Source organism: Bradyrhizobium sp. Kon56, from assembly GCF_055807635.1.
The window spans coordinates 108890-166560 of the sequence record NZ_JBVVOU010000015.1 but is presented as its reverse complement, the minus strand read 5'-3'; the positions used below and the strand labels follow the sequence as shown (position 1 = coordinate 166560).

The window sequence follows — 57671 nt, the reverse complement described above, 5'->3', positions numbered from 1 at the left end:
ACATCGACGACTGGCGCATCGGCAAGGGGGCGCGGATGTTCTATCCGGTCGCGATCCCCGGCGCCTATTTCTCGGTCGGCGATCCCCACGCCGCGCAAGGCGACAGCGAGCTTGGCGGCACCGCGATCGAAACCTCGCTGACCGGCGATTTCGAGTTCGTCCTGCACAAGAAGGCCGATCTCGCCGGCACCAGCCTCGAAGGTCTCGATCATCCGATGCTGGAGACCGATCAGGCGTGGTCGTTCTACGGCTTCACCTATCCGAACTACCTCGCCGCGCTCGGCGCCGACGCACAGACCGAGATTGCCAACCACTCGAGTCTCGACCGTGCGATGCGCGATGCGTTCCGCAAGCTCAGGAGGTTCCTGATGACCGTGCACGGTTTGAGCGAGGACGAGGCGATTTCGCTGCTATCGGTCGGCGCCGATTTCGGCGTCACCCAGGTGGTCGATGCCAATTGGGGAGTTCACGGCACGATCCGCAAAAACATCTTTCGGTGCGACTGATGGGCCGTAGCCCGGATGGAGCGCAACGCAATCCGGGTTTGTCACGCCGGACTCAAAAGGCCCCCGGATTACGCTTCGCTCCATCCAGGCTACACATCGTGCTCGACGTTGACATCGCGCTCCAACACTTTGAAGAACAGCTCATTTCCAGGATGAGGACGTGACAAAAGACCGTCATTTGCGGCCCCTCGCTGCGACGGATGACCACGTTCGTCTGGCACAGAGGTTGCTTCGATCCACTGCAATCTGGGTCGATCCGATGAGCTTCCGTCCTTTCACGAGCGAGTCCTACGCTCAAGACGACCGCCCCGAAGCCTGGCGGGACGTGCTCGCCGCGGTCGGCCTGCAGCCGGCGGCAGGCCATTGCTTCCTGGATGGGCACGCAACGGCGTCACATCGCCACGCCGCAGGCGTTGCGCTGACGCGCATGGCGGCCGGCGCCCAGACCATCGGTCCGCGTCCGCAGGCCAACGAAGACCTGCCGATTGCGCTGATGCCGGTCGAGGACGGCATGGTGCTCAAGAGCGCCGCCGGCCATCGCATCGTTCCGGTGGGCCATCTCGTGCTGCTGCCGCGGAGCGGGGACTGGAGCATCGTATTCCAGCGCGACATGCGCGCCGTCGTGCTGTCGGTGACCTCGGAGGCGCTGCACGGCCGCCTCTCGGGCAGGCCGCGGCTCGGCGAACCCAGGGTCGTTCCGCCCAGCGGCTTTGCCGATGTCTTCGCGCGCTTGATGGACGCGACCGCGCGCACGCTCGACACGCTGAGCGATGCCGAATGGAATGCGGTCACGCAGTCGCTCGTCGATCTGCTGCTGACACTCGCCCATCAATTGGCGGCTTCGACGTCCGACGCCGGATCGAGCGCGACGCAGTCGGCACTCCTGCACCGGATCTGCCAGACCATCGAACGCCGCCTCGACGATCCCGGACTGGTGCCGGCGCGCGTCGCGCAGGCCGAAGGGATTTCCGAGCGCTATCTGCAAAAGCTGTTCGAGACGGTCGGCGACAACTTTACTCATTACGTTCGCGAGCGGCGGCTGCAGCGCGCCTGGGCCGATCTGTCCAATCCGTCCGAGGCGCATCGCTCAATCTCGGAGATCGCCTACGCCTATGGGTTTGGCGATTCCGCGCATTTCAGCCGCGCCTTCCGCCATCGCTTCGGGCTGCCGCCGCGCGAGTTTCGCCAGCAGGAAGCGGAGCGGGCGACGACCCAGCAGGGGATAGCCGGTCAGCGCGGCTGGCCGCAGGATGCGCTGGCGCAGCTTCGCGTGCACCCGGCGAGCGCCGAGGCGCGCGGCAATCTCGCCCGAACCGACATCGACGAGCCGAGAACGGCCGAACGCAAGCATCATCATCTTCCGATCGAAGCCCACCGTGTTCATTGGGGATATTTCAGTCGCGCGTTACAGCCGCAGCTCGAGATCAATTCGGGTGATACGATCACGATCGAAACGCTAACGCAGCATGCCTCCGATGATCCTGAGCTGATGATCGCGGGCGATACCGCCGCCGAAAGTGTATTCGGTTGGACCAAGGCGAGGAAGAACGTGGATCGCCGCGGCGCGGGTCCGATGGATGCCAGCATATTCGGGCGCGGCGCCGGCGAAGGCTTTGGCGTGCACATCTGCACGGGGCCCGTGTCGGTGAAGGACGCCCAGCCCGGCGACGTGCTGGAAGTCCGGATCCTCGACATCGTACCGCGCACAAGTCGTCATCCGAAACATTCAGGGCGCGTGTTCGGCTCCTCGGTCGCGGCCTGGTGGGGCTATCATTACGACGAATTTCTTTCAGGACCGAAGCCGCGCGAGGTCGTGACGATCTACGAAATCCTGGACGATACCGATGCGCCGCATGCCCGCGCGCTGTATTCCTACCGCTGGGAGCCGCAGACCGACCCGTTTGGCGTGGTGCACGCCACCTACGACTATCCCGGCGTTCCGGTCTTGCCCGGCACCGTGAAGCGCCGCCACGCCGTGCTCGACGGCATCCGCATTCCCTTGCGCCCGCATTTCGGCGTGATCGCGGTGGCGCCGCGCGAGGTCGATTTCATCGACTCCGTGCCGCCGTCCTATTTCGGCGGCAATCTCGACAATTGGCGCTTGGGGAAGGGGGCGACCGTCTATCTTCCGGTCTCCGTTCCCGGCGCATTGTTATCGGTCGGCGATCCCCATGCCACGCAAGGCGACGGCGAATTGAGCGGCACCGCGATTGAATGCTCGATGACCGGAACCTTCGAGGTGATCCTGCACAAGAAGGCCGACCTCTCCGGCCAACCCTTCGCCGATCTCTCTTATCCCCTGATCGAGACCGAATCTGATTGGGTCCTGACCGGATTCAGCCATCCCAACTACCTCGCCGAGTTCGGCGCTCAGGGCCAGAGCGAGGTTTACGCAAAGTCCTCGCTCGATCTCGCCATGAAAGATGCGTTTCGCAAGATGCGACGCTTCCTGATGAACGTGAAGGGGTTGAGCGAGGACGAGGCGATCGCGCTGATGTCGGCCGCCGTCGACTTCGGCGTCACGCAGGTGGTCGACGGCAATTGGGGCGTGCACGCGATCATCAGCAAGCGCCTGTTTCTGGACGCGCCTTAAACCGAAGGATACTCCAGTGAAATTCCACATGATCAGCGGCGGACCCAAGCCGGTCGCGCCCTTCAGCCACGCGGTGGAGACCGACGGTTTTGTCTTTGTCACCGGCCAGATGCCGGACACGCCGCAAATCCCGGGCGTGCTGCCGGAGGGCATCGTGGCGCAGACGAGGGCGGTGATGGAGAATTTGAAGGTGGTGTTGGCGGGCCTCGATCTCGGTTTCGAGCACGTCGTGATGACACGCATCTATCTCACGCGTTTCAAGGAAGACTACACCGCGATGAACGAGACTTATCGCGCGTTCTTTCCGCCCGACCGCCTGCCGGCCCGCACCTGCGTCGGTGTCACCGGGCTTGCCTACGACGCGCTGATCGAGATCGACCTGGTCTGCCGCCGGCCGTGAGGAGATGATCCGTAGCCCGGATGGAGCGAAGCGCAATCCGGGATTCGTTTAACGGATACAGGGCCCCGGATTACGCTTCGCTTCATCCGGGCTACAAGCCCTTGCGTTGCCCGACGGGCAAAACACCCAAAGGACGGGTCAATCCGCTCGCGCGAAAATATTCTACTTTACCGAAATTCGACTTTGGCGTATTCAGTCGCCACCTCATCCCTGTCAGCGGGGCGTATCGCGATCGTCACGAACGCGGGGTGAGCTGCGGTGGACGCTAGTCACATCGGCGCGAAGGGCTTTGCAGGGCGGGCAACCGTGAGCGAAGGCGTCGCGCACACGACCGGTGCTATTAGCGTACGGCAAAACCGTGTCGTCCTGACGCCCGGGGTCTGTGCGTCAAGCCTTGTGGTGATGTCGCTGCCCGACCGGGCACGCAGCATCAGCCATCCGCAAGGCGACGGGGGCAATAGTGCATCGCTCCCCGAGGAGAGCTCGGCATAAGCCGTAAAACCACTGCGCAGGGAAGGCCGTGTGTTGGGCTTCACCTGCATGCCGCTGTGCAGAATCTTGTAGTTCAACCTTCGCACAGTGGACCGTGGGTGCCAGCCGGCACCCGGTCTTCCCTGCGCCCTCTGACGAGGAGGGTGTACGAAACAAAGCAAAGCTCGGGCGAGCCAAGCCGCGAGGGCGCGAAGCTGTGTCTGCGACAAGAATCATATTCGCGCGGTGCCGGGCGCCCGCGCCGGAGACAACAAACCCCGCGATCTATGAATGCCGGTTCATTGCTGCGGAGAATTCGAATCGATAAGAATTGGCTCGCTGCGCGTCTCGCGTCGTGCAGAGAGCCGGAGGCGGATCGATCGCGTCTTGCACCTTTCGATTGCGCCTCCGACGAATCCTTCGAGGCAACGCCATTGGTTGCCGCGGCGCCTGCGCCGATCGACGTCAGGCACCGAAAGCCCGTTTCGATCGGGGGAATTTCATATGAAGTATTTTCTGTCTGCACTGATCGCGGTCGGTCTATCGATTGCCGCCGCGCCTTCGTACGCGGCTGACGCCCGCAACGTCACTGTCGTCAACGAGACCGGCTATGCCATCAAATTCCTGGGCTTCAACGCCCCGGACGATGGCATGGACGAATGGGACAACGAGCTGGACAAGGTTTTGCAGAACCAGGCGAGCACCTATGTCGAGTTCGACGATGACGACGAAGGATGCGTCTGGAACGTCCGCGTCGACTGGCAGAACTATGACGAGACCGTGCTCTGGAAGAACGTCAACCTCTGCAAGTTCACGGCACTCCGGCTGCGCTACGATTCCGGCACCAAGACCACTTCGTTCGTCGCCGAGTAACTTGACCTGAGGCCAGGCGGAGGAGGGGCCGCGTGCCCTTCCTCGCCGCAATGTGCCACATAGCGAATTCGTCCTTTGCAAGCGCAAGCGGCTTTGTTATACGCAGCCGCGCGCGAACGACAGGTTCGCCCTTTCCTCGGTAGCTCAGCGGTAGAGCATCCGACTGTTAATCGGATGGTCGCTGGTTCGAATCCAGCCCGGGGAGCCAAATTCCGCTTCATTTTCAGCAACTTGGGCCCAGACTCTGATCTGGCGTGCGATCTCGTTGCGGCAGATCCTCAATTAGATGTGTACCGTCGCGAGCCGGCATCCTCCCTGGTGACGCCAAAACGACTCAATTGAAATCGAGCTTCCAGAGGCCGGTCCTTTACGGAGCTGATTCCCATGCGAGACATCCAGGTCGACCGTTTCCCGCTGGCCCCCTCCATTCTGCCGGCGGACATCCCCGAACTCAGCGACGACGAATGCCTCGCCTGTCTGGCGCGGGCGGTCGAGACCCACGATTCGGCACGGCTGGACGAAGTCGCCGCATTGATCGGCCGCCTCGCGGTCACGATCGAATAGGCGGCTCACCCTCGACGTTGCGAGTTGCGGAAGGGCCCGGTTTGCGGGCCAAAGCCATGTTGCGTTTTCGCAGGGCCTGTTCCAAAGATGCCGCCAACTTTCGTCCGCGGCATCGTCCGCCTTGCAGGGTCCGCAAATGTCCGTTTTCTCGACGGCGCGCCTAAAAATGGTCGATGGCCAGGTGCGCACCAGTGACGTCACCGACCGTCGTGTTCTCGACGCCATGCTCACGGTTCCGCGCGAGGCTTTCGTGCCCGCCAGCCGGCAGGCGTTGGCGTATCTCGACCTCGATCTCGACGTCGGCGAGGGAGGCGCCAAGCGGTTCCTGATCAAGCCGCAGCTGACCGGCAAGCTGCTCCAGGCCGCCGAGATCGGCGAGGATGACGACGTGCTGGTCGTCGGCTGCGCCACGGGCTATCTCGCTGCGCTGACCGCCAAGCTCGCGCGCAAAGTCATCGCGACGGAATGCGATTCGGGCCTGGCGGCAAAGGCCAACGACGCCTTCGCCGCCCTCGGGTTGGCCAACGTGGCCTGCAAGGCCGCGGCCTGCACCGAGGGGGATGCCGCCGCAGGTCCCTATGATGTGATCGTCCTCAACGGCGCCACCGAGGTGACCCCGGCAGGGCTGCTCGGGCAGCTCAAGGAGGGGGGGCGCCTGGTGGGGGTCTCGGCCGAATCCAGGCCGCCGCGAGCGATGATCGTGACCCATACCCACGGCGAATTCGGCCATCGGGCGCTGTTCGATGCCGCAGCCCCGGTCCTTCCGGGGCTGGAACGGGCCGCCGCCTTCGTCTTCTGATGGCTTTGGCCCGTTAAAATCCCGTTCTGAATCAGAAGTGTGGCCGGGATGCTGCACGTGAAGAGTTTCCACCGAGAACACCCCTCAGGTAGTTCCGTCGCGCTTGACCGCGTCCTATGTTGCGGCGGGGCAACGACTCCACTCGTAGACGGTAACCCAGCTCGCGGGCACGAGCCGGGCGTTAGAATGAACGGAATTTTTGGATGCATGGGGTGAAGCTCTTCACCGGAGCAGCGGTTTCGGTCCTGCTGCTGGCGCTTGCCGCGCCGACGCCTGCCTTGGCGGATACGATCGAGGCTGCGCTGGTGCGCGCTTATCAGAACAATCCGCAGCTCAACGCGCAGCGCGCCCAGGTGCGCTCGACTGACGAGAACGTGCCGCAAGCGCTGTCGGGCTATCGGCCCAAGGTCGGGATCAACCTCAGCACCGGCTATCAATATCAGGATATTCAGCAGACGCAGAAGGCTGTGCCGATCCATAGCGACCCGCCCCTTCAGCCCAATAGCGCCAGCCTGACCATCAACCAGACGCTCTATAACGGCAATCAGACCGCCAACAGGACGCGCGTGGCGGAAAGCCAGGTCTCGGGATCCCGCGAGGCGTTGCGTGTGCTCGAGCAGACGGTCCTGCTGCAGGCTGCGACCAGCTACATGGATTATCTTCGTGACTCCGCCACACTCGAAGTTCAGCGCAGCAATGTGCGCGTCCTCGAACAGACGCTCAAGCAAACGCGCGATCGGTTCAATGTCGGCGAGGTGACGCGCACGGACGTGGCGCAATCCGAAGCGCAGCTCGCGGCAGGCAGGACCCAGGCCCTGACGGCCGAATCGAATCTCACGACGACGCGTGCCAATTTCCGCCGGATCATCGGCAACGAGCCGACGAACCTTGCGCCGGGCTCGCCGGTCGATCGTTTCCTGCCCGGGACGCTCGCCTCCGCCGTCGGTCTCAGCCTGGTGGAGAACCCCAACGTCACGGCATCGATGTTCGGCATCGACGTCAATTATCTCCAGGTCAAGATCAACGAAGGCGCGCTGCTGCCGACCCTCACGGTTCAGGCTGGCATCACCCAGTCGTACCAGCAGACCCTGACGGTCTTCCGAACGACCACCGCTTCCGCCATCGCGACCGCCTCGGTGCCGATCTATCAGGGCGGCGCTGAATATGCGCTGATCCGCCAATCGAAAGAGAACTTGGCGCAGCAGCGCCTGAATCTTGAAACCACACGCGATCAGACCCGCGCCAACGTCGTGCAGGCCTGGGGCCAGTTGGAAGCCGGCAAGGCGCAGGTGCAGTCTGCGCAGGCGCAGGTTACGGCCTCCGAGATCGCGCTGAACGGTGTGCGCGAGGAAGCCAAGGCCGGCCAGCGCACCACGCTGGACGTGCTCAACGCGCAGCAGGCGCTGGTCAACGCGCGCGTGGCGCTCGTCACTGCCCAGCATGACCGCGTGGTGGCGTCCTATTCGGTGCTCAACGCGGTCGGTCGTCTCGCGCCGCAAGTCCTCGGCCTCAACACCACTGTCTACGATCCCAGCGTGCACTACCATCAGGTCCGCGACAGCTGGGCCGGCGTACGCACGCCAGACGGACGCTAGAGTCCCGTAATCATCCGGTCGGCCTCGCAAATAGCCGAAGCCGACCGGTGCTTTGCTTGCAATCAGCAAAATCCCTGACGTAGCCTTGCCAAGAAGGATGCGGGTCGATTCGCTCTGCATCCGATGCCGTGTGCGTAAAGCATGAGTGCCGAGGGCAGGGGCGCACCGCTGCACGTTGAGCTGTCATCTGGGGACAAGTCGGGCTGCCGTGACGAAAATGTCGGGCCACCCATCCGGAACCGGCCAATCCTGTCGTGCTTGGTGTAAAACAACGCATGCGAGGGCGTTGATGATGTGGAGTCGGAGATGACGCAGCCTGCAAAGGTCACAGAACCCTCGATGGAGGAGATTCTGGCCTCGATCCGGCGCATCATTGCCGACGATGAGGCCAAGCCGCCGCCGGCGGATGCCGCTAAGCCCGAGAAAGCTGCCGCCCCCGCCGCGTCACCGAAGCCGCAGGCGATCAACGATATTCCGCCATCCAAGGTCGCGCCGCCCAAACCGGCCGCCGAAAAGCCGGCACCGGCTCCGGCCGCAAAGCCGGCAGCGCCGCCGGCCGCCGCACCCGAGGTGGATGCATCCAACAATCAGGACGATATCGACGCGCTGCTGGCGGGGCTCGACGCAGCCACGCCCGCGCCGGAAATCCGTGCTCCCGAGCCGGAGCCCGAACCTGAGCCCGACGTGCTGGAATTGACCGACGATATGGCGCTGGCGATGGAGCCGACGCCGCCTCCGCCGCCGCCGAGCTTCCGCAAGGTCGAGCCGCGCGACGATCTCGAATTCGCCGAATCGCCGGCGCCGCGTCCGACGCCGGCATCCTATGCGCCCGTGGACTTCGATGCGCCGCCGCTGCCGCCCCAACAGCCGATGCTGGCGCAATCGACGGTCTCCGCGGTCGAATCCGCCTTCAATTCCCTGGCCCACACGGTGCTCAGCAGCAATGCGCGAACTCTGGAGGATCTGGTCAAGGAGATGCTGCGTCCGATGCTGAAATCCTGGCTGGACGACAATTTGCCGGGCCTGGTCGAACGCATCGTGAAGGCCGAAATCGAGCGGGTATCGCGCGGCGGCAGGTAGATCGGGCCGCAGAGCCCTCATAAAGCCCTGCTTGTGGGTCATATTCTGTTTCCCGACCGGACCGGAAAGCCCTGTTGCCGCCTGGCTTTCCGTTGACTTGTCCGTTGACTTGGACCCCGTGCGCGGCTTTCTAACAGCGCCATGATCGAGAAAAATTACCAGCCCGCCGATATCGAAGCCCGCATGTCCGTCGTGTGGGAGGACAGCCTTGCCTTCAAGGCCGGCCGCCCAGACCGCCGCGACGCTGTGCCCTTTACCATCGTGATCCCGCCGCCGAACGTGACGGGCTCGCTGCACATGGGCCACGCCCTCAACAACACGCTCCAGGACATCCTGTGCCGGTTCGAGCGCATGCGCGGTCGCGACGTGCTGTGGCAGCCCGGCACCGACCATGCCGGCATCGCCACCCAGATGGTGGTGGAGCGGCAGCTGATGGAGCGCCAGCAGCCCAGCCGTCGCGAGATGGGCCGCGAGAAGTTTCTGGAGCGGGTCTGGCAGTGGAAGGCCGAGAGCGGCGACACCATCATCAACCAACTCAAGCGGCTCGGCGCCTCCTGCGACTGGTCGCGCGAACGCTTCACCATGGACGAGGGCCTGTCCAAGGCCGTGGTCAAGGTGTTCGTCGAGCTGCACCGCGACGGCCTGATCTACAAGGACAAGCGGCTGGTGAACTGGGACACCAAGCTGCTCACCGCGATCTCCGATCTCGAAGTGCAGCAGACCGAGGTCAAGGGTAGCCTCTGGTACCTGCGCTATCCGATCGAGGGCAAGATCTTCAGCCCCGAGGATCCCTCGAGCTTCATCGTCGTTGCCACCACGCGCCCGGAGACCATGCTCGGCGATACCGGGGTGGCCGTGCATCCCGACGACGAGCGCTATCAGAAGCTGGTCGGCAAGAACGTGATCCTGCCGCTGGTCGGCCGCAAGATCCAGATCGTCGCCGACGATTATTCCGATCCGGAGAAGGGCTCGGGCGCGGTCAAGGTGACGCCGGCGCACGACTTCAACGATTTCGAGGTCGGCAATCGCCACGGCCTCGCCCGAATCAGCGTCATCGACAAGGAAGGTTGCCTCGATCTCCTCGACAACGAGGATTATCTGCGCGACCTGCCGGAAGGTGCCTCGCAGTTCGCCGAGGAGTTCAACAAGCTCGATCGCTTTGCAGCGCGCAAGCGCATCGTCGAGCGACTGGAATCGTTCGGTTTCGTCGAGCGGATCGAACCTCACACCCACATGGTGCCGCATGGCGACCGCTCCGGCACGGTGATCGAGCCCTATCTGACCGACCAATGGTATGTCGACGCCAAGACGCTGGCGAAGCCCGCGATGGCCGCCGTGCGTTCGGGCGAAACCACCTTCGTGCCAAAGAACTGGGAAAAAACCTATTTCGAGTGGATGGAGAACATCCAGCCCTGGTGCATCTCGCGCCAGCTCTGGTGGGGCCACCAGATCCCGGCCTGGTACGGTCCTGATGGCAAGGTGTTCGTCGCCGAGACCGAGGAGGAGGCCGTCAGCCACGCCCTCGGCTATTACGTCGAGCAGGAAGTCATCACGGTCGAGCAGGGCCGCGAGATGGCGCTCGACCGCAACAAGCGTGACGGCTTCATCACGCGCGACGAGGACGTGCTCGACACCTGGTTCTCCTCGGCGCTGTGGCCATTCTCGACCCTCGGCTGGCCCGCAGACGCGCCGGAAGTGCAGCGCTACTACCCGACCAACGCACTGGTGACGGGCTTCGACATCATCTTCTTCTGGGTCGCCCGCATGATGATGATGGGGCTGCACTTCATGAAGGAGGTGCCGTTCTCGACGATCTACATCCACGCCCTCGTCCGCGACGAGAAGGGCGCCAAGATGTCGAAGTCGAAGGGCAACGTCATCGATCCGCTCAGCCTGATCGACCAATATGGTGCGGACGCGCTGCGCTTCACGCTGGCCGCGATGGCCGCGCAGGGGCGCGACATCAAGCTCGCCACCAGCCGCGTCGAGGGCTATCGCAATTTCGCGACCAAGCTCTGGAATGCGTCGCGCTTTGCGGAGATGAACCATTGCGCCGTGCCCGAAGGCTTCGAGCCGGCGAAGGTCAAAGAGACGCTGAACCGCTGGATCGCACATGAGAGTGCGCACACCACGCGCGAGGTGACCGAGGCGATCGAGGCCTATCGCTTCAATGACGCCGCCGGCAGCATCTACCGCTTCGTGTGGAACGTCTATTGCGACTGGTATCTCGAGCTCGCAAAACCCGTGCTACTCGGCCCCGACAGCCCTGCCAAGGCCGAGACCCGCGCCATGGTGGCATGGGCGCGCGACGAGATCCTGAAACTGCTGCACCCCTTCATGCCCTTCATCACCGAGGAGCTGTGGGAGGTGACGGCCAAGCGCGACGGTCTGCTCGCGCTGGCACCGTGGCCGCTGAAGCCGGCCGGGCCGACGCCGGAGCAGCTTGCGATGCTCGCGGCGACGACGGGGCCGACCGACGCGCTCGTCTCGCCGGTTTGGGTGCTGCCGATCTTCGACCATGCCGACTTCACCGATCCCGCGGCCGAGGCCGAGATCGGCTGGGTCATTGACCTTGTCACGCAGATCCGTTCGGTGCGCGCCGAGATGAACATCCCGCCGGCGACCCTCACGGCGCTGGTGCTCGCAGGCGCCTCGGCCGAGACGAAGGAGCGCGCGCCGCGCTGGAGCGACGTCATCAAGCGCATGGCGCGGCTGTCGGACATCTCCTTCGCCGACCGTGCGCCCGACGGCGCGGTCCAGCTCCTGGTGCGCGGCGAGGTGGCCGCGCTGCCGCTGAAGGGCGTGATTGACGTCGTCGCCGAGCGCACGCGTCTGGACAAGGAGATCGGGAAGGCCGACGCCGACATCAAGCGTGCCGAGTCCAAACTGGCCAACGAGAAATTCGTGGCCAACGCGGCCGAGGAGGTCGTCGAGGAGGAGCGCGAGAAGCGCGAGGCCGCGCTCGCCCGCAAGGCCAAGCTGCTCGAGGCGCTGGAGCGGCTCAAGCAGGCGTCGTAAGCTTATTTCGGAAACGGCTTGCTGAGGAATTTCGAGCCCCTGACACCATAGCGCCAGGGCAGCTCGACCGCCTTGGTGATGCCGATCCGGATGCCGGCCGCCACCTCGACGTCCTCCGTCCGCGCATGCAGCGCGATCGGCGGACGGTCGAGCGGCAAGGCATTGTGCGCGATGGTGATGCCGAGCGCTTCGGTCAGCTTGCCCGGGCCCGAGCACAACGTGTGCAAATCCTGGAGATGGCGGCGCCGCCGCATCGCGGCGATTCCGTGGGTCGGCTCCAGCGCGCGGATCAGCACGGCGCTGGCCGAGCCTTCTTCCTCGCAGACGAAGTTCACACACCAGTGGATGCCGTAGGAGCGGTAGACATAGGCAAAGCCGGGCGGGCCGAACATCACCTGGTTCCGCGGCGTCGGGCCATTGTAGGAGTGCGCCGCCGGCTCGGTATGATGATAGGCCTCGACCTCGACGATGATCCCGCCAACGCCGTTGACCAGCATGGTCGCACCGATCAGATCGGGCGCGACCTCGTGGACGCTGCGCGCGAAAAAGGTACGCTTCAGGGCTTTGCCGAGCCGAGGAGTAGAGGTCTTCGAGACTGGAGCCATTCGAGGTGAGAATCGCCAGAGAACAGAGCAGGATATTGCCCATATCTGCCATGTTCCCTGAAGCGGTGCGAGCCGGGTTGCGATGCCCGGCCAGACCGACTAGGTAGGACTTGGTCAGACCGGACACCCCATGGTCGTTATCGTCGATACCATCTCGAACCCGCTGCGCCCACGTCACCCCGAAAAGGTGAACCGGCCCGATTCCGCTTCGCCGCCGAAGCCGGACTGGATCCGCGTACGCGCGCCCAACACCCGCGGCTATGCCGACACGCGCAACATCGTGCGCGCCAACGGCCTGCATACGGTGTGCGAGGAGGCGGGCTGCCCGAATATCGGCGAGTGCTGGGACAAGAAGCACGCGACCTTCATGATCATGGGCGACACCTGCACCCGCGCCTGTGCCTTCTGCAACGTCAAGACCGGCATGCCGAATGCACTTGACGCGGCCGAGCCGCAGAACGTCGGCGAGGCTGTGGCCAAGCTCGGCCTTGCCCATGTCGTCATCACCTCCGTGGACCGCGACGATCTCACTGACGGCGGCGCCGAGCATTTCGCCCAGACCATCCGCGCGATCCGCGCCGCGTGCCCCTCGACCACGATCGAGATCCTGACGCCCGACTTCCTGCGCAAGGAGGGGGCGCTGGAGGTCGTCGTCGCGGCGAAGCCCGACGTGTTCAACCACAATCTCGAGACCGTGCCGTCGTGCTATCTCACGGTGCGGCCGGGCGCGCGCTATTTCCATTCGATCCGGCTGTTGCAGCGGGTCAAGGAGCTCGATCCCACCATCTTCACCAAGTCCGGCATCATGGTCGGCCTCGGCGAGGAGCGCCACGAGGTGCAGCAGGTGATGGACGATCTGCGTTCCGCCGACGTCGATTTCCTGACCATCGGGCAATATCTCCAGCCGACCCGCAAGCATCACGCCGTGATGCGCTACGTGCCGCCGGACGAGTTTTCGTCCTACGAGAAGGTCGCCTACACCAAGGGTTTCCTGATGGTGTCTGCGAGCCCGCTCACCCGTTCGTCGCATCATGCCGGCGAGGATTTTGCGAAACTGAAGGCCGCGCGGGCAGCAAGCGCCCGCTGAATCGCCATGCCCAATTTTTCGAGCAAGCGTCGTGTCGATCACAGCGCGTCCGAGATGTTTGATCTGGTCGCTGACGTCGAGCGCTACCCGGAATTCGTGCCGCTGTGCAGTGCGCTGAAGGTCCGTCAGCGCATGGCGAAACCCGACGGCACCGAGGTGCTGGTCGCGGACATGACGGTGTCGTTCAAGCTGGTCAGGGAATCCTTCACCAGCCGCGTGACGCTCGACCGCGCCAATTTGAAGATCCTGGTCGAATATCTGCAAGGTCCCTTCAGCAATCTGGAAAACCGTTGGACGTTCGAGCCCAAAGGCGAGAGCGTTTGCGATGTCGGCTTCTTCCTTGCCTACGAGTTCAAGAGCCGCATGCTGGCGCTCCTGATGGGCTCGATGTTCGACGCCGCGTTCGCGCGATTTTCCATCGCCTTCGAGAAGCGGGCGGATGCGATCTACGGACGGCGGAAGCTGGTGTCGTCGTAGTGGTTGCGGACGGGCACGCTCTCTCCTCCTTCATTGCGAAGAGCCCTTGCGACGAAGCAATCCAGAATCCCTCTGCGGAGAGACTCTGGATTGCTTCGCTGCGCTCGCAATGACGATGGGGAAGGCAGGCGTGCCAAAATTTCAATCCACCGCCTTCACGACATCCGGCGGCTGCGAGGCATAATACGCAGCGGCCTGCTCGATCTCCAGCGGCGTCATCGCACGGGCAATGTTGCGCATCTCTCGCCGTTGGTCTGGCATTACAGGGCCCACTCTCCAACATCGCCGCCGGCGTCATGCTGCTGCTGTTTCGACCCTTCCACATCGGCAATGACGTCGAGGTCACCTGCATGGCGGGAAAGGTCAAGTCTCTACGGGCTGGTGTGGGGCGCAGCCATCGTCAATCACAGCGCGATCAAGCAGTGCGTGCTCGATCACGTGAGTGCTTAACTCGCGGCTGCGTGAGGGATCTCACCCCCGCGGTCAGCGCGGCGGCCTGCGCTTCACCGCGTGCCGGCGCGGTGATCGTGTCACGCGCGGGCGCAGGCGGGTTACTGCGGCGGCACGTTTCGGCTTGGCCGTAACTTGCGGGCCGCGGGCGAGATCCATCAGCATGCGCAGCGCCTCGACCACGGAGCGCTGACGCACGGCGGTGCGGCCGATGGCGCCAAAGCGATGCTCGCGATGGACGATGCGTCCGTCGCGCGCGGCGGCGGCGAAATGCACGAGGCCAACCGGCTTGCCGGGCGTGGCGCCGCCGGGGCCGGCAATGCCGGTGATAGCGACTGCAAGATCGACGCCGGCACGCTCCAGCGCGCCGACCGCCATGGCTGTTGCCGTCTCCCTGCTGACGGCGCCGAAATTGGTGAGCGTGCTTACCTCGACGCCGAGCATCGCGCGCTTGGCGTCGTTGGAATAGGTGACGAAGCCGCGATCGATGACGTCGGAAGAGCCGGGGATGTCGGTCAGCGCACCGGCAACCAGGCCGCCGGTGCAGGATTCCGCGGTCGCGATCGTCAGCTTGCGCATCCGGCACAAATCGAGCAGCGAGCGGGAGAGGGCGCGTGCGTCGCTGCCGGCCATGGCCTAGACACTCCAGGGCAGACGGATGGTGGCGCTCGCGGTGGCCGCGATGCCTTCCTCGCGGCCGGTGAAGCCGAGCCGCTCGCTGGTGGTCGCCTTGACCGCGACGCGGGAGATGTCGACGCCGGAAATCTCGGCGATGCGCGCGCGCATGGTCTCGCGCAAAGGGCCGATCTTCGGCCGCTCGCAGATCATGGTCACCTCGAGATTGGCGATGCGGCCGCCGCGCTGGGTGACGCGCTCGATGGCGTATTGCAAAAACTGGTCGGAGGAGGCGCCTTTCCACTTCGCGTCGCTGGGCGGAAAGTGGGATCCGATGTCGCCGTCAGCGAGCGCGCCCAGGATGGCGTCGACCAGCGCATGCAGGCCGACATCGCCGTCGGAATGGGCCAGGAAGCCTTTGGTGTGCGGCACGCGCACGCCGCATATCATGAGATGGTCGCCCTCGCCGAAGGCGTGGACGTCGTAGCCCGTGCCGGTCCTGATGTCGCCGAGCAGGCTTGCCAGCCGCGCTTCCTCGCGCACGAAATCCTCGGGAGTGGTGAGCTTCATATTGGCAACATCGCCTTCAAAGGTTGCAACCGTCAATCCCGCCCATTCGGCAATCGCGGCATCGTCGGTGAAATCGCTGCGCCTGTCCTTGGCCGCGCGACGATGCGCTTCGAGGATGACGTCGAAACGAAAGGATTGCGGCGTCTGCGCAATTCGCAACCGCGCCCGGTCCGGCGTGTCCTCGACATTGTCATTCTCGCCGGTGATCTTGATGGTGTCGGTGACGGGAACGACGGGGATCGCCGCGCCGGTGCGGCTGGCCGCATCGATCGCGCGGGTGATCACGCCTTCCGAAACGAAGGGTCGCGCGGCGTCGTGGATCAGGACGATGTCGGGCTTGTGCCTGGCGAGCGCTTCGAGACCGGCGAGCACCGAGGCCTGCCGGGTCGCGCCGCCATTGACCGGCGCCTCGTGGCCGAGCCCTGCGACCGCCGCCGTGAACATGGCGCTGTCGTCCGGGTTCACGACTGGCTGAACTGCGAACACGTCCGCATGACGGCTGAAGGCCTCCATGGCGCGATAGATCACCGGCACGCCGCCGATCTCGCGATATTGCTTGGGGCCACCGGCGCCTGCGCGCAGGCCGCGTCCGGCAGCGACGAGGACGACTGCGGTGCGCTGTGATTTCGCCATAGGACTCAAATACTCATTTGGTGATGAAGAGAGTCGGGGGTGGGGTGATCGCCGCATGCCTCTAGCACGGCAGGCCCGCAATAAAAGGGGGTTTCCCGGATTGTGGGAAACAGCATTTTGCTGCACTGCACTTGAAAGATTTGCAGAACTGTCTAAACTGTAGGCATGACGCTTGACTGCACAAGAATTGTGCGCAAGATAGGTCATGGCAGGCGCGATGAGGTGCTGCCAACGCAACGAGACCCCTGTGACCGGCTCGGTAGTATCAGGCTCTAAGCCATTGAAGATAGGCGATATTGATGTCGCCACCCCGGTCTTCCTGGCACCGATGTCGGGGGTGACTGACTCGCCCGTCCGCCGGCTTGCCGCGGAGTTGGGGGCCGGTCTGGTGGTGTCCGAAATGACGGCCAGCGACGAACTCGCCAATGGCCATCATATGTCCCGGTTGCGCTGCGAAGCCACGGGGATCGGTCCCCACGTGGTCCAGCTCGCCGGGTGCGAGACGCATTGGATGGCGGAGGGCGCCCGGATCGCTGAAGCCGAAGGCGCCGATATCATCGACATCAACATGGGCTGTCCGGCTCGTCACGTCACCGGCGGCCAGTCCGGTTCCGCCTTGATGCGCGACCTCGACCACGCCGTCAGCCTGATCGAAGCGACGATCGCGGCGGTGAAGGTGCCAGTGACGTTGAAGATGCGGCTCGGCTGGGACGACCGCACCCGCAACGCACCGGAACTGGCGCGGCGCGCACAGGCATCAGGCATCAAGCTCGTCACCGTGCACGGCCGCACCCGCTGCCAGTTCTACAAGGGCGAGGCCGATTGGGATGCGATCCGCGCCGTACGCGAGGCCATCTCCATTCCGCTCGTCGTCAATGGCGACATCACCACTTACGAGAAGGCCCTCGCGGCGTTAAAGGCCTCCGGCGCCGATGCCGTGATGATCGGCCGCGGCGCGCAGGGCCAGCCCTGGCTGCCCGGCCAGATCGGCCGCCGCCTCAAGGGTGGGGCGGTGGAAGCCACGCCGCCGCTCGAGACGCAGCTGCATTATGTGCGCACGCTTTATGAAGGCGTCTGCGCGCTCTACGGCCTGCGCATCGGGCTGCGGCACGCGCGAAAACATCTGGGCTGGGCGCTCGACGTCGCGGCCGATGTGAGCCGTGCGCCGGCCGAGAAGCTGAAATCCTGGCGCCAGAAAATCCTCACCTCGGAGGATCCGCACCTCGTTCACCGGTCACTGCGAGATGCCTTCGACGACTTCGCATGGAGCGCCGCTGCATGAGCTCAGTTGCTGAACATCGTCGGCCGTTTCCGTCCGACAGCGATGCCATCCTGGACGCACTTCCCAATCCCGTGCTGATGATCGGGCCGGACGGCAAAATCGTCGCCGCCAACATCGCAACCGAAGCCTTCTTCGATATCTCGACGCAGTTCTTGAAGCGGCAGTCGCTGAAAGAGCTGGTGCCGTTTGGCAGCCCCTTGCTGGCGCTGATCGACCAGGTGCGTTCGTCGAATGCACCTGTCAACGAGTACAAGGTCGATCTGGGCACGCCGCGCATGGGCGGGGACCGCCAGGTCGATCTGCACGTTGCCCCCGTCACGGAACGGCCCGGCCATATCGTGGTGATGCTCCAGGAGCGCTCCATCGCCGACAAGATGGACCGCCAGCTCACCCATCGCAGCGCCGCGCGCTCGGTGATCGCGCTCGCCGCGATGCTGGCGCACGAGATCAAGAACCCGCTCTCGGGCATCCGCGGCGCGGCGCAGCTCCTGGAGCAGCAGGCCTCCTCGGAAGACCGCATGCTGACGCGGCTGATCTGCGACGAGGCCGACCGCATCGTGACGCTGGTCGACCGCATGGAGGTGTTCGGCGACGAGCGCCCCGTGGTGCGCGGCCCCGTCAACATCCATTCGGTGCTCGATCACGTCAAACGGCTGGCGCAGTCCGGCTTTGCCCGCAACATCCGCTTCGTCGAGGATTACGATCCCTCGCTGCCCCCGGTGCTGGCGAACCAGGACCAGCTCATCCAGGTGTTCCTCAACCTGGTGAAGAACGCCGCCGAAGCGCTGATCGACGTTCCCGACGGTGAAATCCAGCTCACCACCGCGTTTCGCCCCGGCGTCCGCCTGTCAGTCCCCGGTCAAAAATCCCGTGTATCCCTGCCGCTCGAATTCTGCGTGAAGGACAACGGACCAGGCGTGCCGGACGATCTTCTGCCAAACCTGTTCGATCCCTTCGTCACCACCAAACAGACCGGCTCGGGTCTGGGCCTCGCGCTGGTCGCAAAGATTATCGGGGATCACGGGGGCATCATCGAATGCGAATCTCAGCCGCGCAAGACAACCTTCCGCGTGCTGATGCCGATGTATTCCACATCGGTGAAACATGCCGATCAAAGCAGTCACGACGGCTCTGCCGGAAAGTCGTCGTCTGCGTCACAGGGGGCGAAATGAGGATTAACGATGCCCGCAGGTAGCATTCTCGTTGCTGATGACGACACCGCCATCCGCACGGTTCTCAATCAGGCACTATCGCGCGCCGGCTACGAAGTGCGGCTGACCGGCAATGCCGCAACGCTGTGGCGCTGGGTCAGCCAGGGGGAGGGCGATCTCGTCATCACCGACGTGGTGATGCCCGACGAGAACGCGTTCGACCTGTTGCCGCGGATCAAGAAGATGCGGCCGAATTTGCCTGTTATCGTCATGAGCGCGCAAAACACCTTCATGACGGCGATCCGGGCCTCCGAGCGCGGCGCCTATGAATATCTGCCGAAGCCCTTCGATCTGAAGGAGCTGATCGCCATCGTCGGCCGCGCGCTGGCCGAGCCGAAGGAGCGGGTCTCGACGCCGAACGAGGACGCCGAGATGGAGGCGATCCCGCTGGTCGGCCGCTCGCCGGCGATGCAGGAAATCTATCGCGTGCTGGCGCGCCTGATGCAGACCGACCTCACCGTGATGATCACGGGCGAGTCCGGTACCGGCAAGGAGCTGGTGGCGCGCGCGTTGCACGACTACGGCAAGCGCCGCAATGGCCCGTTCGTCGCGGTCAACATGGCGGCGATCCCGCGCGACCTGATCGAGTCGGAGCTGTTCGGCCATGAGCGCGGCGCCTTCACCGGCGCCAACACCCGCGCCTCCGGCCGGTTCGAGCAGGCCGAGGGCGGCACGCTGTTCCTGGACGAGATCGGCGACATGCCGATGGAGGCGCAGACCCGTCTGCTGCGCGTGCTTCAGCAGGGCGAATACACCACGGTCGGCGGTCGCACCCCGATCAAGACCGACGTGCGCATCGTCGCGGCCTCCAACAAGGATCTGCGCGTCCTGATCCAGCAAGGCCTGTTCCGCGAAGATCTGTTCTTCCGCCTCAACGTCGTGCCGCTACGGCTGCCGCCGTTGCGCGAGCGCATCGAGGATCTGCCCGATCTCATCCGTCATTTCTTCGCGCTGGCGGAGAAGGACGGCCTGCCGCCGAAAAAGCTCGACACGCTGGCGCTGGAGCGGATGAAGCAGCACCGCTGGCCGGGCAACGTGCGCGAGCTCGAGAACCTCGCCCGTCGCCTCGCGGCGCTGTATCCCCAGGATGTGATCACGGGCTCCGTCATCGACGGCGAGCTGGCGCCACCCACGGTCAGCCCGGGTGCCGCCGTCCAGCATGGCGTCGACAATCTCGGTGGCGCCGTCGAGGCGTATCTCTCCTCGCACTTCCAGGGCTTCCCGAACGGCGTGCCGCCGCCGGGCCTCTATCATCGCATCTTGAAGGAGATCGAGGTGCCACTGCTCACGGCCGCGCTCGCGGCCACCCGCGGCAACCAGATCCGCGCCGCCGATCTGCTCGGCCTCAACCGCAACACGCTGCGGAAGAAGATCCGGGATCTCGATATCCAGGTGTATCGGAGCGGCGGCTAGCCCCACGCAACGGCCGGTGGCTCAGCTCCCCCTACCAAGCGGAGCTGAGCCTGTCCGATCGCGCTGGCCGTCGTGGCTGACGCGGTGAGCAGAAGTCCCGATCGGACTGAAATGTTCCGCAGGAACATTCAAAGGGTGATTTCAGCCGCGGGACGCGGCCTCACACCTATCTGACAAACCGGCCTGAGACCTGTATTGCGCTGGCGACGTTCGCATTGGGCTCCTGCACCCCGAGACCATTGACCAGCAGGTCCGCCGCCACGATCAGCAGCAGCACGGCCGATACCATCATCGCGAGAAAGAACCTGTGCATGCTGGTCAAGCCGCCGGGGCTGGAATCCGTTCCCGCCCTCCGGCATGTCGCTGTGGATGCGCGGGTCGGTCGCGGCGGTGACGCCGCGGAATTGTCGCAATTCGGCAACAATGTGGTACGAATACATCAGTAGCCGCCCGCCGCGGCCCCCCCGTTTTCAGCACCCATTGCCGGAATGACCAGCGCAGACACCTCGGCCGCATCCTTTGACACGGCCCCAGCAGAAGAGCCCCGGCGTTGGTCGGCGCGACGCTGGCTGGCGCCGTTCGCCGTGGCGCTGGCGCTGCTGTCGGCCTTGCTCACCTTCCTGGTCCTGACCGGCCTCACCAGCATCGAACTGACGCCGCAAGTTGTCCGTTCGTTCTATCTGAGCAACGCAGCCACCATCCTGCTGCTGGTCGGCATCATCATCCGCGAGCTCTGGCAGCTGATCCTGGCGCGACGGCGGGGCAGGGCGGCGGCGCGCCTCCATGTCCAGATCGTCAGCCTGTTCTCGATCGTGGCGGTGCTGCCGGCGGTGCTGGTCGCCGTCGTCGCCAACGTCACCATCGAGCGCGGCCTCGACCGCCTGTTCTCCGGCCCGACCAAGGAGGTGATCCAGAATTCACTGACGATCGCGCGGGCTTACATGCAGGACCATGCGCAGCTGATCCGGGGCGACATTCTCGGCATGGCCAACGACATCGCCCACGCGCGGCCGCTCTACGACCAGGATCGCCGCTCGTTTCGCGAATTGCTGACGTCCAGCGCCGCCTCGCGCAATTTGCCGGGCGCGATGATCATCGACAAGAACACCAACATTCTCGAATCCGCCGACACCGGCATGCGGCTGGCCTATTCGCCGCCGGCACCGGACTTCCTCAGCAACGTCAACGAATCCGAACCCGAGATCGCGGTGCTGCCCGATGCGAGCTTCGTCGCCGCGGTGGTCCGCTTGCGCGCCTTCAGTGACACATTCCTCTACGTCGCACGGCCGCTCGATCCGAATGTCGTCAACCAGCTCAAGCAGACCGAGGTCAGCGTCGCCGAATACGCCCAGATCGAGTCGCGCCGGCTCGGCATCCAGGTCGCGTTCGCGCTGATGTTCGCGGTGATCGCGCTGACCATCCTGATGGCCTCGGTGCTGATCGGCCTCAACTTCGCCAACTCGCTGGTCTCGCCGATCCGACGCCTGATGAACGCGGCCCAGACGGTCTCGACGGGCGATCTCCATGTGAAAGTGCCGGTGCACCAGTCGGAAGGCGACCTCGCCCAGCTGGGTGAGACCTTCAACAAGATGACGGAGGAGTTGCGTAGCCAGCGCGACGAGCTCGTCAACGCCAGCGAGCTCATCGACAGCCGCCGCCGCTTCATCGAGGCGGTGCTGTCGTCCGCGAGCGCCGGCATTATCGGTGTCGATACCTCAGGCAGCGTCGGCATTCTCAACCGTTCCGCCGAAAAGCTGATCGGTCACTCCGAAGCCGAGACGCTCGGCCATCCGCTCTCCGACGTGCTGCCCGAGCTCGAAGAGATGATGAAGACGGCGCGGGAAGGGACCCAGCGCCTGGTGCAGGGGCAGATCACGATCACGCGCGACGGGCAGGAACGCAATCTGTCGGTCCGCGTCAGCGCCGAGAAGACCAGCCAGCCGCACGACAGCTACATCATCACGCTCGACGACATCACCGAACTGGTCTCGGCGCAACGCACCTCGGCCTGGGGCGACGTCGCGCGCCGCATCGCGCATGAGATCAAGAATCCGCTGACCCCGATCCAGCTCTCCGCCGAACGCATTCGCCGCAAATTCGGCAAGGACATCACCGAGGGCAAGGACAAGCAGATCTTCGAACAGTGCACCGACACCATCGTGCGTCAGGTCGACGACATCCGCCGCATGGTCGACGAGTTCTCGCGCTTTGCGCGGATGCCTAAGCCGGTCATGGAGGGTGAGGACGTCGCCGACACAGTGCGGCAGGCGGTGTTCCTGATGAAGGTCGCCCACCCCGAGATCGATATCGAGGCCGAGTTCAAGGAAGACCCGCTGCGCGCCCAGTTCGACCGGCGGCTGATCTCGCAGGCCGTCACCAACATCGTCAAGAACGCCACCGAGGCGATCGAGCAGGTCCCCCTGGAGGAGCTCGGCAAAGGCCGGATCGACGTCGTGGTCTCGCGCGAGGGCGAGGACGTGCTGATCGACGTCGTCGACAACGGCATCGGCCTGCCCAAGGTGGCGCGCTCGCGCCTGCTCGAGCCCTATGTGACGACACGCGCCAAAGGCACCGGCCTTGGGCTCGCGATCGTCGGTCGCGTGCTGGAAGACCATGGCGGGCGCATCGAGCTGAAGGATGCCTCGGACTTCCGCGAGGGCCAGCGCGGCGCCTGGATGCGGATGCGTTTTGCGATCGCCGGCGCTCCCGCGAAAAGCGAGGGGGCCGAACCGGCAGCCGCGGCAACGACCAAGCCGGAAAGCGGCGAAACGGCCACGCAATCCCTCAAGGATCCGGAAACAAAAGAGGCGGCCGTCGAAACCAAAGAGCCGGCTGAAAAGACCAATGATTCAACGAAGATCAAAGCCTCAACAGGCAGCTGAGAAAACAGGCGATCCATGGCAAGTGAAATTCTGATTGTCGATGATGAGGCCGATATTCGGGATCTCGTTGCGGGCATCCTCGAAGACGAGGGCTTCGTGACCCGGACCGCGCGCGACAGCGATACGGCGCTCGCCGAGATCGCCAACCGCAGGCCGCATCTGGTGTTCCTCGACATCTGGCTGCAGGGCTCCAAGCTCGACGGCTTGCAGCTCTTGGAGCAGGTCAAGAAGGACAACCCCGATCTGCCGGTCGTGATGATCTCCGGCCACGGCAACATCGAGACCGCGGTCGCCGCGATCAAGCGTGGCGCCTACGACTTCATCGAGAAGCCGTTCAAGACCGACCGGCTGATCCTGGTCGCGAACCGTGCACTGGAGAACTCGCGGCTCAAGCGCGAGGTCAAGGAGCTGAAGCAACTCGCGCCGAGCGCAAGCTCGCTGGTCGGCCGCTCGCCCAGCATGAACCAGCTGCGCCAGACCATCGAGCGTGCGGCCAAGGCCAACAGCCGCATCCTGATCGTCGGCCCCGCGGGCGCCGGCAAGGAACTGACCGCCCGCACGTTGCACACGGCCTCGGGCCGCGCCGACGGCCCCTTCGTCGTCATCAACGCCGCTGCGATCACGCCCGAGCGGATGGAGCACGAGCTGTTCGGCATCGAGCAGTCCAACGGCGAGCACGCGCGCAAGCCCGGCGCACTCGAAGAGGCTCATGGCGGCACGCTGTTCATCGACGAGATCGCGGACATGCCGCGCGAGACCCAGAACAAGATCTTGCGCGTGCTGGTCGAGCAGTCGTTCCAGCGCGTCGGCGGCAACGGCAAGGTGCAGGTCGACGTCCGCATCATCTCCTCCACCGCGCGCAACCTCGAAGAGGAAATCGCGGCCGGTCATTTCCGCGAGGACCTCTATCACCGGCTCTCGGTGGTGCCGATCCGCGTGCCCGCATTGTCGGAGCGGCGTGAAGACATTCCGGAATTGATCGACTATTTCATGGAGCAGATCTCCGCGGGCAGCGGCCTGCCCAAGCGGCAGATCGGCCAGGACGCGATGGCGGTACTGCAGTCGCATGTCTGGCCGGGCAATGTGCGCCAGCTCCGCAACAACGTTGAGAGAGTCATGATTCTCGCCGCTGGCGGGCCGGAAGTCATCATCACTGCCGACATGCTGCCGCAGGATGTCGGCTCCATGGTGCCCGCGATGCCGACCAGCAACAATGGCGAGCACATCATGGGCCTGCCGCTGCGCGAAGCGCGCGAAGTGTTCGAGCGCGACTATTTGATTGCACAGATCAGCCGTTTTTCAGGAAATATTTCTCGCACGGCCGAGTTTGTTGGCATGGAACGCTCGGCGCTGCACCGGAAGTTGAAGGCGCTCGGCGTCGGCTAACGCTGCGACGTCGTTGGAATAGGCGAGGAAAATCATCGATTTCCGTAGTTTTTCGGGGCAATACGGCATGGGCTGCCGCGTGAAGCGGCTTGCCTAATAAGCCTACCTGTCCTCTAATTGAACCGCTGTCCCCCCGAGGGGGATCTCATGAGGGACGGCAACCGGACGAGGACCCCGAGTTTCAAAAGAGGGCCGCAACCGGCGCAATAAAAAGAAACTCAAAGCGAGAAAAAAACAATGGCGGCAGACCGCGCACAAAACCTGCAGGACACCTTCCTTAATCACGTTCGCAAAACCAAAACGCCACTGACGATCTTTCTGGTCAACGGAGTGAAGCTCCAGGGCATCGTGACCTGGTTCGACAATTTCTGTTTGCTGCTTCGGCGCGACGGTCACTCGCAGCTCGTCTACAAGCATGCGATCTCGACCATCATGCCGGGCGCTCCGATCCAGCTGTTCGAAGGCGGCGAGGATCAGCCGGCTTGAGAGTGATCTGATTGGAACCCCGGAATTTCGACGGGGATGCCGACCGTCCGCGGTCGGCAGGGGGTACGCAGACGGGGCGGGTGCTTGTCATCGGTCCCTATTTGCGGGTGCGCGCAGGCAGTGCCGACGCGCAATCGGAAGCTCATGTCGTGCGTGACGCGGAAGCCCGGCTCGACGAAGCCGCCGGCCTCGCGCGCGCGATCGATCTCGTCGTTGCCGACGCCATCATCGCGCCGATCAGCCAGATCCGCCCTGCGACCTATATCGGCAAGGGTAAGGTCGAGGAGATCGCCGCGCTCGCCAAGAGCCTCGACGTCGAACTCGTGGTGATGGATTGCGCGCTTGCGCCGATCCAGCAGCGCAACCTCGAGAAGGAGTTGCAGGCAAAGGTGCTCGACCGCACCGGTCTCATCCTGGAAATCTTCGGCCGCCGCGCCAAGACCAAGGAAGGCTCGCTCCAGGTCGAGCTCGCGCATCTCAACTATCAACGTTCGCGCCTGGTGCGCTCATGGACCCATCTCGAGCGCCAGCGCGGCGGCTTTGGATTCATGGGCGGTCCCGGCGAGACGCAGATCGAAGCCGACCGCCGCCTGATCCAGGAGCGCATCTCCAAGCTCGAGGGCGAACTGAAGAAGGTGCAGGCCACACGCCGCCTGCATCGCGCAGGCCGCCAGCGCGTGCCGTACCGCGTCGTGGCGCTGGTCGGCTACACCAATGCCGGCAAGTCGACGCTGTTCAACCGCCTGACCCGCGCCGACGTGCAGGCCGCCGACATGCTGTTCGCCACGCTGGATCCGACCCTCCGCGCGCTCACCCTGCCGCATGGCGGCAAGGCGATGCTGTCGGACACCGTCGGTTTCATCTCCAATCTGCCGACGCAGCTCGTCGCCGCCTTCCGCGCCACGCTGGAGGAGGTGCTGGAGGCCGACGTCATCCTGCATGTGCGCGACATCTCGCACGACGACGCCGAGGCGCAGCAGAGCGACGTCGACGCCGTGCTGCGCCAGCTCGGCATCAACCCCGATGATTCAGGCCGCATCATCGAGGTCTGGAACAAGATCGACCGCTATGGTCCCGAACAGCGCGAAGAGCTTTTGAACATCGCCGCGCGCAGGCCGGAGGATCATCCGGCGATGCTGGTGTCGGCCGTGTCGGGCGAGGGGGTCGACGCGCTGCTCGCCGCGATCGAGGAGCGCTTGGCCGCCAAACGCATCACGCTCGACCTCTCCATCGATGCCTCCGACGGCGCCGGCATCAGCTGGCTGCATCGGAATTCCGAAGTGCTGGCGAAAGAGCTGCACGACGGCCGCTTCGACATGACGGTGCGGGTGGACGAGACCAAGCGGGACATCGTGGTGAACCGGTTCGATGCCGTGCCGCGACTGTCCGCGTAGTTAGTGTCGTCCCGGCCGAGTTAGCGGCCGGCTTGCTTGCGCTCCTCTGGTGACGACTGCTTCGCACTCTTCGCCTCATTCCACAACGCGTCCATCTCCGCCAGCGACGCCTGCTCGAGGGTCCGCCCCTGCGCCTCCAGCGCCCGTTCGATATAGGCAAACCGCCGCTCGAACTTCGTGTTGGTCGCCCGCAGCGCGGCTTCCGGATCGGCATCGACATGGCGGGCGAGGTTGACCACCGCGAACATCAGGTCGCCGGTCTCTTCCGCCAACCCCTCGCTGTCGTTGCGATCGAGTGCGGCCTCGATCTCGTCGGCTTCTTCGCGGATTTTTGCCAGCACCGCGCGCGGATCGTTCCAGTCGAAGCCGACAGTGGAGGCCTTGCGCTGCAGCTCCATGGCGCGCGTCAGGGCGGGCTGGCCGGCCTTCACGCCTGACAGCAGCGATTTGTGGGACGGCGCTTCCTGGGGTGGCCGGCGCGCGGCGCGCTCGGCTTTCTCTTCGGCCTTGATGCGGTCCCAGACTTCCTTGACGTGGGAGGAGGCGAGATCGCCGTCCTTGTCGGCGAAGACGTGCGGATGGCGGCGGATCATCTTGCGGGTGATGGCCTCGACGACATCGCCGAAGGCAAAGGCGTTCTGCTCCTCGGCCATCTGAGCATGGAACACCACCTGCAGCAGGAGGTCGCCGAGCTCCTCGCAGAGGTCGTCGAGATCGCCGCGGCTGATGGCGTCGACCACCTCATAGGCTTCCTCGATCGTATAGGGCGCGATGGTCGCAAAATTCTGCTCGAGGTCCCAGGGGCAGCCGGTCACCGGCGTGCGCAGCGCCGCCATAATTTCGATCAGGCGGGAAATGTCGCGGGAAGGGGTCATTGCAGGGCAGTCTCCTGGCTCCCATGCCTTATGCCAAAAGCGAGCCCCCGTTCCCAGCGCAGCGCGGCGGAACAGGGTGATTTCCACCGGTTGGCGGGCCAGATTGGCGAGCCGCGTGCGCAGTGCTAAAGCGCGGGCCATGACTGACGCATCTTCATCCGAAACCGCGCTGGTGCTGTTCTCCGGCGGCCAGGATTCCACCACCTGCCTCGCCTGGGCGCTGAATCGCTTTGCGCGCGTGGAGACGCTGGGCTTCGATTACGGCCAGCGCCACGCCATCGAGCTGGCCTGCCGCGACCGGCTGTTCGACGGCATCAAGGGCCTGCGCACGGACTGGGCTTCCAGGCTCGGGGAGAGCCACACGCTGTCGATCCCGACGCTGGCGGCCGTGTCCGAGACGGCGCTGACGCGCGACGTCGCGATTGCGATGGGCGCCGACGGCCTGCCGAACACGTTCGTGCCCGGCCGCAATCTGGTGTTCTTGACTTTTGCCGCGGCACTGGCCTACCGGCGCGGCATCAGTCACATCGTCGGCGGCATGTGCGAGACCGACTATTCCGGTTATCCCGATTGCCGCGACGACACCATCCGCGCGATGCAGGCCGCGCTGTCGCTCGGCATGGCCCGCAAGTTCGAGCTGCATACCCCGCTGATGTGGATCGACAAGGCCGCGACGTGGAAGCTCGCCCAGGACCTCGGCGGCGACGGGCTGGTCGACCTCATCCGCGAGCAGTCGCACACCTGCTACCTCGGCGAACGCGGCGCGCAGCATGATTGGGGATACGGCTGCGGAGAATGCCCGGCGTGCAGCCTGCGGGCGAAGGGGTGGCGGGAGTACGTGGCGGGACGGTGATACCATAGACTCGGTATCATCACCCGCGAAAGCGGGTGATCCAGTACTCCGAGAAGGTAGCGATAATCGACAGGCCGCGGCGTACTGGATTCCCCGCCTTCGCGGGTTGGGGTTAGAGTGTACCCCAGCAACGCGCAAAGCGACTACGGCGCAAAATCCTCCGCCTTCAGCTCAATCGGCTTGCCGTGCGGGGTGCGATCCGCGGCGTGGTCCCAGGCGTCGCGGTAGCGATGCAGCGTCTCCGCAGACGCAACGCCCTTGCGCGCGACCAGGCCCTCCAGCGTGGCGAGCCAATGGAGATAGTAGGTCTCGCCCGTATCGGGATCGCCGGCCGCCTGCGCCCGCTTGATCTCGGAGGCCAAGGCTGCCGCCCATTCGGGCCAGGTGAACACGCCGCGCTCGTGCAGCGTCAGCGCCATCGCGAAGGCGTGCGCCTCCCAGGGCGCGCGGAACACCGGGCCGTCATCATCATGAGGAATGCTCGGGATGGCTGCCGTCGCGGCAGCAGCAGCCGTGCTGCTCATCACGCCGGGTCCAGATACGGCTCGAACGCATCGATCGAGACTTTCGAGGTCGGATCGCCGTCCGCGCCCCAGAGATCGCGGCCCTCGAACACGACGGTGTAGAGCCATTGCGGATTCTCGCCGAGCTCCATCGCCGCCGAGTCAGGAAACACGTGGCAGCCATGGTTCAGCTCGACGATTCCGACATGACCGCGCACGTAGCGTGGCAGGCGGGTGTGGGTCGCGGGATGAATGTTCTTCGCGCGGACCTTGTCACCGATCTTGAATTTCGCCGGCGCCGGGGCAGGGCGGGCGAACTTGCCGCGCACCATGATGCGCTCGACCTGGCCGAGATCGAACTTGCCGTGCTTGAGCGCCTTGGCCGGGTGCATAGCGTGGCCGGCGGCGACTTCCTCCCGGGTGAGATAGCCTTTCTCGATCAGCATCTCCTCGAGCCCGAGAAACCATTTCTTGTAATAGGAGCTCGAGAGATAAACGTGCGGCGGAATCGTCTCGCGATAGAAGCGCGAGGTGTCGATGTTGAAGGCGCCGGCCGCACCCATCGCGCGCACCATGGCGAGAACACGCGATTCCCATTCCTCGTGGAACACCGGCTCGTTCAGCTCCGGCTCGACCTTGCCGAAGCCGTCCACGCCGCCCATGTCGTGCACGCCGTTCATGACGGCGCCCCCGGCGCCTTGGGAAAGCCGGTACCGATCATGGAATCGCGCGTGACCAGCTCGGCGAGCTGCTCCTCGCTCCAGCCTTCCGTCCCCGCGGGGCGCATCGGCAGCACCAGAAAGCGCGTTTCGGCGGTCGAATCCCATACCCGGATTTCAACGTCCTTGGCGACTTGCACGCCGAAATCGGCGAGCACGCCGCGCGGGTCCTTCACCGCGCGGGAGCGATAGGGCGCGGCCTTGTACCAGACCGGCGGCAGCCCCAGCATTTCCCAGGGGTAGCAGGAGCACAGCGTGCACACGACCATGTTGTGACGCTGCGGCGTGTTCTCGACCACGACGAGGTGGTCGCCGACGCGGCTGACATGGCCGAGCGTGCCGATCGCCTTCGAGCCGTCCTCCAGCAGTGCCGCCTTGAACGCCGGATCGCTCCAGGCCTTGGCGACAACGCGCGCGCCGTTATGGGGGCCGATCCGGGTCTCATAGGCCTGGATGATGGCGTCGAGCGCGGCCGGCTCGACATAGCCTTTTTCGGTCAGGATCGTCTCGAGCGCGCGCACGCGCAGCTCGGTCTCCGACAGCTCGGAATGGTCGTGATCGTGGTGATGATGGTCGCTCATGGGGCGAAGATAGTCCCGGAATCCGGGCGTTGTCGAGGCGAAGACTCTGCTAACATCGCACCATGGGCTGGGCTGCAAGAACCGGAATAACCGTCGCAATCGCGGCTCTTGGCGCATTCGCGGCGCAGGATGCGCGCGCCGCGAATGGCGCCTATGCGGTCGATGCCGCCGACATTTCCGATGTGGGCTCCTGCAAGGTGGAAAGTTGGCTGTCGGCGGCTTCCAACACGGATTTTTCGGCGGTCGCCAATCCCTCGTGTGTCGTCGATCCCTTCAGGCCGATCGAGCTGAGCCTGCAGACCATCCGGGCCCGGAGCGGCGGCGACTGGAGCACGACAATCGCGCCAAAAGCCAAGACGAATTTCGTCCCGACCGGAATCGGCCGGTGGGGATTGTCGGCCTATGGCGGAGGATCGTTCGACGCGGCGACCGGCGAGGCGCTATCCGCCTTTGCCGTCATCCCCGCGACCTTCCGCCTGTCGGAGACCATGCGCATCAACGTCAACGGCGGCTGGCTCTGGGATCGGACGGTGGATCGCCATTACCTGACCTACGGCATCGGCTTCGATTGGAAATTCACCGACACGCTGCAATGGACGATCGAGGCGTACGGGCAGGCCGGCGCCGCCGAGGTCGCAAGCATCGTGCAGCCGCGTTTCCAGACCGGTGTCCGCTACCGACCGAACGAGATATTCTCCGTCGATCTGATCTACGGCCGCAACATCACCGGCGAAAATGCCAACTGGATCACCATCGGGACCACGATCCGGTTTCCGGTCCATGGAAGCGAACCCGAACATCGGCGCACCGGGCATCTGTGAGCGCCAGGAAGACCAAGACCAGGGGAGTTTGCGTTGCCTGACTATGTCAAGATCGAGAAGGGCCTCGGGCCGGAGGGACGGATTGCGGTGGTGCGGTTCGACCGCGGCGACGGCATCAATGCGCTATCGCCAGAGGCTTTACGCCAGCTCACCGCGGCCGCGCGCAGTTTTGAGGATGACGCCGCAACCTCTGCCGTGGTGCTGACAGGCAGCGCGGCTGCGTTCAGCGCCGGCTTCGACCTCAAGGATGCCGAAGGCCGCGCGCGCAAGGACATGGACCTCGGCACGCTGCGGCGGCATCTCAAGCTCGGACCGCGCCTGACCCACGCCTGGCAGGAGATGGAGCAGATCACGATCGCCGCCATCGAGGGGTTTTGCGTCGGCGGCGGCGTGGCGCTGGCCGTCGCGCTCGACTTCCGCGTCATGGGACGCGATGCCCATCTGCGCGTGCCCGAGATCGGCCTCGGCATGAACATGAGCTGGCAGAGCATTCCGCGCATGCTGCATCTGATCGGCCCGGCGCGCACCAAGCAGGCGGTGGTCCTGGCCGATCAGCGCATCAGCGCGGATGAGGCCTATGAGTGGGGCCTGGTCGAGCAGGTGGTCGATCCCGGCCATGCGTTCGATGCCGCGATGGAGCTTGCGCGCAAGGTGGCAGCGCAGCCGCCGCTCTCCGTTGCCATGACGAAACTCACGGTCAACCGGCTGGCGCATGCGCTGGATAATCTCGCCAGCCACATGGACGTCGACCAGTTCGCCCTGGCAAGCCTTAGCGAGGACCATAAGGAGGGCGTCGAGGCGTTCCTGACGCGACGCAAACCGAAGTTCAGAGGGCGGTAGAAGCCGGCCCGGCCATTGATTGCGCCGCGGACAATCCGTATACGCCGCGTGGGACAAAAACAATACGTCCGATCAACGGGCCGGCAGACGACAATGACGATCGAGGGGGAGGGCCCATGACCACTGGCACGCAGGCACCCGAGGCGAAAGGGTTTCGCTGGAAGCTGATCGCGCCGCTCGCGGTATGGCTGCTGATCTATCTGTGGCCGGTGCCCGCAGGGCTCAACGCCAATCAGTGGCACTATTTTGCGATCTTCGCGGCCGTCATCACCGGGCTCATCCTGGAATCGATGCCGGTGGGCGCGGTCGGCCTGATCGGGCTGACGGTTGCCGGCGTCGGCGGTTATATCGATCCCGATCCGACCAAGTCGCTGCGCTGGATGCTGGCGGGCTTTGCCGAGAGCACGGTGTGGCTGATCGTCGGCGCCTTCGTGTTCTCGATCGGGTACCGCAAGAGCCAGCTGGGCCGGCGTATTGCGCTCGTGCTGGTGCAAAAGCTCGGCACCAACACGCTCGGTCTCGGCTATGCGGTGGCGATGTCGGACTTCTTGCTGGCGCCGGCGACACCGTCCAACACCGCGCGCAGCGGCGGCATCGTCTATCCCATCATCAGCAACATCCCGCGCATCTACGGCTCCGAGCCAGGACCGACCGCCGGCAAGATCGGCACCTACGTGATGTGGACCGCGTTCGCGTCGACCGCCGTCACCAGCTCATTGTTCTTCACCGCGCTGGCGCCCAATGCAGCGGCGCTCGCCATCGCCAAGAAGACCGCCGGAATCGACGTCAGCTGGGCGCAGTGGTTCATCGGCTTTGCGCCGCTCGGCCTGCTCCTGATGGTGCTGGTCCCGCTGCTCAGCTACGCGGTCTGCCGCCCCGAGGTGAAGAGCAGCCCGGAAATTTCCGAATGGGCATCGAAGGAGCTCGCGGAGATGGGCCCGATGTCGCGCAATGAATGGATCATGCTGGCGCTGATCTTGCTCGCGATGTTCCTGTGGATCGCGGGCTCGAGCCCGGACATCCGCGTGCCGCTTCTGGGCTCGAATTTCGTCAACGCCACCACCGTCGTGTTCATCGTGATCTCGCTGATGCTGGTGACGGGCGTGATCGAGTTTGCCGACATCGTCGCCGAGAAGGGCGCCTGGGAGGTGTTCTTCTATTTCACCTCGCTGCTGACGCTGGCCTCGGGCCTCAACGAGATCGGCTTCATCAAATGGTTCGCGACCGAATACGCAAAGCCGCTCGCCGGGCTGTCGCCGTCGACCGCAATGCTCCTGCTGGTCGCGCTGTTCTTCTGGATCCACTATTTCTTCTCGAGCATCACCTCGCATGCCGCCGCCGTGCTGCCCGTGGTGCTCGCGGTCGGATCCGGCATCCCCGACCTACCAGTCACGACGCTCGCCATGCTCTGCATGTATTCGCTCGGCCTGATGGGGGTGATCTCGCCTTACGCGACCGGGCCGGCGCCGATGTATTTCGGGAGCGGCTATATCGGCAAGGGTCAGTTCTGGGGTTTTGGGCTGATCTTCGGGGTGCTCTATTTCGCGGGGCTGCTGCTGATCGTATGGCCCTGGTTGCAGGTCCACTGAGTCGGGCGGGAGGGCAATACGGCGGCAGATGAATTTTCTTCAGCGGGAAGACATTTGGAAAACTTCGTCCAACTCCCCGCAAATATCTGACATTGCCAGAGCGACCCGAAAGGGCGATTGTGCGTGCTGCGGTGCAGCGCGCTCCAGCCGAGTCCTCATCGCGGTTTCACTCTCCGTCGCTTGATGCGACCGTTCCCGGATGCCCAGGGGCAAGGGAACTATTGTGCATGAAGGCCGCCTCCATGAACGTCCACCCGTCGCTCGCGATCGGACAGCCGATCGAAAAGTTTGACGCGATCTCAGCTCACGCGATCTCACCTGCCGCGACTGCGTCCGACGCGATGGTCCGCTTCGAAGGCATCTCGAAAACCTATCCGGCCTATCGCGGCAAGCCCGGCGTCAATGCCCTGCAAAACATCGACTTCGCCATCCCGCGCGGTTCGATCACCGGAATCATCGGCCGCTCCGGCGCCGGCAAATCGAGCCTGGTCCGGCTCATCAACGGCCTGGAGAGGCCGACCACGGGCCGCGTCGTCGTCGATAACAGAGATATCTCGGCGCTCTCGGGCCGCGACTTGCGGCTGGCGCAGCGCTCGATCGGCATGATCTTCCAGCACTTCAATCTGCTGTCCTCCCGCACCGCTGCCGGCAACATCGCGCTGCCGCTGGAGATCGCCGGCTGGGCCAAGGCCGATATCCGCGCGCGCGTGGCCGAGCTGCTTGCGCTGGTGGGCATCGCAGACAAGCACGATCGCTACCCGTCAGAACTCTCCGGCGGCCAGAAGCAGCGCGTCGGCATTGCCCGTGCGCTCGCGACGCGGCCGAGCGTGCTGCTGTCGGATGAGGCGACCTCGGCGCTCGATCCGCAGACCACGCGGGCGATCCTCGATCTGCTCGCGAACATCAACCGCGAGCTGGGCGTGACCATCGTACTGATCACCCATGAGATGTCCGTGGTGCGCCAACTTGCGGGGGATGTCGTGGTGCTCGATGCCGGCCGCGTCGTCGAGAGCGGCCATGTCGCCAACATCTTCACCTACCCCAAGCATCCGATCACGCAATCCTTCCTGGCCGAAGTAATCGGAGACAGCCTGCCGGTGTCGCTGGCGAGCCGGATCGTTTCGGAGCAGCCTCCGGCCGGACAGGCCGTGATCCGCGTCAAGGTGCGCGGGGCAGGGGCCGGCGACACGATGGTGGCGCGGCTGGCGCGCGAGCTCGGCCTCGACGTGTCGCTGCTGTCGGCCCGCATCGACGAGATCGGCGGCCAGCATGTGGGCTCGCTGACGCTTGGTATCCCTCTCGGCATGTCCGGCGGCGAGGACGCGACGACGCGCACGCTGGCCTGGCTTTCACAATATCAATTCCCCGCGGAGCGTCTCGGCTATGTCGCCTGAACTCATCAACCTGATCATCCAGGCGACCGGCGAGAGCCTGTACATGGTCGGGCTCGCCGCGCTGATCGGCACCGCCTTCGGCCTGCCGCTCGGCGTCTTTCTCGCGACCAGCCGGAAAGGCGAGCTGTTCGCGGCGCCCATCGTCAATCGCGTGCTCGGTGCCGTCGTCAACGCGACGCGATCCACGCCTTTCATCATCCTGGTCGTCGCCATTATCCCGTTCACGCGGTTGGTGGCCGGCACCTCGATCGGATCGACGGCCGCGATCGTACCGTTGACGATCGCATCGGCGCCGTTCATCGCGCGCCTGGTCGAGGCCGCGATCCGCGAGGTCGATGGCGGCCTGATCGAGACGGCGTCCTCGTTCGGGGCCTCGCCGATGCAGATCGTGCTCAAGGTGCTGATCCCCGAAGCGCTGCCGGGTCTTCTGCTGGCGCTGACGCTCGCGGTTGTCAGCCTGCTCGGCTATTCCGCCATGGTCGGCGCCGTCGGAGGCGGAGGCCTGGGCGATCTCGGCATCCGCTACGGCTATCAGCGCTTCATGCCGGAGATGATGCTGGCTGTCGTCGTGGTGCTGATCGCGCTGGTGCAGCTCGTGCAGAGCGCCGGCGATTATCTCGCGCGCCGGGTTAATCGCCGGCTGCGACATCGCTGACGCCGTTTAAGACATTTCGAACAAGCAGGTTCTTGTCGGTCTGGAAGCATTCCAAACTTCGAGACACGACTGAGTGCATTCGTCGCACGCGTTGCGCACGCGTCTGGAGAAATTCTAACGCAGTTCCTATCGCACTCCGAAATCGCCTGCGTTAGGGCGAGGCATCAAAAACGATACCGGCGAAGCCGGCAGTGCGTGGGGCCTCGACAAACGTGACCGATTTCCAACTTGCTTCGCGTGCCGACACGCGTCGTCGACAGATACAGACTCTCTTCCTCGGAGCGGCCAGCACATTTGCTCTCGTCGTTCCCTTCGGTGCCGTGGAGGCGCAAACGCAGATCCCCGCCGTCACCGTCGAAGCCCCGGCTCAGCGCGCCCGGCCTGCAGCGGTCGCCTCAACGCGACAGTCAGCGGCGACACGCACCGCGCGCGCCAATCGTCGCTCTCCGTCGCAGCAAGCTGCGCCAACCCAGTCGGCATCCTCGAACGACGCCACCGGTGAACGCTCCAATGGTCCGGTGCGCGGTTTCGTTGCGACGCGCAGCGGCACCGCGACCAAGACGGATACGCCGCTGATCGAAACCCCGCAGTCCGTCTCCGTCGTCACGACCGACCAGGTCAGGAACCAGGGCGCGGTCTCGATCGGCGAGGCGTTGCGCTACACCGCCGGCGTCAGCGGCGACGTCAACGGCGGCTCGGACACGCGCTTCGGCGCCCTCCAGATCCGCGGCTTCGACACCACCATGTCGGGCCTCTATGTCGACGGTTTGCGGATTCCCTCCAGCAATTACGTGCACTTCAACGGCCTCGATCCCTATGGCGCCGAGCGTCTCGAGGTTCTCAAGGGCCCATCCTCGGCGATGTATGGCGGCAGCGGCACCGGCGGCATCCTCAACTACGTGACCAAGCTGCCGACGGCCCAGCAGTTCGGCGAGGTCTCGATCTCGGGCGGCAGCTTCAACCGCTATCAGGGCCAGTTCGACATGGGCGGTCCCGCCAACAAGGACGGCACCGTGCTGTGGCGCCTGACCGGCGTGGTGCGCGACGGCGAAACCCAGGTCGACTTCACCAAGGACAACCGCGTCTTCGTCGCGCCCGCCGTCACGTTCAAGCCGAACGATGACACCACCATCACGATCCTCGCCAACTACCAGCGCGACCGGGCAGGGTGGGGCCTCCAGTTCTTGCCGGCCTCGGGCACGGTGTGGCCAAACAACGGCCGCACCATCCCGGTCTCGTTCTTCGCGGGCGTGCCGAGCTTCAACGCGTTCAACACCGAGATCGCGACCGCCGGCTACCAGCTCTCGCACAATTTCACCGACAACATCACATTCCGGCAGAATTTGCGCTACGCCTACCAGCACAACGAGGAGAAGGTGTTTTTCGGCGGAGGCTATACCGACGAGGCCGCGGGACAGCTCGCCCGTTTCGGCAGCTACAGCAACTCCTACATCGACTCCTTCGCCGTGGACAACCAGCTCCAGGGCAAATTCACCACCGGCTTCCTCAGCCACACCACGCTGGTCGGGATCGACTATCGCAACACCAGATTCCGCGACACCGCCTTTGGCGTCACGACGTCCGCGCCCGAGATCAACGTCTTCAGCCCGGTCTACAGCTACGACTGGACCATGGGCGCCATGAGCGACGACACCGGGGTCAAGCAGTCGCAGGTCGGCCTCTACGCGCAGGACCAGATCAAGCTCGGCCGGCTCTCGTTCCAGCTCGGTGGCCGCCAGGATTTTGTAACGACGCAGGTCGACAGCGGCATCTTCAATACGTCGGTCGCGAAGGATGCGTCGGCCTTCACCGGCCGCGCCGCAATGATGTACAATTTCGACAACGGCATCGCGCCCTATTTCAGCTACTCGGAATCGTTCCTGCCGGTGCTCGCCACCGGCCCGAGCGGACAGCTGCTCAATCCCGAGACCGGCGTGCAGTACGAGGTGGGCGTCAAGTACCAGCCGCTCGGATGGAACGCGCTGTTCACCTTCGCCGCCTTCGACCTGACGCGCGACAACGTCGTCACCTTTGCGCCTCCGCTCAACATTGCCGAGCAGACCGGTCAAGTGAAATCGCGCGGCCTCGAGCTCGAAGGCACGATGTCGCTCGCCGGCGGGTGGAACCTGCGCGCGGCCTATGCCTATGTCGACGCAACAGTCACGCAGGATCCGGTGAATGTCGGCAAGGCGCCGGTCACCGTGCCGCTCAACCGCGCCTCGCTGTGGAACGACTACACGCTTCAGACCGGGCCGCTCGCGGGCCTGCAGTTCGGCGGCGGCGTCCGCTATGTCGGCGCGACCTGGGGCGATGACGCCAATACATTCAAGGTCGGATCCGCGACCGTGCTGGACGCGCTGCTCGCCTACACCAGGGACAATTGGCGCCTGTCGCTGAACGTCACCAATCTCGCCGACACCCGCTATGTCGCCGCCTGCTACAGCCTGTCGGGCTGCTTCTACGCGGAGGGACGCAAGGCCATCGGCAAGCTGACGTATCGGTGGTGAGGTCTAGAACGGTCCGGCAATGGCGGCCGGGCCCGCTTGATGAGAGAAGACGATGAGAGCGATATTCGGCAAGCTGCATCGCTGGGCGGGACTGCTCACGGCCGGATTCCTGTTCTTCTCCGGCATCACCGGGGCGATCATCTCCTGGGATCACGAGATCGACGAGGTCCTGAACAGCCATCTGTTCGATGTCAGCAGCAAGGGCCCGGCGATTCCCTCGATCGATCTCGCGAAGATGATCGAGCAGCGTGATCCCCGTGCGCGCGTTGTCTACCTGTTCATGACGCCGGAGAAGGGCCACTCGCTGTGGTTCTTCGTCATGCCGCGGATTGATCCCGCGACCGGCAAGCGCTACGCGCTCGACTACAATCAGATCTTCCTCGATCCCAACACCGGCGCGGAGCTCGGCCGGCGCTATTGGGGCGCGGTGTGGCCGGTGACGCGCGAAAACTTCGTCTCGTTCCTGTACAAGCTGCACTACACCATGCACATCCCGGAATTCTGGGGCAGCGACCGCTGGGGCATGCGCCTGCTCGGCGTGATCGCCATCATCTGGACCATCGATTGCTTCGTCGGCTTCTACCTGACGCTGCCCTCGCGCCGGCGCGCCCGGGCGGCGCGGGCACCCCAGGTCACGCGCCAGCTCGAACGCGGCTTCTGGGCGCGCTGGGCGCCGGCGTGGACCATCAAGACGTCGGGCAGCGCCTACCGGATCAATGTCGACATCCACCGCGCTTTCAGCCTGTGGACCTGGGGCGTGCTCTTCATCATCGCCTTCACGGCGTTCTCGCTGAACCTCTATTTCGAGGTGTTCTCGCCGCTGATGAAAATGGTGTCGAACTACACGCCGACGCCCTATGAGCAGCGGCCGTATCGCGATCTCGACGACCCCATCGAGCCCAAGGTCAGCTTCGCCGACATCGCCGCGCGCGCGGCGGTCGACGGCAAGGGGCGAGGGTGGACCATCCCGGTCGGCTCGGTCAATTACGGCCCGGCCCACGGCGTCTATGCCGCGGCCTTCTTCCACCCCGGCGACGATCACGGCGCCGGCGGCGTCGGCCCGGCGCAGCTCTATTACGACAGCGAGGACGGTCGTCCGATCGGCGAACGGCTGCCCTGGGTCGGCACCGCCGCCGACATCTTCGTACAGGCGCAATTCCCGCTGCATTCGGGCCGCATCGTCGGGCTGTTCGGCCGCATTCTTATCTCGGTCATGGGGCTGGTGGTGGCGGCGCTCTCGGTCACCGGAATCGTGATCTGGTGGCGCAAGCGCCGCGCCCGTGTCCGCGTGCGGGCGACGGCTGCGATGCGCCCAAGCCGGCAGCAACTGACGCCGGCGGAGTAGGGCGTTCGTCCGGCGCGGATGAACCTTACGGCCCGGCACCGGCACAAAGACTGGAGATCACTCCCCGCCTTGCCGGAAATCGCATGAGATCGCTTGCCTTGCTCTGCCTGCTCGTCTTTGCTACGCCCGCCGATGCGGCCACGCCCGAGCAGCATTATCTCGACCTGCGCGATCGCTACATCGCAAAGTTCTCGAAAGCTGCGGAGAACGACGAGACCTATAAGCAGCACGATGCGGCGCTCAAGGAGTTGACGGGCGTCCTGCGCGGCCTGGTGGGCCCCGTCGTGATCAAGGGACTGCCGGCCGACGGCGAGACGAATGCGGACACGCTCTTCAAGGGCGACTCCGGCTTTGGCCATCTCGACGGCCTCGGCTTCGCCTCCGAAGGCGACAAGATGCAAGCGGTGGCGACCACGACCGGCTTGCTCAGGCACTGGCTTCGCGAGCACCGCGAGGACGGCATGCCGCAGGAGATCGGCGCGGCCTTCAAATCGGACCGCTTCTACTATCAGGCGATCCAGGACTCCGCCTTCGCCAAATACGCCGAACTGCCGATCACGAAGCCCGCGGGAGCGAGCGCGGCCGTCGCCGTGCTGGGCGTGCGCGGCAATGGCGACCTGAAGGGACCGCCGCATGAAATCGACGTCGTCGCGATTCAGGGCGACAAGGTCTTCTTTCTCGCGGCAAGCGACGCGGTGAAGACGGCTGAGATCCCGGCCTGCGAAAAGGTCTGGAAGCAGATGATGGCCAAACCCATCGACAAGAAAGACCCCCGCGGCGACATCACCCGCGAAGACAACGCGATGACCGCGTACACGGCGTGCTTCGCCAAGGAGGCACCAAGCCAGAGCTGGTATGCGACGGCGGTCAAGAAAGCGCAGAGTCAGCTGGAGTTGCTGCTCGTGCGCTAGAGCGATCATCCAGTTACCTTCGGGGCTACAACGTTGCGCGCCGCCCTGGCTCAAGAATGCGCAATCGGAAATTGCAGCTTGTCCTGCAGGCGCAACCAAGGCCAAGCAGCGCGAAATCGCCCCAAGCCCGCTCGACGAGGTCGTCGGCCACACTCCGCCCGGATTCGGCGGCGCTCGTGGAACTCGTTCGCGACGAGGGGGTTGCACTGCGGTTGGAACCGAACGGGTAGCACAGTTGAATCGCCGGCAATTCCTGGAAGCCTCGGCATTGACGCCATTGGCGACATTACTACCTGGCGCAGTCTCTGCGGCATCGGCGGCGGAGTTGCCGTTTGGTCCCTCTTATGTCCGCGACCTTGCCCGCAATTTGGCGAGTAAGCCCTTTGCGCCACCAGAGGAAAAGGTCCCGGACGCGCTCAAAGATCTCACCTACGACCAGTACCGGTCAATTCGCTTTCTGCCGGAGCGCGCGGCTTGGCGTAGCGAGAAGCTGCCCTTCGAGGTTCAGTTTTTCCACCGCGGCTTTTTCTATAAGAACAGGGTCGACATTTACGAGGTCGCCGGCGGACGAGCCGTACCGATCAGGTACCGGCGCGACGATTTTGCATTCGGCGACAATATCGGCCAGGTACCGGACGCCGATCTCGGGTTTGCCGGGTTTCGCATTCACGCCCCGATCAATCGCCCCGACTATTACGACGAGGTTTGCGCGTTTCTCGGCGCCAGCTACTTCCGTGCCGTTGCCAAAGGCGAGACGTATGGCCTGTCCGCGCGCGGTCTGTCGATCGATACCGGCGAGAGCAAGGGGGAGGAATTTCCCTTCTTCAAGGCGTTCTGGCTGGAGAAGCCCGCGCCGGGTGCCACATCTGTGGTGGTCCATGCGCTGCTTGACAGCAAGAGCGCTACGGCAAGCTATCGCTTCACGATCAGGCCGGGCGCTCCGACGGTCTTCGACGTGGAGATGTCGCTCTATCCGCGGATCGAGCTGCAGCATGCCGGCCTGGCGCCCATGACAAGCATGTTCTTTTTCGGTCCGAACGACCGACACGATGTCGACGATTTCCGCCCTGCCGTGCACGACTCCGATGGGCTCGCCGTGTTCAACGGAAAGGGCGAGCAACTCTGGCGTCCTCTCAACAATCCGCGCGATCTGCAAGCCAGCACATTCAATGATCTCAATCCTCGCGGCTTCGGCCTGATGCAGCGGGAACGAAACTTCTTTGCCTACGAGGACATCGAATCGCGCTTTGAGCGTCGTCCAAGCCTCTGGGTCGAACCGATCGGAGATTGGGGAGAGGGCAGTGTGGTCCTCTTTGAGATCCCGACCAAGGAGGAAGTTCACGACAACATCGCCGCCTTCTGGCGCCCGAAAACAGCTCTCCAGGCCAAGAGCGAAAACAACTACACCTACCGTCTGCACTGGGGTCCGGACGCGCCGAAGCCCAATTCGCTGGCCCGGTTCACCCGCACAGGCGTTGGCGCGCGGGGCGAGGACAGCAAATTGTTCGTGCTCGAACTCGTCGGCGACGGAGTGAAGGCGGTCGATCCCAACAAGGTAAGGGGTGCCGTCAGCGCCGACAAATCCGAGATCAAGAACGTCGTCACACAGCCAAACCCGGAAACCGGCGGCTGGCGCCTGAGTTTCCAGTGCGCCGTGAAGGACGCGCCGATCGAGTTGAGGGCGATCTTGATGCAGGGCGAACAGCCGATCTCTGAAGTCTGGGTTTACCGATGGGCGCCCTGACGACCTCGCCCGCGCTCTCGCTTGAGCTTGGCATTCGGTATCTTCCCGACGAAACGCCTCTCCCCATGCAGCCTTGCCGATTGGACCGGACTAACCGTGCCGATCCGGGGCGACTGCGGACCGCCCCTGCCGTTGCAGCGCGGCGCCTGTTCATTCTTGGCGGAACGGTCGCGATTACCGCTGCGGGCGCTGTTGAGATGTACGATGTTCTCAAGGTTGGTGGCGTCACGGTCCTCGAAGGCATGGTGTTCGGGTTGTTTCTCGTGCTGCTTGCCTGGATCGCGTTTTCGTTCGTGTCTTCAGTCGCCGGTTTTTTTGTGCTCCTGCGGGGACGGCCGGATGTGCTGCCAATTGACAGCCAGGGTCCGCTGCCTGCGATCACCGGCCGAACGGCGATGCTGTTGCCGACCTATAACGAGGATCAGCACCATCTCATGGCGCGACTCCGCGCCATGTACGAGTCGGTCGGCGAAACCGGACAGGCCCCATTGTTCGACTGGTTTCTGCTCAGTGACACGACAGATCCGGACATCTGGATTGCCGAGGAGCTTGCGTTTCTGGAACTGCAGCGCAACTGCGGTTCGGGCCATCTCTACTATCGTCACCGATCCGACAACACCGCCCGAAAGTCCGGCAACATCGCCGAATGGGTGAGGCGGTTCGGTGGCGCCTACGACTACATGATCATTCTCGACGCGGACAGTCTGATGAGCGGAGAGACCATCGTGCGGCTGGCGGGCGCGATGGAATCGAACCCGCAAGCCGCGCTGATTCAAACGCTTCCGATCGTCGTCAATGCGCGAACCCTGATTAGCCGGCTTCAGCAGTTCTCGGGTCGTTTGTACGGCCCGCTGATCGCGGCCGGGAACACCTGGTGGCACGCCTCAGAGGGCAACTACTGGGGACATAACGCCATCATCCGGGTGCAGGCTTTTGCGCAAGAGGCGGGCCTGCCCGAATTGCGCGGGAGGAAGCCTTTCGGCGGCCATATCCTCAGCCACGATTTTGTCGAAGCCGCACTAATGCGACGAGCGGGATGGGGAATTTTCATGGCTCCAGGTCTCGGCGGGAGTTTCGAGGAGGTGCCCCCGTCGCTTCTGGATTTCGCGGCGCGCGACCGCCGCTGGTGTCAGGGCAATCTCCAGCATCTTGCCGTTCTACCGGCTCGAGGCCTGCACTGGGTCTCCAGGCTTCACCTGTTGACCGGGATCGGATCCTACCTCACCGCGCCGCTATGGCTGCTGTTTCTATTGCTCGGAATCCTGACCTCCTTGCAGGCCTATTTCGTCAAGCCGGAGTACTTTCCCAAGGGCTTCTCGTTGTTTCCAACGTGGCCCGCACAGGATCCCGTGCTCGCCGCCTGGGTCTTTGCCGCGACAATGGGGCTGCTCATCGTGCCCAAATTGCTGGCCTACCTCGTTTTGCTCACCAAGCGTGCGGAACGGCAGGCATTCGGCGGCGGATTTCGCGTGCTGCTGGCGGTGGTCGCCGAGAGCCTGCTTGCCGCCTTGATCGCCCCCTCCATGATGATCTTTCAATCCACCGCCGTGGCGGAGATCCTGCTGGGCCGTGACGCGGGCTGGCAAGTGCAACGGCGAAGCGATGGCAGGATCACGCGCGACGAAGTCTATCGCAAGTTCACGGTGCCGACCCTATGCGGTCTGGCCATGGCGGCAAGCGCCTACGCCGTGTCGCTTCCGCTGCTGCTCTGGATGTCACCGGTGATCATCGGCCTGGTTTGCGCCATTCCGATCGGTCTCGTCACCTCGACGGCACCGCGAATGGCGCGCCTGTTTGCAACCCCGGAGGACAATCGCGTGCCGGCGCTGCTGCAGAGGGCGAGAGAGCTTGCCAGCCTGGATCGGATCGAGCCACACGGGGCCCTGATCGAACTTAGACAGAATCCCGCGTTGCTGGGACCGCACATGCAGTCCCTCGAAACGCCGCCGCGCAAATCGGGCCAAATCGACATAGATCTCGCGATCGGCCGGGCCAAGATTGAGCAGAGCGACGATTTCGAGGAAGTCGTCAGCAGCCTCAGCGCACGCGAGACGCTTGCCGTGCTGAAGCACCCACACGCCCTCGAGCAGGTCATGCGCATGCCGCGAGCTACCGCTTCCGCGGAAGTCTAGATCATGGCGGTGTAGGACAGGGGTTGACGACCCGGCTGGGCTTGGGCCGAGAGCGAGATGTTTGCTGTGCGCGCGGTCCCAGCCTACAGCGAACTGCCACCCAAATTCCAGCCGCGACCACCCTCGCCAAAGATCTCGTAACCCGTCGCCGTCACCGCAACCGTGTCCTCGAGCTTGATGAACCCGCGCTTCGGATGCTTCATCGTGGTCTCGATCGACACCACCATGCCAGTTTCGAGCGGCAGCCGCGCATCCGTGTCGTCGTAGGGGATCGGACCTTTGGCCGTCAGGCGAGGGGCCTCGTGGCTGACGAGGCCCATGCCGTGGGCCAAAAACTCCGTGCAGTCGCGCTGGGTGATCTTCGCGAGCTGCCGCTCGGCCGCGACGTAGATGTCGCCGCCCATGGCGCCCGGCCTGACCGCCGCGAAGGCGGCGCGCTGGACCGCCTCGATCTCGGCCAGACAGTCCTTCAGCTCGGCATCGGGATCGCCGAGCACGGCCATGCGCGCGAGGTCGCCGATATAGCCGTGATAATTGCCGCCGGAATCGAGCGACAGCACGTCACCTTGCTCCCAGCGCTGCGCCGAGGGCGCCCGGTTGTGGCTGTTGCCGCAGGCGAGCAAGCAGTATTCGAAGGTCAGCCCGCGATTGGCTTCGGCGAGCCGCAAGGCGTCCGACAATTGCTGCTTGGTCGTGCCCGGCCCGTGCCCGGCGATCACCGCCAGCATCGAGGCGATCACCAGTTCGGACGCCGTCTTGAGCTTCGCAAGCTCGTCCGCCGACTTCACCGCCCGCAGCCGCTCCAGCACCAGCAGCGCGTCCTTGAGCTCGGCGCCGGACAGGGCGTCACTGAGCGCCCGGCCCGCATCCATCGGCAGGAACGCCATCTCGACCCCGACCCGCTTCAGGGGCACGCCGGCATCGCGGATCAGGCTTACGGCCCGCGTAATCGCATCGACCGAGCCGTTGGACTCGGTCCGCACCTGCGCCACCCATGGCGGCGCCACGGCGCGCTGATGGGTTTCCAGACGGTGGCCGACATAAACCGCCTTGTCGGGTGCGCCCTTGGGATAGACCAGCACCGGCAGATAGCGGCTGACGCCGAGCGCATCCATGTAGTCGAAGAAGATCGCGCGCTCGGCACCCAGCAGGTACTGCACATTGTGCTTGGAGGTCGCGACCAGGACGTCGAGGCCGGCAGCCTCCATCAGGCGGTCGAGCTTGGCGGCGTCGAATGGAATGGCGCGCGAGCGGTCTGCGCGGGCGACGTTCTCCTGCATGACGAACCTCCCAATGCTGCCGTGGCGACAACCGCTGCGTCGGTTTGCCCGGGGATTTGTTGGCACAAGTTTGATCCGAAAGAGGGGTTCTGGGTAGCTGCGGAATGATCTGGCCTGACCTGCACAGCCATATCCACGATTCGCATAAGGTATATTATGGAATATCATTATATCAAATCAGATCAGTTATTTAGCTAGAATTCCTCTCATCGCACCTTCGTTCCCGGTCCTTTTCCAGGCTGGCCGTCGGACGTGGTCCCGACTTTTGACGGCTACTGTGCATGGGGTTGTTTTTCGGTTTTTGAATCGGGCCGATGCCGCCGAAAGCCGATATTGCCGTGAGGATGTCCGGCTGCAATAAGCGAGGCTTCGCGAGATCGCAGATGACCTTCTGACCTTCCGTCCGTATAGGTTTGCATCTCAGAACAACAACAAACTTTCCGAGGAAGCAGACCCATGAGCTTTTCCCGCCGCACGCTTCTCAAGGCCTCCGCCGCGACCGCGGTCCTGGGCGGCCTCAGTGCGCCCCATGTGGCCCGCGCCCAGAGCGCCGAGTTCACCTACAAATACGCCAATAACCTGCCGGACACGCATCCGCTGAACGTGCGCGCCAAGGAGATGGCCGCGGCGATCAAGGCCGAGACAGGCGGCAAGTTCGACCTCCAGATCTTCCCGAACAACCAGCTCGGGTCTGACACCGACATGCTGAGCCAGATCCGGTCCGGCGGCGTCGAGTTCTTCACGCTGTCGGGGCTGATCCTGTCGACCCTGGTACCGGCGGCGTCCATCAACGGCATCGGCTTCGCGTTCCCGGACTACGGCACGGTCTGGAAGGCGATGGACGGCGATCTCGGCGCCTTTGTCCGCGGCGAGATCAAGAAGGCCGGGCTCGAAGTCATGGACAAGATTTGGGACAACGGCTTCCGCCAGACCACGTCGTCGAGCAAGCCGATCACCCATCCGGACGATCTCAAGGGCTTCAAGATCCGCGTGCCGGTGTCGCCGCTATGGACCTCAATGTTCAAGGCATTCGATGCGGCGCCCGCCTCGATCAATTTCGCCGAGGTCTATTCCGCGCTGCAGACCAGGATCGTCGAGGGCCAGGAGAACCCGCTGGCGATCATCTCGACCGCCAAGCTCTACGAGGTGCAGAAATACTGCTCGCTGACCAACCACATGTGGGACGGCTTCTGGTTCCTGGCCAATCGCAAGGCGTGGAGCAGCCTGCCCGAGGATGTGCGCACCATCGTCGCCAAGAACATCAATGCCGCAGCGCTCAAGGAGCGTGAGGATACCGCCAAGCTCAATGCCAATCTGCAGCAGGAGCTCGCGGGCAAGGGCCTGACCTTCAATCAGCCCGCGGTCGCGCCGTTCCGCGACAAGCTGCGCTCCGCCGGCTTCTATGCCGAGTGGAAAGGCAAATATGGCGACCAGGCCTGGGACCTGCTGGAAAAAGCCGTCGGCAAGCTGTCGTAACGCGTTGGAGCCGTCATGGCTCATCTTGAGGTCGAAGTGAGCGGAGTGGCGGGCGAGGCGGCTGTTCGGTCCCCTCGCCGGCCTTCCTTGCTGGCCTCGACGGAGCGCGCACTCGGTCTCCTCGTCGAAATTCCGGCGGCCATTTTGGTGGTCGCCGAGATTGCGATCCTGTTTGCCGGCGTGGTCGCGCGCTACGGCCTGCACCGGCCGCTGATCTGGTCGGACGAGCTGGCCTCGATCCTGTTCCTGTGGCTCGCCATGCTGGGCGCGGCGGTGGCGTTCCGCCGTTCCGAGCACATGCGCATGACCGCGGTCGTCGCCAGCGCCAGGCCGGCCACGCGGGCCTGGCTCGATCTGGTCGCGACCTGCGCGGCGCTGGCCTTCCTGGCGCTGATCGTCTGGCCGTCCTGGGACTACGCCTACGAGGAAAGCTTCATCACCACGCCGGCGCTGCAGATCTCCAATATGTGGCGCGCCGCGGCATTGCCGGCCGGCATCTGCCTGATGGCGGCGTTCGCGCTGTTGCGGCTGCTGCGCGCAGTCGATTACCGCATGGTGCTGACGGCCGCGGTCGCCGTTGCCGTCGTCGTCGGCTTGTTCTGGCTGGCGCAGCCATATCTGCGGCCGCTCGGCAATCTCAACCTCGTCATCTTCTTCGTCGGCGTCGCCGGCTTCTGCGTCTTTGCCGGCGTTCCCATCGCGTTCGGCTTCGGGCTCGCGATCTTCGGCTATCTGGCACTGACCACGCGCACGCCGGTCATCGTACTGATCGGGCGGATGGACGAGGGCATGAGCCACCTCATTTTGCTCTCGGTGCCGCTGTTCGTATTTTTGGGGCTCCTGATTGAAATGACCGGCATGGCACGGGCCATGGTGGCGTTCCTGGCCAGCCTGCTCGGCCATGTCCGCGGTGGGCTGCATTACGTGCTTGTCGGCGCGATGTACCTGGTCTCCGGCATCTCAGGTGCCAAGGCCGCGGACATGGCCGCGGTCGCGCCCGTGCTGTTCCCGGAGATGAAGCAGCGCGGCGCCAAGCCCGGCGATCTCGTCGCGCTTCTTGCGGCCACCGGCGCGCAGACCGAAACCATTCCGCCGAGTCTCGTGCTGATCACGATCGGATCGGTCACGGGCGTCTCGATCGCCGCTTTGTTCACCGGCGGCCTGCTGCCCGGGGTGGTGCTGGCGATCACGCTGTGCATGCTGGTGTGGTGGCGCTACCGCCACGAGGACATGAGCCATGTCCGTCGCGCCACAGGCGGCGAGATCGGCAAGACCTTCGTCATCGCCCTGCCCGCGCTCGCGCTGCCCTTCGTGATCCGCTACGCCGTGGTCGAAGGCATCGCGACCGCCACCGAAGTCTCCACCATCGGCATCGTCTATGGCGCCCTGGTCGGCCTCCTGGTCTACCGCCGCTTCGACTGGCGGCGGCTGTTTCCGATGCTGGTCGAAACCGCGGCGCTGTCGGGCGCGATCTTGCTGATCATCGGCACGGCGACCGGCATGGCCTGGGGCCTGACGCAATCAGGGTTCTCGCGCTCGCTGGCGTCGGCCATGACCGGACTGCCGGGCGGCGCGGCGACCTTCATCGCCGTCTCGATCCTGGCCTTCACCATCCTCGGCAGCGTGCTCGAGGGCATCCCGGCGATCGTGCTGTTCGGGCCGCTGTTGTTTCCGATTGCGCGTGCGGTCGGCGTGCACGAGGTGCACTATGCCATGGTGATCATTCTCGCCATGGGTATCGGGCTATTCGCCCCGCCCTTCGGGGTCGGTTATTATGCCGCCTGCGCCATCGGACGCGTCGATCCGGCCGAAGGCATCAGGCCGATCTGGGGCTATCTGCTGGCGCTGCTGGTAGGATTGATCGTGGTCGCCGTCTTTCCGTGGATCTCCATCGGATTCCTGTAGGCCGGCGCGTAAGGGAGGTGTCGATGAGCGAGCGGCAGAACCAGTACAATATCGGCCTCGACAAGACGCCCGCCAACTACGTGCCGCTGAGCCCGTTGAGCTTTCTCACACGCAGCGCCGCGGTCTATCCCGATCACGTCAGCACGGTCTACGAGGGGCGCAGCTTCACCTGGCGCGAGACGCATGAGCGTTGCAAGCGCTTTGCTTCGTACCTTGCCGGCAAGGGCATCGGCGTCGGCGACACCGTCGCGGCGATGCTGCCGAACATTCCGGCGATGAACGAGGTGCATTTCGCCGTCCCCATGACGGGTGCGGTGCTCAATGCGCTGAACATCCGGCTGGATGCACCTTCGATCGCATTTCAGCTCGACCATGGCGGCGCCAGGATCATTCTGGTCGACCCCGAATTTTCCGGCGTGATCACCGATGCGCTGTCACAGATGAGTGGCCCAAAACCGTTCGTGATCGACGTCGACGACGCCGCCTTCAAAGGCGGCGGGCGCATCGGCGAGATCGAGTACGAGGCCGCGCTCGCGCAAGGCGATCCTGACTTCGCGGCGATCCTGCCGGGCGATGAATGGGATGCGATCGCGCTGAGCTACACCTCGGGCACCACGGGAAATCCCAAGGGGGTCGTCACCCATCACCGCGGCGGCTATCTGAACGCCGTCAGCAATATTCTCGCGGGCCAACTCGGCCAGCATCCGGTGTACCTCTGGACGCTGCCGATGTTCCACTGCAACGGCTGGTGCTTCCCCTGGACCATCGCAGCCGCCGCCGGCATCAACGTCTGCCTGCGCAAGGTCGAGCCGACGAAAATCTTCGAGCTGATCAAGCAGCACGGCGTCACCCATATGTGCGGCGCGCCGATCGTCTACAACACGCTGATCAACGCGCCCGATGCACCGAAGGGCGATGCCGCGCGCCGCGTCGTCGGCCTGATCGCCGGTGCCGCGCCGCCGGTCGCGGTGCTCGAGGGCGCCGAGAGCATCGGCATCAAGCTGACGCACGTCTATGGCCTGACCGAGGTCTACGGCCCCGCTTCCGTCTGCGCCGAGCAGCCTGGCTGGGATGATCTGCCCGCAGCCGAGCGCGCCAGCCTGAAGCGGCGGCAGGGCGTGCCCTACCCGCTCGAGGAAGCCGTCACCGTCATCGATCCGCAGACCATGAGGCAAGTACCGCGCGACGGCGAGACCATCGGCGAGGTCATGTTCCGCGGCAACATCGTGATGAAGGGCTACCTCAAGAACGACAAGGCGACGCAGGAAGCCTTCGAGGGCGGCTGGTTTCACACCGGCGATCTCGGCGTGCTCGACGCGCACGGCTACGTCATCATCAAGGATCGCTCGAAGGACATCATCATCTCCGGCGGCGAGAACATTTCCTCGGTCGAGGTCGAGGACATTCTCTACAAGCACCCGGCCGTGCTGTTCGCCGCCGTGGTCGCAAAGCCCGATCCGAAATGGGGCGAAGTGCCCTGCGCCTTCGTCGAGCTGAAGGACGGCGCAAGCGCGAGCGAAGCCGATATCATCGCCTTCTGCCGCTCGCATATGAGCGGCTTCAAGACGCCGAAGGCCGTGGTGTTCGGGCCTATCCCGAAAACGTCGACGGGAAAGATCCAGAAATTCCTGCTGCGCAACGAAGCGGGATCGGCGAAGGCAATCTCGAACTGAGCTTGTCTCGACCTCCGCGGCGGTTGGGTGTCGCCGCGAAATCATTGCGTAGTTTCGACTAGTCGGCTTCGCCGAGGCCCCGTCGTCCTCACATCTTCTTGTAGGCGTCAACCAGCGCCTGGCCGTCGGCTCCCGCCTTCTTGAGCCAGTCGGCAGTGAGCTGCTCGCCAATCTTCTGGAAGCCGGCCTTCAGGGCCGGGCTCGGCGGCTCGACCGTCATGCCCTTTGCCTTGAGCTGATCGATGTACCAGGTGCTCTTGTCCTGCCAGGCCTTCCAGCCGCGGGTTTCCGCGATCGCGGCGGCCTTGAGGATGGCCTCCTGGGTCGGCTTGTCGAGCGCCTCGAACGCAGCCTTGTTGACGAAGGTGTAGTCCTTCGGGATCCAGGCTTGCACGTCATAGAAGTACTTCAGCGACTCCCATGCCTTCGCATCGTAGCCCGTGCCGCCTGACGACATGAAGGAGTTCACGACGCCGGTCGCAAGTGCCTGCGGCAGCTCGGCGGCTTGAATGGTGACCGACTGCGCGCCAACCAGCTCGCCGATGCGCGCGGTCCCAACGTTGTAGGCCCGCCATTTCAGGCCCTTCATGTCTTCGATGGTCGCAAGCGGCTTGCTGACATAGACGCCCTGCGGCGCCCACGGCACGACGAACAGGAGCTTCAGACCCTGCGCATCGAGCTTCTTGGTAATCAGCGGCTTCGACGCCTGGTACAGCTTCATGGCATCCGGGAAGCTGGTCGCCAGAAACGGCACGACGTCGACGCCGAATACCGGATCCTCGTTCTCGTGGATCGACAGCAAGACTTCGCCCATCTGCGCCTGCCCGGTCATCACCGCGCGCTTGATGTCGGGCGCCTTGAACAGTGAGGCGCCCGGATGAACCGTGATCTGGAGCTTGCCGGACGTGCCGGCTTCGACGTCCTTGGCGAACGCGACGAGATTCTCGGAGTGCGGATTGTCGGCCGGATATGCCGCCGGCAGATTCCATTTGGTCTGAGCCAAAGCGGGTGTCGCAGCCAGCACGGCGCTGGCGATCAAGGATGCGCGGAATAAACGAGACATCATCGGGCTTCTCCTCACAGTCAATTTCAAAACCGGTACGCTCAGTCTGGGAAAGCAAGCTTGGGCAGGAACATCACGATCTGCGGATATTCCGTGATGATGAACACGGCGGCGAGCAACAGGACGAAGAACGGGAACGCCGCCCGCGCGACGGTCAAGGTATCACGCCCGCTCATGTTCTGGAGCACGAACAGATTGAAACCGACCGGCGGCGTGATCTGCGCCATCTCCACGTGGATGATGAGATAGACGCCGAACCAGACCAGGTCGAGACCGGCCTGCTTGACCATCGGCAGCACGATCACGGCGGTCAGAACGATCATCGAGATGCCGTCGATCAGGCATCCCAGGATGATGTACATGATGCTCAGATACAGCGCGAGCATGCCCGGCGTCAGCTGCTGGCCCTGGACCCAGGTGGCGAGCGCCGCCGGAATGCCCGTATAGGCCATCGCTGCGGTCGTGTAGGCAGCGCCTGCCAGGATCAGCATGATCATGCAGGTCAGGCGCGTCGCGCTCATGATGCTCTCGAGGAAGTTCTTGCGCGTGAGCGTGCGGCTCCACCACGCCAGCAGCAAAGCGCCGCTGACACCCCAGGCCGCACACTCGGTCGCGGTCGCAAACCCCAGCACGAGCGAGAGGAAGACGGCCAGGATCAGCAGCAGGCACGGAACGAGCTTGGCCGACTCCTGGAGCTTCCGCCGAAACGACATCGGAGGGTCACGCGGCGGAATCTTGCTGGGGTTCAGCAGCGACCAGACGATGATGTAGCCGGAATAGAGCACCATCACGAGCACGCCGGGCAGGAAGCCGCCGAGGAACACCTGAAGCACGGAGACATTCGCCGTGACCGCATAGACCACCATCGGGATCGACGGCGGGATCAGCAGGCCGAGCGTGCCGGAGCCCGCGAGCGAGCCTAGACTCAAGCCCTTATCGTAACCACGCTTGTCCAGTTCGGGCAGCGCGATCTTGCCGATGGTCGCACAGGTCGCCGCCGACGAACCCGACACTGCCGCGAAGATGCCGCAGCCGATCACGTTGACATGGGTCAGACGCCCCGGCAGCCACTGCACCCAGGGCGACAGGCCCCGGAACATTTCCTCGGATAATTTGGTGCGGAAGAGGATCTCGCCCATCCAGATGAACAACGGCAGCGCAGCCAGCGTCCATGACGAGCTTGCGCTCCATGTCGTGGTCGCAAGCACGGAGCCGAGCGGCAGGCTCGTGGTCAGCGCCATGGCCACGAAGCCGACGAGCCCCAGCGAAACCGCGATCCAGATGCCACTTCCCAGCAGCACGATCATGACGCCGAGCAGAATGAACGATAGTTCGAGCATGCCGAGATGGGCCATCGTCAACCTCCGCCGCCCTGCGATATCCGCTCGATGAATTCGTCCGGAGTCTCGTCCGGCGAGCCCTTCTCGTAGCTCGGCCGGTTGCCGCTGATGACACTGACCATTTCATCAATGAGCGCGATCGAGAGGATCACGAGTCCGCCGGAAAACCCGAGCTGCGGAATCCAGAGCGGAAGCGCGACGACGCCCTGCGCCACGTCGTTGAAGCGCCAGGAATCGTAGGTCATCTGCACGGCATGCCGGGTGAAATAGAGGATGAAAGCGGCGGCAATACCAAGGGCCACGACCTCCGCCACCTGTTTGGAGCGCCCATGCAGACGCTCCAGCAACAGGCCGACCCGGATCATCTCTCCGCGCTTGAAGGTGTGAGCGAGGCCGAGGAATGCCATCGCGGCCATGCACCATGAGGCGAAATCATCGCCGGCGGGAATGTTGACCGCAAACTGGCGCCCGATCGACATGATCATCATGATTGCAAAGATCGCAACCATGAAGGCGCCGGCGGCGTAGCCCGCACCGAGATAAAGGAGATCTAGCGCGCGTCGCACCGGCCCCCGGCTCGTGACATCGTCCCCTGCCAACGCGATCCCCATCCTCATACGAAGCGATTCAGAAGGTCCCGGCGATCGCACGTCGCGCGCCGGTCCTGCATGAATATCGCCCCTGCCCAGCGCCTGTCTTTCAGGACGTTAGATCAACATGATGGGGCTAGCGCAAGCAAGGAGTATGCCGGCTCTCGCCGGAATTTCCCCCGCAGGTTCAGCGGGTCTCCAGCCGCAGCCCGTCATACGCGGGCACCACTCCCGCCGGCAGCGACTGCCGGATCACCTCATAATCGACGTCGGCCGTCATGTTGGTGATGACGGCGCGCTTCGGCTTGAAGCGCTCGATCCAGGACAACGCGTCGTTGATGCTGAAATGGCTGACATGGCTGGTGTAGCGCAGGCCATCGACGATCCAGAGATCCAGATTTTCCAGCGCGCTCCAGCTCTCGCGTGGGATGTCGTTGAGATCGGGCGTGTAGGCGGCATCGCCGATGCGATAGCCCAGCGCGGGAATGTTGCCGTGCTGCACCAGGAAGGCCGTCATCGTCACCGGGCCGCCCTTCCCCTGGATGGTCTGGCTGTCACCGGCCTCGATCGACTGCGCCGTCAGGATCGGCGGATAGTCGCTGCCCGCCGGTGAGACGAAGCAATAGGAGAACCGCGACATGATGTCGTTCGCAGTCGTCTGATTGAGATAGGTCGGAATCCGCCGGCGCATGTGCATCACGACCGAACGCAGGTCGTCCATGCCGTGGGTCTGATCGGCGTGCTCGTGGGTCAGGAACACGGCATCGATGTGGTCGACATTGGTCGAGAGCAATTGCTCGCGCAGGTCAGGCGAGGTGTCGATCACGATACGCGTGGTGCCCTCGCCCGATGTCTGCTCGACCAGCAGCGAACAGCGGCGACGGCGGTTCTTGGGATTGTTGGGATCGCAGGCACCCCAGCCGAGTGCCGGACGCGGCACGCCGGCGGAGGAGCCGCAGCCCAGGATCGTCAGCGTCAGCGTCATGCGGCTCCCAGTTCTAAGGTTTCACCCTGGAGAACAGGCGAAAGAAGTTTTCGCTTGTCTGGCGCGAGATCTCGTCAAACGACACGCCGCGTGTTTCGGCGAGCACTTTTGCGACCTCGACCACATAGGCCGGTTCGTTGCGCTTGCCCCGGAACTTGCCCGGCGCAAGGTAGGGCGAGTCTGTTTCAACCAGAATACGGTCGGACGGCAGTTCGGCCGCAAGCGCGCGCAAGGCCTCGGACTTCTTGAAGGTCAGGATGCCCGTGAAGCCGATATAGAGCCCGAGCGAGACCGCCTTCAGCGCCAGCTCGCGCCCGCCGGTGTAACAATGCAACACCGCGCGAAACGATCCCTTTGCCGTCTCCTCTTCAAGGATACGGCCGCAATCCTGGTCAGCCTCGCGGGTGTGGATCACCAGCGGCAGGCCGGTGGCGCGGGCGGCGGCGATGTGGGCACGAAAGCCCCTCGCCTGCGCCTCCGGCGAGCCGTTGTCGTAGAAATAGTCGAGCCCGGCTTCGCCGAGCGCGACGACCTTGGGATGCTGCGTCAAAGCGATCAGCTCGTCCGGCGCGATGCCGTCTTCTTCATCAGCGTTATGCGGATGGGTGCCGACCGAGCAATAGACGTCGTCATAGCGCTCGGAGATGGCCAAAAGCTGGTTCAGTTTCCTCACCCGCGTCGAGATCGTGACCATGCGGCCGATGCCGGCCGCTCGCGCCCGCGACACGATCCCGTCGAGATCCTCCGCAAAATCCGGAAAATCCAAATGGCAGTGGCTGTCGACCAGCATGGTGCGAACGCCTTTAGGCTGCCGGCTCGATATAGCGGGGGAAGGCCGGCGTCGGCGCGGGCAGCGTCGTACCGGGCGCGATGCGCGTTGCGCCACCAAGCGCGGCGAAGTTGCGCTCCGCTTCGGGGATACCGAGGCTGTTCAGCAGCAATCCCGAGGCCGTCGGCATCGCCGGCTGGGCCAGGATTGCGATCTGGCGCACGACTTCGGCGGTGACGTAGAGCACCGTCCTCTGCCTGACAGGATCGGTCTTGGCGAGCGCCCACGGCGCTTCGCCCGCGAAATAGCGGTTGGCTTCCGCGACCACGGCCCACACGGCATTGAGCCAGTGATGGATTTGCTGCGTCGCCATCGCTTCGCGGGACGCCGCGAGCATGTCGTCAGCCTGTGACAGGATCGCCTTGTCGTTATCGCTGAATTCGCCGGGCTCCGGGAGCACGCCGCCGAGCTGCTTCGCGATCATCGACAGCGAGCGCTGCGCGAGATTGCCGAGATCGTTGGCGAGATCGGCATTGATGCGCGCGACGATGGCCTCGTGATTGTAGTTGCCGTCCTGGCCGAACGGCACCTCGCGCAGAAAGAAATAGCGCATCTGGTCGACGCCGTACTGGTCGGCGAGGTTAAAGGGATCGACCACGTTGCCGACCGACTTCGACATCTTCTCGCCCCTGCTGAACAGGAAGCCATGGGCATAGACCCGCTTCGGGAGGGGGATCCCGGCCGACAGCAGGAAAGCCGGCCAGTACACCGCATGGAAGCGGATGATGTCCTTGCCGATGATGTGCACGTCGGCAGGCCAATAACGCCAGTTGTTGTCGCTCTCGTCGGGGAAGCCGACGCCGGTGATGTAGTTGGTGAGCGCGTCGACCCAGACATACATCACGTGATCCTCGTCGCCGGGCACCTTGACACCCCAGTCGAACGTCGTGCGCGAGATCGAGAGGTCGCGCAGGCCACCCTTGACGAAGCTCACCACCTCGTTCTTGCGAGAGTCGGGCCCAATGAAATTGGGCTGCGTCTCGTACAGCTTGAGCAGCTTGTCCTGATAGGCCGACAGGCGGAAGAAGTAGCTCTTCTCCTCGACCCATTCGACCGGCGTGCCCTGCGGCCCTAGCCTCACGCCGTCATCGTTCAGGCGCGTCTCGTCCTCCGCGTAATAGGCTTCGTCGCGCACGGAATACCAGCCGGCATAGATGTCGGCATAGATATCCCCGTTCGCTTCCATGCGCCGCCAGATCTCCTGGCTGGAGCGGTGATGCTGCTCCTCGGTGGTGCGGATGAAGCGGTCGAACGACACGTTCAGGCGCTCGTCCATTTGCTTGAAACGGCCGGCATTGCGGGCGGCGAGCTCCGAGACGGACATTTTTTCGCCGGCCGCGGTCTGAACCATCTTCTGGCCGTGCTCGTCGGTGCCGGTCAGGAAGAACACATCCTTGCCGTCGAGTCGCGCGAAGCGCGCCAACGTATCGGTCGCGATCGCCTCATAGGCGTGGCCGATATGCGGGCTGCCATTGGGATAGGCGATCGCAGTCGTGATGTAGAAGACGTTGTCGCGCGCGGGGACGGCCACGGGCGTGTTGGCGTGCGGCGCTGCGATGGACTTCGGCGCGCGCGGGGCCTTGGGTTTCGATACATCGGGCTTCGCAGTCTTCGGCGGCGTCGCGACAGGAGCTGGTGCGGCGGTCACTGCGGGCGCAGCCACCCTCGCCGTCTTGGCTATCTTCTTCGCCGGGGCCTTGTTTTTCGCCGAGGCCTTGTTCTTCGCCGAAGCCTTGGCTGGCTTTTTGGTTCCTGTCTTCACCGTCTTCTTGGCGACGACCTGCTTCTTCGCTGCCTTCTTTGCCGTCTTCGCGGCGCTCTTCTTCCCGGTTTTTTTGGCGGCCGTCTTTTTGGTCTTCGTGGCTTTCTTGACGTTCTTAGCAGCTTTGCGCGCGCGCGCGTTCACGGCCTTCTTCGCGCCTTTCTTGACGACCTTGGTGGCAGCCTTCTTCTTGCTGCTCTTGCCCTTAGCGATTTTCTTAGCTCGCGCTGCCACGACGAATTCCTTTACCGGCTTCTCGAAATTGGGAAACGAACCTGCGTTAGTTTATTGTCTTGAGCACGATCCTATCGGAAAAACCGCTGCACACTTTTCCGGATCATGCTCTAGCGCGTTGCGTCCGCCAGCCAGCCGAACACCGAGAAGACCAAGGGCTTTCGCTCCAGATTATAGGTTTCGGTGTCGCGCGCGGCGCGGACGATCTTTTCCCATACCTCAGCTAGGCGCGCAAGGCGCGGCAGGTTCTGGTTGGCATTGGCCTCGTCGGCGTGCAGGCGTTCCGCGATCCAGCGATCGATGCCGTCGATGAAGGCGGCAAGCGCAACGCGGTCGCTGGTGCCCAGCGAATCGCCGAGCGTATGCAATTCGCGCGGATCGACCTGCGGCAGTCGCGCCAGCAGCGCGGCCGTGCGCTGCTGAAGCTTCAGGGCGTCACCGCCGAGCAGCGTCAGCGCCCGCGCGACGCTGCCCTCGGACGCCTCCGCCGCCTCGCGCAACGCCGGATCGTTCGGGTCGAGATCGGCAGCGGTTGCGGCTGCAGCAATCACGTCGTCGGTTGCGAGCGCGCGGAGACGCAGCTTGCGGCAGCGCGATTGGATCGTGGCGAGCACGCGCGCCGGCGCGTGGCTCACCAGCAGGAACAGCGATTGCTGCGGCGGCTCCTCGAGAATT

At 64.3% G+C, this 57671-nt stretch carries 48 protein-coding genes, 1 tRNA gene and 2 pseudogenes (2 of these 51 running past the window's edge); 34 read left to right on the top strand and 17 right to left on the bottom strand.

What is annotated here, in order from left to right; genetic code table 11:
• The 10 genes from AC0L3B_RS23555 to AC0L3B_RS23510 form a co-directional block, all read left to right on the top strand.
• Positions 1 to 506: the 3' portion of an acetamidase/formamidase family protein gene (locus AC0L3B_RS23555; RefSeq protein WP_018457809.1), read on the top strand. The gene continues 736 nt to the left of window position 1, outside the view; the window shows 506 of its 1242 coding nt (coding positions 737-1242); its start codon lies off the left edge, out of view; its stop codon occupies positions 504 to 506.
• A gap of 259 nt (positions 507 to 765) precedes the next feature.
• Positions 766 to 3099: an acetamidase/formamidase family protein gene (locus AC0L3B_RS23550; RefSeq protein ID WP_018457810.1), complete on the top strand. Its 2334-nt coding sequence runs from the start codon at positions 766 to 768 to the stop codon at positions 3097 to 3099.
• A gap of 16 nt (positions 3100 to 3115) precedes the next feature.
• The gene (locus tag AC0L3B_RS23545; RefSeq protein WP_026233445.1) at positions 3116 to 3499 is read left to right on the top strand and encodes a RidA family protein; all 384 of its coding nucleotides are present in this window, start codon (positions 3116 to 3118) and stop codon (positions 3497 to 3499) included.
• A 975-nt stretch (positions 3500 to 4474) separates the two neighbouring features.
• Positions 4475 to 4843 carry a hypothetical protein gene (locus AC0L3B_RS23540; protein WP_085349822.1) on the top strand — a complete coding sequence of 123 codons (369 nt, stop codon included), beginning with the start codon at positions 4475 to 4477 and terminating at the stop codon, positions 4841 to 4843.
• A 133-nt stretch (positions 4844 to 4976) separates the two neighbouring features.
• Positions 4977 to 5051 (top strand) — tRNA-Asn (locus AC0L3B_RS23535).
• Positions 5052 to 5227: 176 nt separating this feature from the next.
• Positions 5228 to 5407, top strand: coding sequence for a hypothetical protein (locus AC0L3B_RS23530; protein ID WP_026233446.1), 180 nt, complete (start codon positions 5228 to 5230; stop codon positions 5405 to 5407).
• Positions 5408 to 5543: 136 nt separating this feature from the next.
• A complete protein-coding gene (locus AC0L3B_RS23525) occupies positions 5544 to 6206 on the top strand; it encodes a protein-L-isoaspartate O-methyltransferase family protein (RefSeq protein WP_247390607.1) in 663 nt (220 codons plus the stop codon).
• A gap of 203 nt (positions 6207 to 6409) precedes the next feature.
• Positions 6410 to 7801, top strand: a complete 1392-nt coding sequence (locus AC0L3B_RS23520) for a TolC family outer membrane protein (protein ID WP_018457815.1) — start codon at positions 6410 to 6412, stop codon at positions 7799 to 7801.
• Between the two features lie 306 nt (positions 7802 to 8107).
• A complete protein-coding gene (locus AC0L3B_RS23515; RefSeq protein WP_085385239.1) occupies positions 8108 to 8881 on the top strand; it encodes a PopZ family protein in 774 nt (257 codons plus the stop codon).
• A gap of 141 nt (positions 8882 to 9022) precedes the next feature.
• Entirely contained in the window at positions 9023 to 11899 is a 2877-nt protein-coding gene (locus AC0L3B_RS23510; RefSeq protein ID WP_085349819.1) for a valine--tRNA ligase, read from the top strand.
• A 2-nt stretch (positions 11900 to 11901) separates the two neighbouring features.
• On the opposite strand, the gene AC0L3B_RS23505 is transcribed toward AC0L3B_RS23510, so the two are convergent.
• Positions 11902 to 12504, bottom strand: coding sequence for a DNA-3-methyladenine glycosylase (locus AC0L3B_RS23505; protein ID WP_085349818.1), 603 nt, complete (start codon positions 12502 to 12504; stop codon positions 11902 to 11904).
• A gap of 130 nt (positions 12505 to 12634) precedes the next feature.
• Here AC0L3B_RS23505 and lipA point away from each other — a divergent pair, with 130 nt between their 5' ends.
• Positions 12635 to 13591 (top strand): lipoyl synthase, encoded by a 957-nt coding sequence (gene lipA / locus AC0L3B_RS23500; protein ID WP_007591147.1) that lies wholly within the window; start codon positions 12635 to 12637, stop codon positions 13589 to 13591.
• Positions 13592 to 13597: 6 nt separating this feature from the next.
• On the top strand, positions 13598 to 14068 hold the full coding sequence (locus AC0L3B_RS23495) for a type II toxin-antitoxin system RatA family toxin (RefSeq protein WP_018457820.1): 471 nt from the start codon (positions 13598 to 13600) through the stop codon (positions 14066 to 14068).
• A 141-nt stretch (positions 14069 to 14209) separates the two neighbouring features.
• Here the strand turns inward: AC0L3B_RS23495 and AC0L3B_RS23490 are convergent.
• Positions 14210 to 14323, bottom strand: a pseudogene (locus tag AC0L3B_RS23490) (c-type cytochrome); the annotation flags it as partial.
• Here AC0L3B_RS23490 and AC0L3B_RS23485 point away from each other — a divergent pair.
• A pseudogene (locus tag AC0L3B_RS23485) lies at positions 14305 to 14398 on the top strand (mechanosensitive ion channel family protein); the annotation flags it as partial. The pseudogenes AC0L3B_RS23490 and AC0L3B_RS23485 overlap by 19 nt on opposite strands.
• Positions 14399 to 14551: 153 nt before the next feature.
• Here AC0L3B_RS23485 and AC0L3B_RS23480 read toward each other — a convergent pair.
• Both AC0L3B_RS23480 and AC0L3B_RS23475 read right to left on the bottom strand, forming a co-directional pair.
• Positions 14552 to 15151, bottom strand: coding sequence for a CinA family protein (locus tag AC0L3B_RS23480; RefSeq protein ID WP_018457822.1), 600 nt, complete (start codon positions 15149 to 15151; stop codon positions 14552 to 14554).
• 3 nt (positions 15152 to 15154) lie between these two features.
• Complete coding sequence (locus AC0L3B_RS23475; protein WP_018457823.1) at positions 15155 to 16336, bottom strand: bifunctional 2-C-methyl-D-erythritol 4-phosphate cytidylyltransferase/2-C-methyl-D-erythritol 2,4-cyclodiphosphate synthase; 1182 nt, start codon at positions 16334 to 16336, stop codon at positions 15155 to 15157.
• A 280-nt stretch (positions 16337 to 16616) separates the two neighbouring features.
• On the opposite strand from AC0L3B_RS23475, the gene dusB reads away from it, so the two are divergent.
• The 3 genes from dusB to ntrC are packed head-to-tail and all read left to right on the top strand — an operon-like array spanning position 16617 to position 20242.
• On the top strand, positions 16617 to 17618 hold the full coding sequence (gene dusB / locus AC0L3B_RS23470) for a tRNA dihydrouridine synthase DusB (RefSeq protein WP_473381112.1): 1002 nt from the start codon (positions 16617 to 16619) through the stop codon (positions 17616 to 17618).
• Positions 17615 to 18790: a two-component system sensor histidine kinase NtrB gene (locus tag AC0L3B_RS23465; protein ID WP_026233448.1), complete on the top strand. Its 1176-nt coding sequence runs from the start codon at positions 17615 to 17617 to the stop codon at positions 18788 to 18790. The genes dusB and AC0L3B_RS23465 overlap by 4 nt, the downstream gene beginning before the upstream one ends.
• 9 nt (positions 18791 to 18799) lie before the next feature.
• Positions 18800 to 20242 carry a nitrogen regulation protein NR(I) gene (gene ntrC / locus AC0L3B_RS23460; RefSeq protein ID WP_007610301.1) on the top strand — a complete coding sequence of 481 codons (1443 nt, stop codon included), beginning with the start codon at positions 18800 to 18802 and terminating at the stop codon, positions 20240 to 20242.
• A gap of 166 nt (positions 20243 to 20408) precedes the next feature.
• Here the strand turns inward: ntrC and AC0L3B_RS23455 are convergent, their stop codons facing one another.
• Entirely contained in the window at positions 20409 to 20555 is a 147-nt protein-coding gene (locus AC0L3B_RS23455; protein WP_018457826.1) for a hypothetical protein, read from the bottom strand.
• A 175-nt stretch (positions 20556 to 20730) separates the two neighbouring features.
• On the opposite strand from AC0L3B_RS23455, the gene AC0L3B_RS23450 reads away from it, so the two are divergent.
• The 4 genes from AC0L3B_RS23450 (at position 20731) to hflX (ending at position 26390) form a co-directional block, all read left to right on the top strand.
• On the top strand, positions 20731 to 23124 hold the full coding sequence (locus AC0L3B_RS23450; protein ID WP_018457828.1) for a sensor histidine kinase: 2394 nt from the start codon (positions 20731 to 20733) through the stop codon (positions 23122 to 23124).
• Between the two features lie 15 nt (positions 23125 to 23139).
• Positions 23140 to 24510, top strand: coding sequence for a nitrogen assimilation response regulator NtrX (ntrX, locus tag AC0L3B_RS23445; RefSeq protein ID WP_007591127.1), 1371 nt, complete (start codon positions 23140 to 23142; stop codon positions 24508 to 24510).
• 237 nt (positions 24511 to 24747) lie between these two features.
• Positions 24748 to 24996 (top strand): RNA chaperone Hfq, encoded by a 249-nt coding sequence (gene hfq, locus AC0L3B_RS23440; RefSeq protein ID WP_007591126.1) that lies wholly within the window; start codon positions 24748 to 24750, stop codon positions 24994 to 24996.
• An 11-nt stretch (positions 24997 to 25007) separates the two neighbouring features.
• On the top strand, positions 25008 to 26390 hold the full coding sequence (gene hflX / locus AC0L3B_RS23435) for a GTPase HflX (RefSeq protein ID WP_247395649.1): 1383 nt from the start codon (positions 25008 to 25010) through the stop codon (positions 26388 to 26390).
• Positions 26391 to 26410: 20 nt separating this feature from the next.
• Here hflX and mazG read toward each other — a convergent pair whose 3' ends face one another.
• Positions 26411 to 27265: a nucleoside triphosphate pyrophosphohydrolase gene (mazG, locus tag AC0L3B_RS23430; protein WP_247390634.1), complete on the bottom strand. Its 855-nt coding sequence runs from the start codon at positions 27263 to 27265 to the stop codon at positions 26411 to 26413.
• Between the two features lie 139 nt (positions 27266 to 27404).
• Between mazG and queC the strand changes: the two genes are divergently transcribed.
• Positions 27405 to 28118: a 7-cyano-7-deazaguanine synthase QueC gene (gene queC, locus AC0L3B_RS23425; RefSeq protein ID WP_247371137.1), complete on the top strand. Its 714-nt coding sequence runs from the start codon at positions 27405 to 27407 to the stop codon at positions 28116 to 28118.
• A 143-nt stretch (positions 28119 to 28261) separates the two neighbouring features.
• Here queC and AC0L3B_RS23420 read toward each other — a convergent pair whose 3' ends face one another.
• From AC0L3B_RS23420 to nthA, 3 genes are read right to left on the bottom strand one after another with little or no spacing between them, the layout of a single operon-like run.
• A complete protein-coding gene (locus AC0L3B_RS23420; RefSeq protein WP_247371140.1) occupies positions 28262 to 28642 on the bottom strand; it encodes a nitrile hydratase accessory protein in 381 nt (126 codons plus the stop codon).
• Positions 28642 to 29301 carry a nitrile hydratase subunit beta gene (nthB, locus tag AC0L3B_RS23415; protein WP_247371143.1) on the bottom strand — a complete coding sequence of 220 codons (660 nt, stop codon included), beginning with the start codon at positions 29299 to 29301 and terminating at the stop codon, positions 28642 to 28644. The genes AC0L3B_RS23420 and nthB overlap by 1 nt, the downstream gene beginning before the upstream one ends.
• Positions 29298 to 29921: a nitrile hydratase subunit alpha gene (gene nthA / locus AC0L3B_RS23410; RefSeq protein WP_247371146.1), complete on the bottom strand. Its 624-nt coding sequence runs from the start codon at positions 29919 to 29921 to the stop codon at positions 29298 to 29300. The genes nthB and nthA overlap by 4 nt, the downstream gene beginning before the upstream one ends.
• Before the next feature lie 62 nt (positions 29922 to 29983).
• On the opposite strand from nthA, the gene AC0L3B_RS23405 reads away from it, so the two are divergent.
• From AC0L3B_RS23405 to mdoH, 10 genes are all read left to right on the top strand, one after another.
• Positions 29984 to 30742, top strand: coding sequence for a hypothetical protein (locus AC0L3B_RS23405; RefSeq protein ID WP_247390645.1), 759 nt, complete (start codon positions 29984 to 29986; stop codon positions 30740 to 30742).
• Between the two features lie 33 nt (positions 30743 to 30775).
• Positions 30776 to 31582 carry an enoyl-CoA hydratase/isomerase family protein gene (locus tag AC0L3B_RS23400; protein ID WP_085349814.1) on the top strand — a complete coding sequence of 269 codons (807 nt, stop codon included), beginning with the start codon at positions 30776 to 30778 and terminating at the stop codon, positions 31580 to 31582.
• A gap of 116 nt (positions 31583 to 31698) precedes the next feature.
• Positions 31699 to 33171 (top strand): DASS family sodium-coupled anion symporter, encoded by a 1473-nt coding sequence (locus AC0L3B_RS23395; protein ID WP_456654202.1) that lies wholly within the window; start codon positions 31699 to 31701, stop codon positions 33169 to 33171.
• Between the two features lie 227 nt (positions 33172 to 33398).
• Positions 33399 to 34565 (top strand): methionine ABC transporter ATP-binding protein, encoded by a 1167-nt coding sequence (locus AC0L3B_RS23390; protein WP_473381111.1) that lies wholly within the window; start codon positions 33399 to 33401, stop codon positions 34563 to 34565.
• Positions 34555 to 35220: a methionine ABC transporter permease gene (locus tag AC0L3B_RS23385; protein WP_018457839.1), complete on the top strand. Its 666-nt coding sequence runs from the start codon at positions 34555 to 34557 to the stop codon at positions 35218 to 35220. The genes AC0L3B_RS23390 and AC0L3B_RS23385 overlap by 11 nt, the downstream gene beginning before the upstream one ends.
• Before the next feature lie 518 nt (positions 35221 to 35738).
• Entirely contained in the window at positions 35739 to 37727 is a 1989-nt protein-coding gene (locus tag AC0L3B_RS23380) for a TonB-dependent siderophore receptor (RefSeq protein WP_446481379.1), read from the top strand.
• Between the two features lie 52 nt (positions 37728 to 37779).
• Positions 37780 to 39072 carry a siderophore utilization protein FsrB gene (gene fsrB, locus AC0L3B_RS23375; RefSeq protein WP_247390664.1) on the top strand — a complete coding sequence of 431 codons (1293 nt, stop codon included), beginning with the start codon at positions 37780 to 37782 and terminating at the stop codon, positions 39070 to 39072.
• 83 nt (positions 39073 to 39155) lie between these two features.
• Positions 39156 to 39983, top strand: coding sequence for a hypothetical protein (locus AC0L3B_RS23370; protein WP_473381110.1), 828 nt, complete (start codon positions 39156 to 39158; stop codon positions 39981 to 39983).
• Positions 39984 to 40260: 277 nt separating this feature from the next.
• Positions 40261 to 41727: a glucan biosynthesis protein G gene (locus AC0L3B_RS23365; RefSeq protein ID WP_473381116.1), complete on the top strand. Its 1467-nt coding sequence runs from the start codon at positions 40261 to 40263 to the stop codon at positions 41725 to 41727.
• Positions 41715 to 43859 (top strand): glucans biosynthesis glucosyltransferase MdoH, encoded by a 2145-nt coding sequence (gene mdoH, locus AC0L3B_RS23360; protein WP_446481381.1) that lies wholly within the window; start codon positions 41715 to 41717, stop codon positions 43857 to 43859. Before AC0L3B_RS23365 ends, mdoH begins: the two co-directional genes overlap by 13 nt.
• Before the next feature lie 83 nt (positions 43860 to 43942).
• Here mdoH and AC0L3B_RS23355 read toward each other — a convergent pair whose 3' ends face one another.
• On the bottom strand, positions 43943 to 45139 hold the full coding sequence (locus AC0L3B_RS23355; protein WP_446481382.1) for a M24 family metallopeptidase: 1197 nt from the start codon (positions 45137 to 45139) through the stop codon (positions 43943 to 43945).
• 456 nt (positions 45140 to 45595) lie between these two features.
• Between AC0L3B_RS23355 and AC0L3B_RS23350 the strand changes: the two genes are divergently transcribed.
• From AC0L3B_RS23350 to AC0L3B_RS23340, 3 genes are read left to right on the top strand one after another with little or no spacing between them, the layout of a single operon-like run.
• Positions 45596 to 46615, top strand: a complete 1020-nt coding sequence (locus tag AC0L3B_RS23350; protein ID WP_018457847.1) for a TRAP transporter substrate-binding protein — start codon at positions 45596 to 45598, stop codon at positions 46613 to 46615.
• Between the two features lie 15 nt (positions 46616 to 46630).
• Positions 46631 to 48520 carry a TRAP transporter large permease gene (locus AC0L3B_RS23345; protein ID WP_204511186.1) on the top strand — a complete coding sequence of 630 codons (1890 nt, stop codon included), beginning with the start codon at positions 46631 to 46633 and terminating at the stop codon, positions 48518 to 48520.
• A 23-nt stretch (positions 48521 to 48543) separates the two neighbouring features.
• Entirely contained in the window at positions 48544 to 50193 is a 1650-nt protein-coding gene (locus AC0L3B_RS23340; RefSeq protein ID WP_473381109.1) for an acyl-CoA synthetase, read from the top strand.
• 88 nt (positions 50194 to 50281) lie between these two features.
• Here AC0L3B_RS23340 and AC0L3B_RS23335 read toward each other — a convergent pair whose 3' ends face one another.
• From AC0L3B_RS23335 to AC0L3B_RS23305, 7 genes are all read right to left on the bottom strand, one after another.
• Positions 50282 to 51259: a TRAP transporter substrate-binding protein gene (locus AC0L3B_RS23335; protein WP_204511188.1), complete on the bottom strand. Its 978-nt coding sequence runs from the start codon at positions 51257 to 51259 to the stop codon at positions 50282 to 50284.
• A 38-nt stretch (positions 51260 to 51297) separates the two neighbouring features.
• A complete protein-coding gene (locus AC0L3B_RS23330) occupies positions 51298 to 52611 on the bottom strand; it encodes a TRAP transporter large permease (RefSeq protein WP_377790865.1) in 1314 nt (437 codons plus the stop codon).
• Between the two features lie 2 nt (positions 52612 to 52613).
• A complete protein-coding gene (locus AC0L3B_RS23325; protein WP_018457852.1) occupies positions 52614 to 53207 on the bottom strand; it encodes a TRAP transporter small permease in 594 nt (197 codons plus the stop codon).
• Between the two features lie 166 nt (positions 53208 to 53373).
• On the bottom strand, positions 53374 to 54171 hold the full coding sequence (locus AC0L3B_RS23320) for an MBL fold metallo-hydrolase (protein WP_247296751.1): 798 nt from the start codon (positions 54169 to 54171) through the stop codon (positions 53374 to 53376).
• 13 nt (positions 54172 to 54184) lie between these two features.
• Positions 54185 to 54961, bottom strand: coding sequence for a TatD family hydrolase (locus tag AC0L3B_RS23315; protein ID WP_204511191.1), 777 nt, complete (start codon positions 54959 to 54961; stop codon positions 54185 to 54187).
• A gap of 13 nt (positions 54962 to 54974) precedes the next feature.
• Positions 54975 to 56996 (bottom strand): methionine--tRNA ligase, encoded by a 2022-nt coding sequence (gene metG / locus AC0L3B_RS23310; RefSeq protein WP_473381108.1) that lies wholly within the window; start codon positions 56994 to 56996, stop codon positions 54975 to 54977.
• Between the two features lie 110 nt (positions 56997 to 57106).
• Positions 57107 to 57671, bottom strand: partial view of a DNA polymerase III subunit delta' gene (locus AC0L3B_RS23305; protein WP_377790870.1) — the 3' portion only. Its footprint extends 482 nt past the window's final position; only the last 565 of its 1047 coding nucleotides appear in the window; its start codon lies off the right edge, out of view; it ends in the stop codon at positions 57107 to 57109.

What these genes read in the sequence shown, in the direction of transcription:
- AC0L3B_RS23550 (WP_018457810.1), top strand. Translation starts at nt 766, where the DNA reads ATGAGCTTCCGTCCTTTCACGAGCGAGTCCTACGCTCAAGACGACCGC.
- AC0L3B_RS23540 (WP_085349822.1), top strand. Translation starts at nt 4,475, where the DNA reads ATGAAGTATTTTCTGTCTGCACTGATCGCGGTCGGTCTATCGATTGCC.
- AC0L3B_RS23530 (WP_026233446.1), top strand. Translation starts at nt 5,228, where the DNA reads ATGCGAGACATCCAGGTCGACCGTTTCCCGCTGGCCCCCTCCATTCTG.
- AC0L3B_RS23525 (WP_247390607.1), top strand. Translation starts at nt 5,544, where the DNA reads ATGTCCGTTTTCTCGACGGCGCGCCTAAAAATGGTCGATGGCCAGGTG.
- AC0L3B_RS23520 (WP_018457815.1), top strand. Translation starts at nt 6,410, where the DNA reads ATGCATGGGGTGAAGCTCTTCACCGGAGCAGCGGTTTCGGTCCTGCTG.
- AC0L3B_RS23515 (WP_085385239.1), top strand. Translation starts at nt 8,108, where the DNA reads ATGACGCAGCCTGCAAAGGTCACAGAACCCTCGATGGAGGAGATTCTG.
- AC0L3B_RS23510 (WP_085349819.1), top strand. Translation starts at nt 9,023, where the DNA reads ATGATCGAGAAAAATTACCAGCCCGCCGATATCGAAGCCCGCATGTCC.
- AC0L3B_RS23505 (WP_085349818.1), bottom strand. Translation starts at nt 12,504, where the DNA reads ATGGCTCCAGTCTCGAAGACCTCTACTCCTCGGCTCGGCAAAGCCCTG.
- lipA (WP_007591147.1), top strand. Translation starts at nt 12,635, where the DNA reads ATGGTCGTTATCGTCGATACCATCTCGAACCCGCTGCGCCCACGTCAC.
- AC0L3B_RS23495 (WP_018457820.1), top strand. Translation starts at nt 13,598, where the DNA reads ATGCCCAATTTTTCGAGCAAGCGTCGTGTCGATCACAGCGCGTCCGAG.
- AC0L3B_RS23480 (WP_018457822.1), bottom strand. Translation starts at nt 15,151, where the DNA reads ATGGCCGGCAGCGACGCACGCGCCCTCTCCCGCTCGCTGCTCGATTTG.
- AC0L3B_RS23475 (WP_018457823.1), bottom strand. Translation starts at nt 16,336, where the DNA reads ATGGCGAAATCACAGCGCACCGCAGTCGTCCTCGTCGCTGCCGGACGC.
- AC0L3B_RS23465 (WP_026233448.1), top strand. Translation starts at nt 17,615, where the DNA reads ATGAGCTCAGTTGCTGAACATCGTCGGCCGTTTCCGTCCGACAGCGAT.
- ntrC (WP_007610301.1), top strand. Translation starts at nt 18,800, where the DNA reads ATGCCCGCAGGTAGCATTCTCGTTGCTGATGACGACACCGCCATCCGC.
- AC0L3B_RS23455 (WP_018457826.1), bottom strand. Translation starts at nt 20,555, where the DNA reads ATGCACAGGTTCTTTCTCGCGATGATGGTATCGGCCGTGCTGCTGCTG.
- AC0L3B_RS23450 (WP_018457828.1), top strand. Translation starts at nt 20,731, where the DNA reads ATGACCAGCGCAGACACCTCGGCCGCATCCTTTGACACGGCCCCAGCA.
- ntrX (WP_007591127.1), top strand. Translation starts at nt 23,140, where the DNA reads ATGGCAAGTGAAATTCTGATTGTCGATGATGAGGCCGATATTCGGGAT.
- hfq (WP_007591126.1), top strand. Translation starts at nt 24,748, where the DNA reads ATGGCGGCAGACCGCGCACAAAACCTGCAGGACACCTTCCTTAATCAC.
- mazG (WP_247390634.1), bottom strand. Translation starts at nt 27,265, where the DNA reads ATGACCCCTTCCCGCGACATTTCCCGCCTGATCGAAATTATGGCGGCG.
- queC (WP_247371137.1), top strand. Translation starts at nt 27,405, where the DNA reads ATGACTGACGCATCTTCATCCGAAACCGCGCTGGTGCTGTTCTCCGGC.
- AC0L3B_RS23420 (WP_247371140.1), bottom strand. Translation starts at nt 28,642, where the DNA reads ATGAGCAGCACGGCTGCTGCTGCCGCGACGGCAGCCATCCCGAGCATT.
- nthB (WP_247371143.1), bottom strand. Translation starts at nt 29,301, where the DNA reads ATGAACGGCGTGCACGACATGGGCGGCGTGGACGGCTTCGGCAAGGTC.
- nthA (WP_247371146.1), bottom strand. Translation starts at nt 29,921, where the DNA reads ATGAGCGACCATCATCACCACGATCACGACCATTCCGAGCTGTCGGAG.
- AC0L3B_RS23405 (WP_247390645.1), top strand. Translation starts at nt 29,984, where the DNA reads ATGGGCTGGGCTGCAAGAACCGGAATAACCGTCGCAATCGCGGCTCTT.
- AC0L3B_RS23395 (WP_456654202.1), top strand. Translation starts at nt 31,699, where the DNA reads ATGACCACTGGCACGCAGGCACCCGAGGCGAAAGGGTTTCGCTGGAAG.
- AC0L3B_RS23390 (WP_473381111.1), top strand. Translation starts at nt 33,399, where the DNA reads ATGAAGGCCGCCTCCATGAACGTCCACCCGTCGCTCGCGATCGGACAG.
- AC0L3B_RS23385 (WP_018457839.1), top strand. Translation starts at nt 34,555, where the DNA reads ATGTCGCCTGAACTCATCAACCTGATCATCCAGGCGACCGGCGAGAGC.
- fsrB (WP_247390664.1), top strand. Translation starts at nt 37,780, where the DNA reads ATGAGAGCGATATTCGGCAAGCTGCATCGCTGGGCGGGACTGCTCACG.
- AC0L3B_RS23370 (WP_473381110.1), top strand. Translation starts at nt 39,156, where the DNA reads ATGAGATCGCTTGCCTTGCTCTGCCTGCTCGTCTTTGCTACGCCCGCC.
- mdoH (WP_446481381.1), top strand. Translation starts at nt 41,715, where the DNA reads ATGGGCGCCCTGACGACCTCGCCCGCGCTCTCGCTTGAGCTTGGCATT.
- AC0L3B_RS23355 (WP_446481382.1), bottom strand. Translation starts at nt 45,139, where the DNA reads ATGCAGGAGAACGTCGCCCGCGCAGACCGCTCGCGCGCCATTCCATTC.
- AC0L3B_RS23350 (WP_018457847.1), top strand. Translation starts at nt 45,596, where the DNA reads ATGAGCTTTTCCCGCCGCACGCTTCTCAAGGCCTCCGCCGCGACCGCG.
- AC0L3B_RS23345 (WP_204511186.1), top strand. Translation starts at nt 46,631, where the DNA reads ATGGCTCATCTTGAGGTCGAAGTGAGCGGAGTGGCGGGCGAGGCGGCT.
- AC0L3B_RS23340 (WP_473381109.1), top strand. Translation starts at nt 48,544, where the DNA reads ATGAGCGAGCGGCAGAACCAGTACAATATCGGCCTCGACAAGACGCCC.
- AC0L3B_RS23335 (WP_204511188.1), bottom strand. Translation starts at nt 51,259, where the DNA reads ATGATGTCTCGTTTATTCCGCGCATCCTTGATCGCCAGCGCCGTGCTG.
- AC0L3B_RS23330 (WP_377790865.1), bottom strand. Translation starts at nt 52,611, where the DNA reads ATGGCCCATCTCGGCATGCTCGAACTATCGTTCATTCTGCTCGGCGTC.
- AC0L3B_RS23325 (WP_018457852.1), bottom strand. Translation starts at nt 53,207, where the DNA reads ATGGGGATCGCGTTGGCAGGGGACGATGTCACGAGCCGGGGGCCGGTG.
- AC0L3B_RS23320 (WP_247296751.1), bottom strand. Translation starts at nt 54,171, where the DNA reads ATGACGCTGACGCTGACGATCCTGGGCTGCGGCTCCTCCGCCGGCGTG.
- AC0L3B_RS23315 (WP_204511191.1), bottom strand. Translation starts at nt 54,961, where the DNA reads ATGCTGGTCGACAGCCACTGCCATTTGGATTTTCCGGATTTTGCGGAG.